The sequence below is a fragment of the Citrobacter sp. Cf136 genome, from assembly GCF_030333815.1.
Lineage (GTDB): Bacteria > Pseudomonadota > Gammaproteobacteria > Enterobacterales > Enterobacteriaceae > Citrobacter > Citrobacter freundii.
In genome coordinates this window covers 1,204,589-1,260,916 of record NZ_JAOWFE010000032.1, presented here as the reverse complement: position 1 = coordinate 1,260,916, position 56,328 = coordinate 1,204,589, and the positions used below count along the sequence as shown (strand labels likewise).

Here is a 56,328-nt window from a genome sequence, read left to right as displayed (position 1 = left end):
GCCTGGGCGCAACGTCACTGCACAAGCGGATGTGTGTCCCGATAACCTCATGATGAGCTGAGCATAACGCGTCAGTTGGCAATGAAAAGCCTTACCTTGCAAATGTGAAAATTAAGTTAAAAATGCGAGGCTTATCATAGTGTCAATGTTGCGCATTTGAAAAAATTTTACAATATATATATTACATAAGATTCTTTATGTATTAATTGGCAGGAGACAAACATGAAAACCCTGAAGCATTTTATTAATGGGCACTATGTAGCAGGCAGTAGCGAAGATAGCTTCGAACTGGTGAGTCCGGTTGACGGTGAAACATACGCAATTTCTCCCAACGCTAACGAGGCGGAGGTTGAGCAAGCCTACTCAGCAGCGGAGGCGGCGTTTAGCATCTGGAGAAAATCGACGCCAGCACAGCGGCAAAAGGCGTTATTGCTGCTAGCTGATGAGATTGAACGCAACGTTGAGCGACTGGTAACCGCGCAGAGTCAGGAAACCGGTCAGCTTCGCCATTTTATTGAGAAAGAGGAGATTGCGGCATCCTGCGATGCCATCCGTTTTTTTGCTGGCGCGGCGCGCTGTCTTGAAGGGAAGGCGGCCGGAGAATATTCCGCCGGGTTTACATCGACCATCCGTCGTGAACCGCTGGGTATCGTTGGGCAAGTTACGCCGTGGAACTACCCGTTCATGATGGCGGTGTGGAAGATTGCACCAGCGCTGGCGGCAGGCAACACGGTCGTGTTAAAGCCAAGCGACACCACACCAGTCAGTACGCTGCTGTTAGCTGAACTGGCAGCACCATTGTTCCCGAGAGGGGCGTTTAATGTCGTGTTGGGCAAAGCCAGCACCGGTTCGCTGGTGGTTTCAAACCCGAAGGCTTCACTGGTTTCGATTACCGGTTCGGTCCGCGCGGGTTTGCAGGTTGCGGCTTCGGCGGCGGCAAACCTGACCAGAGCACACCTGGAATTGGGTGGAAAAGCGCCTGCAGTCGTGTTCGCCGATGCGGATATGGATAAGGCGATTGCGACAATCACTACGGCAGGCTTTTTCAATGCCGGGCAGGATTGCACAGCGGCTACGCGGATCCTGGTAGAGCAATCCATCTATGCTGAGTTTCTGGAAAAACTGATCCAGAAAACAAAAAGTATCAAATTTGGGCCGCCAGAAGATCAGAATGCGCTGTACGGCGCATTGAATAGCCGGAATCAACTGGAGCAGGTGAAAGGTTTTATTGAGCGTTTACCGGCACATGCAAAAATTGAAACCGGTGGGCTCGCCGGGCCAGGTCCGGGCTTCTATTTTGAGCCGACGATTGTCTCCGGATTGCATCAAAATGATGAAGCTATTCAGCATGAAGTATTTGGTCCGGTAATGACCATTCAGTCGTTTTCTACTGACGAAGAGGCACTACACAAAGCGAATGATGTGGAGTATGGTCTTGCCGCCAGCGTCTGGACCCGTAACCATGGTCGCGCGCAGCGCTTCAGCATTGACCTCGATTTTGGCACGGTGTGGATTAACAATCACATTCCTCTGTGTGCCGAAATGCCGCACGGCGGGTTCAAAAAATCGGGTTATGGCAAAGATCTCTCATCCTATTCACTCGAAGAATATACTCGGGTGAAACATATCATGTGTGACATTTCTGAATAGAGAGGATTACGATGAAAACAGTAAAAATTGCGGTGCTTTCGTTAGTGATGCTCTCGGGCTATAGCCTTGCAGAAAGTACATCACTGAATACCGTAAAAGAATATATGGCGGCGTGGAATGCGCATGATGCTTCGCGAGCCGCTCAATATCTTGCGGATGATGCGGTTTATTATGATGCCGCCGCGGGTGAACCGGTAAACGGGAGAGAAAAAGCGGAAAAAGAGGTTATCGGCGCTTTTATTAAGGCGGTGCCAGATCTGAACTGGAAAATGGTTGGCAAACCCGTCTACGACGAAGACACCGTGGCCTTTCGTTGGGAATTTTCAGGCAAAAATAGTGGTGAATGGGCAGGGAGTCCGCCGACAAATAATCCGATCAAATTTGAAGGCGTAAGCTATATTCATGTTAAAGCAGGAAAAATCACCTGGCAGGGTGATTATTATGATTCTAAAAAACTGGATGAAGAGTTAAAGCCAGTGAAGTAGTCGGTTGTACCCCTTTATAAATAAGAAGGGGGTATTTCTCTTATTTGTGTCGTATTAAAGGCAGTGTGTAGCAATAAGGAAAAAAGTTAATGGCAATTACCAGACGTGATTTTCTCAACGGCGTCGCGGTGACTATTGCGGCGGGACTTACCCCGCTGGAGTGGGTCAGGGCGACAGGAAAGGGAAACGCATTTATAGATGGAAATTATTATCCTCCTGCGCTGACAGGGCTGCGGGGTAATCATCCTGGATCATTTGAAATGGCGCATGCGCTAGGCCGCGAGCAGAAGCATTTTGATTTAAACGCTCTGCCCGTTGAGGAAGAGTACGATCTGGTGATTGTTGGGGGCGGGATTAGCGGGTTAGCTGCCGGTTGTTTTTGGCGTCAAGTTGCCGGGCAAAATAGCCGGATCCTGATCCTCGATAACCATGACGATTTTGGCGGACACGCCAAACGTAATGAATTTACCAGCTCGGGCAAGAAATTACTCGGTTATGGCGGCAGCGAAGCATTCCAGTCACCCGCGCATAATTTCAGCCCTGAAGTACAAAAACTGATGGAAACCGTGGGCGTCAGCGTCACGCGGTTAAAAGAGAGTTTTGACGTAAACTTCTACCCCGACTTGCAGCTCAGTCGCGGGGTTTTTTTCGACAAGAAGAATTTTGGCGTAACAAAAATCGTCAGCGGCGATCCGGGCCGCGCGGTATCTGATGATATTCCGCCGGACAGGCTCAATGGCCGTAAAATTGAAGACTTTATCAATGATTTTCCGCTAGGTGAGAACGACAGAAAAGCGCTGATCGACCTGCATGTACGCCCTGGCGATTACCTTCCGGGGATGACGGTCGATGAGAAAATGGAATGGCTGGATACCCACAGCTACAGTGAATTTTTAGCAACAAAAGTGGGTTTGAGCAAAATGGCGCTGCTCTATTTTCAGCAGCGTTCCAATGACTTCTTTGCCATCGGCATTGAAGGCATCTCCTGCAGCGATGCCAGGGCGTGCGCCTTACCCGGCATGGAAGGGATGGGGTTACCGCCGTTGGACGGAGAGTCGCTGGCCGACCTCGAAGAGCCGTATGTTTACCATTTCCCGGACGGTAACGCCGGTCTGGCCCGACTGTTAGTCAGGTATATGCTGCCGGATGCGCTACCGGGTAACACTATGGAAGACTCTGTTCTCGCCAGATTACATTATGAAAAGCTGGATCTACCAGAAAACACCACGCGCCTGCGCCTGAACAGCACAGTGATTAATGCGGCCAACGTGCAGGATGGCGTTGTGGTGACCTATCTGCGTGACGGTAAAATGCACCGTGTGCGCGGTAAGAACACCATCATGGCAGGTTATAACATGATGATCCCGTATCTGGTGCCTGAGATGCCGGAACAGCAGCAGGCCGATCTCAAACTGAACGTCAAGGCTCCGCTGGTGTACACCAACGTGATGGTCAAAAACTGGCAGGCGTTCAAACAGCTTGGCGTACATGAATTTTATTCTCCAGCTGCACCTTACAGCCGGGTTAAGCTCGACTATCCGGTCAGTATTGGTGGGTATCAACATCCGGCCTCCCCGGACGATCCGATGGTCATTCACATGGTCTATGTGCCGACCTATCCGGGCAGTAACCTATCGGCCAGAGAGCAGTTCCGCCTGGGACGAGCCTATTTGCTGGGGACCACTTTTGCGGCGCATGAGGAGATGATTCGCTCCCAGTTGCAGGAGATGTTTGGCTCAACAGGCTTTTATAATCAACGCGATATCTCCGCCATTACCGTTAACCGCTGGGCGCATGGCTATGCGTACTACGCCAATTCACTGTTCGATGATATGGATAAAATGCCAGAAATTATCGAGCGGGCGCGTCAGCCAGTCGGTCGCATTGCTATCGCTAACTCCGATTCTGACTGGAGTGCTTATGCCCACACAGCAATCGATCAGGCATGGCGTGCGGTTAATGAACTCAAGGATATGGGGTGATCTATGCGTAACGAAACCATTCTCGCCGCCTGTTTATTTACCGCTTCGGTAAGCGCTGCTGAATCTAACGGTGAATACATCGCGCGAATTTCAGACTGCGTCGCCTGTCATACCGCTGAAGGTGGTGCAGCGATGGCGGGGGGCAAAAAGTTTCCTACTCCGGTGGGGGATATTTATTCGACCAACATTACCCCGGACAAGGCACAGGGTATTGGTAATTACTCATACGAGGATTTTGAAAAGGCGGTACGCCAGGGAATTGCCAAAGACGGTCATCCGCTCTATCCGGCCATGCCTTATCCCTCTTATGCAAAACTTTCTGACGAGGATGTTCAGGCGCTGTATCGCTATTTTATGCATGATGTCACACCGTCTGCGCAACCCAATAAAGAGAATGCCATTCCGTGGCTACTCTCCGCCCGCTGGCCACTGCATATCTGGAACTGGCTGTTTACCGACGCGCCAGCGACGACAGTAGATAGCGCGAAACCAGATGACAACGCAGCCCTGGTAAAACGGGGCGCTTATCTGGTGGAAGGTCCCGGGCACTGCGGTTCTTGCCATACACCGAGAGGTATGGCGATGAATGAAAAAGCCTATACCCATGCAGATGCCGAGTACCTGAGCGGAGCGATGATTGACGGCTGGTATGCACCTTCGCTGCGGGGCAGCGGAATGTCTGAGCAGGCGTTAAAATCGCTGTTGCTGACCGGTAAGAGCAAGCATGCTGCGGTTTCAGGTTCGATGGCTGAAGTCGTCACGCAGAGTACACAGTATCTGACCGACGAAGATGCCACGGCGATCGCCCAATATCTGCTGAGTCTGAAAAGCGCGAAGCCTGAAACGGTGCGTGCTGCTGCGACTACAGCATCCTGGTCGAATTCACCTGAGGCGGGCAAAGTGACCTATAACCGTTACTGTTCGACTTGTCACGGTCTGGAAGGGAAAGGTACGGATGATAACGCACCTTCTTTGGTCAACAATCCGCTGGTCATGGTTGATGACCCGACGCCGCTGTTCAGAGTGATTGCCCACGGCGCAGAAACACCGACAACGCGCGGCAGCATCTCCTTCAAGATGCCCGCCTACGGAGGCATGTTAAGTGACAACGAAATGCGCGACGTGATTAATTACGTGCGTAAGACCTGGGGTGAAGGGAATGGCGAAGTAAGCCATGAAGATCTGGCTGGGATTAAAAAAGCGTCACATTAAACAGTATGCCGGATAAGGTGCTTGCACCACCATCCGGCAGTGCTTACACGGTGTTTACCCTGATAATATCCGCGAGTCGGGTAAACGCCGCCGTCATTTCATGCTCTTCAATACTTGCAAACCCCAGCAACAGGCCGCTGCGTTTCTCTTCATTCACGTAGTAGCGTGACAGCGGGCGCACCAACAACCCTTGCGCATTCGCCTGTTGGGCAATGACCGCGTCATCGCTCCCTGCGGGTAACTGTAAGATCATATGCAGCCCGGCGTTGCTGCTGAAGGAACCAAGATAATGTTCACCAAGCTGGCGGTTGATAAGCTCTACCAGCATCTGGCGACGACGACTGTATAGTTGGCGCATTTTCCGAATGTGCGCTGCGTAATAACCCTCGCGAATAAACTCCGCCAGCGCGGCCTGAATCAACAGATGTCCACCACGATAGAGGTCGTTATGAACCTTTTTCAGCGGAGCGGCTAACGATTTAGGTAGCACGACATACCCGAGTCGCAGTGCGGGATAGAGTGTCTTACTGAATGTCCCGATGTAGATGACCGGTGTCTCTTCTTCCAGCCCCTGCAAAGAGGGGATCGGCTGGCCGGAAAAGCGGAACTCACTGTCGTAATCATCTTCCACTATCCAACTTCGCGTTTCACGTGCGCGAAAGATAAGTTGCCGGCGGCGACTGAGGCTCATCACCGAACCGAGAGGGTATTGATGTGACGGTGTCACAAAAATAAGTTTTGGCGGTGTTTCGCCTGCATCCGGCGGGACCATACCTTGTTCATCAACAGGAATAGCCGAAAAATTTACCGCATTGATACGCAGAATATTTTTGATTCCCCAGTAGCCCGGCTCCTCAATCCAGGCGTGATCGCCCGGGTTGCATAACGTTCGGGTCACCAGATCCAGCGCCTGGTGAATACCTTCGGTAATCAGAATTTGCTCCGGCGAACACCGCACGCCGCGAGCGGTGCGCAGATAGTCTGCCAGTGCTTCTTTCAGCTCATTCACACCGCCTGCGGCATCGTAAGTGAGAAACTCCGGGCGCAATCGTCTTGCCAGCCTGTCCTGAATTTTTTTGAGCACCCGGTGCGGAAAATGCTCTACATCAGGTACGCCTGGAATAAACGCGCCCCACTGACGGGGACTGGCGCTGGCATTACCTAACAGCTCAAGGCAGCGGGCAGATAAGCGGGTGTGATCCTCCAGAGCGGCAGCAACAGGTTCTTTATTGGGACGCAGGTTGAGATTGTCCAGCACGCTGTCAGTGACAAATGTGCCGCTACTGGTACGCGCAGAAATATAACCTTCGGCCTGCAACTGCTCGTAAACCCGCAGGACGGTATTGCGCGATAGCGCCAGCTCTCCTGCCAGGTCACGCGACGGAGGCATTCGGGTAGCCGGTTTCAGGCTACCTTCGAGGATGCAACTACAAATGGCGGCATACAGGCGGCGATGTAGTTTTTCGTCAGTCTGCTGACTAAATGCCTGCTTGATCACATCTCCGGCAAGTGAACGCATTTGGATCCTTAAAATAAAACGATTTGGCTCTCGATTAAAGTACCAGACGGCGTCTAAATTTAAAGGGTAATTCAACCGAAATGTATTAATGGACAAGGTGTAGAGAATGAACAATAAAAACCTGCAACAACGTCGTCTGGATGCCACCCCGCGTGGCGTGGGTGTGATGTGTGATTTTTATGCCCAGTCGGCAGAAAACAGCACGATTACCGATATCGAAGGCAATCAGTACATTGATTTTGCCGCCGGGATTGCCGTGCTGAACACCGGACACCGCCATCCTCGCCTGGTGCAGGCAGTCGAAGCGCAACTTCAGGCTTTTACCCATACGGCTTATCAGATTGTCCCGTACGAAAGCTATGTGTCTTTGGCTGAGAAAATCAACGCCGTCGCGCCAATCGATGGCAAGCGTAAAACCACATTCTTCACCACCGGGGCTGAAGCGGTAGAAAACGCGGTGAAAATTGCACGCGCACATACCGGGCGTCCTGGCGTTATCGCATTTGGCGGTGGTTTTCATGGTCGTACTTACATGACGATGGCGTTAACCGGCAAGGTGGCACCCTATAAAAAAGGTTTCGGTCCGTTCCCTGGCTCTGTTTACCATGCTCCGTATCCTTCTGAATTGCAGGGTATTTCCACGGCGGACTCCCTAAAAGCGATTGAGCGTCTGTTTAAAGCCGATATCGATCCAACCCAGGTTGCGGCGATTATCTTCGAACCCGTCCAGGGCGAAGGGGGCTTCGTGGTGGCACCGCCGGAATTTGTGGCCGCCATCCGCCGTATTTGCGACGAGCATGGCATCGTGATGATCGCCGATGAAGTACAAAGCGGGTTTGCCCGTACGGGCCAGCTGTTTGCGATGGATCATTACGCCGATAAAGCGGACCTGATGACCATGGCGAAAAGCCTCGCGGGCGGTATGCCGCTGTCTGGCGTCGTGGGCAAAGCCGAAATCATGGATGCACCTGCGCCGGGTGGTCTGGGTGGAACTTACGCCGGGAACCCGCTGTCGATCGCGGCGGCCCATGCAGTACTGGACATTATTCATGATGAACAGCTGTGCCAGCGTGCGGCGGCCCTCGGCGAACAGCTGCGCGCCGCTCTGACAGATGCGCAAGCAGGGTGTCCTGAACTGGCCGAAGTGCGTGGTTTAGGTTCTATGATTGCTGCTGAATTCTGTGATCCAGTGACAGGGGAACCCAACGCTTCCGCCGCACAACGCGTGCAGAAGAAAGCCCTTGAGCAAGGACTGCTGCTGCTGACCTGCGGTCAGTATGGCAACGTTATTCGTTTCCTTTACCCGCTGACGATTCCGCAGGATCAGTTCGCCAAAGCGCTTCAGATCATCAAAGCGGCGACGAAATAGTCCCGTATACCGCAGAAAAGACATAAAGCCGACGGTTGTCATCACCGTCGGCTTTATTATTGCCGGCATAAATTGATCTTCCTCGTGTGTAGTGCGGTATTTATCGCGAATGGGTTGCCAGTTATTGCGTTATATAATTTAATGCATATCGTTTTTACTCCTCTATTCAGATGGTATCCCATGTTAACTTTCCGCTCTTTTGTGCTGGTATGCGCCAGCATGTTGTTTGCGTTTTCTGCTCAGGCCGACCGTACGATCACCGATCAGCTTGGTCGTCAGGTCACGATCCCTGACCATGTGGACAAAGTCGTCGTGCTGCAACACCAGACGTTGAATATTCTGGTCCAGCTCAATGCCCAGCAGGACATTGTTGGCGTTATGTCGAGCTGGAAAAAACAGCTCGGGCCTGAATTTGCGCGCTTTATGCCGACGATTACTACATTGCCGACGCCGGGTGATCTCACCAGCGTGAACATCGAAAGCCTGCTGGCAATTCATCCACAGGTGGTGTTTGTCGCCAACTATGCGCCCGCGGAGATGATCCAGCAGATTCAGAACGCCGGTATTCCGGTCGTGGCTATCTCATTGCGCAAAGATGCCGGCGGGCAACAGAATAAAATGAACCCGACTATGGCCGATGAAGAGCAGGTCTACAACGAAGGGTTGAAGCAGGGTATTCGCCTGATTGCGGATGTCGTGGGGCGTAAACCGCAGGCTGAAACGTTAATCGACTACGTTTTTGCGGCACGAGCAAAATTCAATGCGCCGGTCGCAAACATCCCGGATGCGCAAAAAGTCCGTATTTATATGGCTAACCCCGACCTGATGACTTACGGCTCCGGGAAGTACACAGGACTGATGATGCAGCACGCGGGGGGATTAAACGTGGCGGCTGCCAGTGTGAAAGGGGCCCGTCAGGTTGCGCTGGAGCAGGTATTAGCGTGGAACCCGCAGGTGATTTTTGTCCAGGATCGCTATCCGCAGGTGGTAACTCAGATCCAAAACGATCCGAACTGGCAGGGGATTGATGCGGTGAAAAATCATCGTGTCTGGTTGATGCCTGAATACGCCAAAGCCTGGGGCTATCCGATGCCGGAGGCGTTGGCGATCGGTGAACTGTGGATGGCCAAAAAACTGTATCCGGATGCCTATAAAGATGTGGACGTTGATGCGCAGGCGCAAGATTACTATCAGCGTTTTTATCGTGTGAACTGGCAGTCTGATGCAGCTAAGTAACCGTTTTTTGCCCCAGCAACCGCTCTTAATCGTTGTGGTCCTGTTGCTGGGCGTCAGTTCGCTATGCCTCGGACAGTATCCGCTGTCGTTAAGCGAGGTGTTTTACCACCTGACGCACTATAGCGACGTTGGGGGAATAGCCAGCCAGGTGATCTGGACGGTCAGATTACCGCGTATTCTGATGGCACTGCTGGCGGGGGGCGCGCTGGGGTTATGCGGGGCGACGTTGCAAGGAGTATTTCATAATCCGCTGGTCGACCCGCATATTATCGGTGTGACGTCGGGGGCGGCCTTTGGAGGAACGCTGGCCATCCTGCTCGGTCTTTCACCCTTGCTGATGATGGGGTCAACGTTTTTCTTCGGTCTGACGGCATTGATCCTGGTGTATGTCATTGCTGCGTTACAGGGGCTGGAGAATACGCTGGTGTTGATCCTGTCAGGTATCATTTTGAGCGGCTTTTTTGCCGCGCTGGTGAGCCTGATCCAATATCAGGCTGATACCGAAGAGACGTTACCTAATATTGTGTTCTGGCTGCTGGGCAGCTTCGCGACGGCCAACTGGAATAAAGTACTGCTATTGGCGGTTCCGGTCGGTATCGCCGCGACGGTTTTGTTCCAGCTACGCTGGCGGATAAACCTGTTATCGCTCAATGACAAAGATGCCAGAGCACTGGGTGTGGCGGTAGTTCCTCTGCGACGCAGCGTTTTGGTGTGCTGCGCATTTTTGGTCGCCGCTCAGGTGGCGGTCAGCGGCAGCATTGCCTGGGTTGGGTTGGTTATTCCGCATCTGGCGCGTTTGCTGGTGGGCGTTGATCATCGTCGTCTACTGCCGTGTGCCTTCTGGTTGGGGGGCGGTTTTATGATTGTCGTGGATGATATTGCCCGCACCCTGATGCACGCGGAGATACCGCTGGGGATCATCACCGCATTGTTCGGTGCGCCGTTGTTTGCTTTCTTGCTCATTCGTACCAGCTGTCGGGAGAATTCATGATACCTGCCGCACTGCGCGTAAATCAGCTTTCTTATGGGTATCGCGCGCCGCTATTTGAGCCGCTAACGTTCTGTTGCCAGAAAGGTGATATCTGGGCCGTGCTTGGACGCAACGGTCTGGGCAAAAGTACGCTGCTCGATACGCTAACCGGCACGCTGCCTGCTTTAGACGGGAGTATTGAAAATAACGGTGGGATAGGAATTGTGGCACAGCATAGCCATCTGCCGTTTCCTTATACGGTCAGCGATGTGGTGCTGATGGGGCGAGCACAGCACGTGAAGCTTTTTGCGCAACCCAGCCAGCAGGATCAACAAAGAGCAATGCAGGCATTAGAGCAGTTGAGTATTGCGCATCTTGCCTCCAGCTCATTTGGCTCACTTTCTGGCGGGCAGCAACAGTTAGTGATGATTGCCCGGGCTCTGGTGACTGAGTGTCAAACGTTGTTACTTGATGAACCGTGTTCCGCGCTGGATCTCGCCAATCAGCAGGTGGTGCTCCAGCTCATCAGCGATTTGGCCCATCAACAGGGATGCAGCATTCTCTTTTCGACCCACGATCCGCTTCATGCGTTACAGGTTGCTTCCCATACTTTGCTGCTACTCCCTGAAGGTAAATGGCGGGCAGGGCCAACGGACAGCATTGTGACCGAAGAGAATCTGTTTCTGGCCTATGGCTTACCGCTGCGAAAACTTAGCGTGGAGAATCACCCTACGCCATTTATCGCACCGTTGTTTTCTATTCGTCGTTAAGCGGTAAGAATCCTGCGGCGGTAAGGAACGCCTGACCGCTGCGGGAAAGTATGAATTCAACCAGCGCCATGACTTCTTTGGAGGCTTCAAGCACCGCCAGTTGGTATTCGCAGCGAATATTGTGCTCGTCCGGAATAGCCACGTAATGTACGTCGGTCATCGCGTGCAGCGCGTGTGCGTAATGCGCGTAACCGATAAACAGATCGGCCAGCCCCTGGCGCAGGATCCAGGCGCTCGCCAGTTCTCCTTGCGGGATTTTTATCGTATCACGGCCACCAACCAGTGGGATAGCGCGCGCCCGAAGTTGCCGCCCGAGTCCTGGTTCCAGTACATCTATATTGTCGAAAAATGCCCAGGTATAGTCTCCGGAAGGGTCGCAGCCGGGCATTGATGTACCTGGTCGCAGCGTTGGGTCGCGGAGTAAATCCAGCCAGGTTCCGATTCGGTTGCTGACAAGGCTCAGTTTGTTCCAGCAAAAGGTGTGCGTTGAGACGGCTTTATTACGTACCAGCAGGTTTTGCGGATGTTCCCGGTTGGCGGAGGCAAAGAGCGCACACGGTTCACCCGTTTCAATACGCTCGCGCAGTAAACCGGCCGGACCATATTCAATCTTGACGTCTATTCCACTCATGCGCGTGAACTGGCTTATCAGCGGGGTAAATGCTGGGCGTAAACTGCCCGCGGCGAACAGGAGAATGGAAGAGGGCATGGTATCCGGGCTCTGACGAAAGACATTATACGAAGAAGATGAATGATACGCGTTGAGCATGGAATTTAGAATGATTTAACGCATTGCTATTGTAGCAACGTAGGAAATGATAAAACCGAAGATAAAACGATAGTTTTGAAGGGAAATAGCACCAAATCGAAGAGATGATTTGGTGCGTCCGAGTGGACTCGAACCACCGACCCCCACCATGTCAAGGTGGTGCTCTAACCAACTGAGCTACGGACGCAAGATGGTGCGTTCAATTGGACTCGAACCAACGACCCCCACCATGTCAAGGTGGTGCTCTAACCAACTGAGCTATGAACGCAACGTTGTAGGTGACAACGGGGACGAATATTAGCGGCACAGACCGAATGAGGCAAGAGGGAAATGGCATTTTTCTTCCTGATCTCACGCGATTGCAGAGTAATTAAGCAAGTTGATTATATTTTGTTGATTTTGCAGCGTGTTTTTTATTCAGGCTGTGCGCTGGGGGCATAATGGGGGCATTTTAGTCGGCATCCTGCTGTTCAGCATGCTTACCTGATCCTGATTCATTTCGCTTATCCACTTCGAATAAACCTCATAAACCATCTTTGCATTCTCATGCCCCATCTGACTGGCAATGAACGATGGGTTAGCTCCTGATGACAGTAGCCAGCATGCGTATGTATGGCGAGATTGATAAGGGTCCCTCACTCTAACGCCTGCCCGTTTCATGCCACTTTCCCAGCTGTAGGGAAAAGACCTTTTAGAAAAGTACTGTTTCTTTTCCCTCGACTGCTGTCCTGGAATGAAGACAAACCGGACAGAAAGCTGTTCTGTCCGTCCATACTCGCGATGATGGAGAACGATATCTGTTTTCGGTTGGTTTGCGGTCAGTTGATGGATTTCATTCAGTGCTTCGAGTGCAGGCTGTAAAAGTGTGATTGTTCTGATCCCCGCATTAGTTTTAGGAGGAACAAATAGCCCTTTTGCCGTAAGGTTCCTGCATACATGGATTTCCCCCTTTTTGAGATCGATATCTTCCCAGGCGAGCGCACAGAGCTCACCGTGACGCATACCGGTGTGAATCGCAACAATCCAGGTGAGTGCAAACCGGCGGGGCAGAGCATTGATGAAAGCCTGATATTCATGAAGTAGCAGCGGATCGGGATCCCTTTGAGAAACTCTCAGGTTTTTAACATTTTCATAGGGGGCATGAGTGATGAACTTACTATGGTTAGCCAGTTTCAGCATACTGCATAGTGTGCCCATCAGGTTGTTTACAGTCGAAGCCTTGCGTCCCTCCTTATTGAACCAGACCACTTTTTTGTATGTAACTTCACCAGTCAGTAATTCCTGACGGTATCTCAACAGATCTGTGTGTTGAATTTCGGCAATGTGCGTTCTACCTCCGACAATGCGAAGTAGTGTACTTATCCTGGATGTCAGTGAGTCATGCGATGCCGCAGATAATTCGAGCTTTTTTATTTTTAGGAAAAGGTCACAGAGCTCGTTGAAGGTTGTTATGCGCTGTGTGGTGGTAAACTTTTTGATTGTCTTTGACTCAGGGAATCGTCTCGCATAGTCAAAAGTTCCCATCTGTATATCGCCAATAATTCCAGCACGAAGATTTCCCGCTTTGCGGATGTTCGCTGCGGTGACAGCCCAGCCGTGCAGTACTTCTCGACACCTGGAACCACGGTAAACGAACCAGATCCTTATTTTTCCATTGTGTATTTCTACACCGGTCGGTAATGCTGCCATTAAGCCTCCTGAACAAATTTATTAATTCGGGGGTAGTTGTACCAGAGGACACCATTGCTGCTGCTGGTCTCTCCCAACGCGGTCAGATGTTTAAAGTGAACACCCTCGATCCACACTCCCAAACGATAGTTTTTAATTTGCCCTTTTGAGAGGCCAGTTCTTTCGCTCAGCCGGGTTTCAACTACCCATTCTTCATTGAAGACGATATCTGGCATGGTCTGTATCTCGTGTTTGCCCGCTGAATGCGCGCAAAAGCCCGGCCCGCCGGATATGGTCTTCTCCGGCGGAGTTTAATCAGGCTGGTGGCGGTAGGGCGGGACAGTAGTGTTTAAATGTTAGCTGCGAAAATTGATGTAAAAAAAAGCCTGCTCGGGCACGGACTCGAACAGGCACAAAGAAGAGATTTTGAACTTTTTATAATGAGGCACAAAATAAGATAGTTATATCTTACTATCTATTAATTGCGGTCATATCATTGAAAAACTTAAACATCAGTATAATTTATGCGATTCCACCGCCGAGCTACATGCCATCCTTATTGTTACCTGTATGCTCAAATTCCCACTCAACATCCCGCCCCTGGTACTGAGGCATCACTTCCCCCTTATCCACACTTGTAACAACCTTGTATGACTCATTTTTCCATAAACCCGTCTGAGGGCAGATTTGACCTGATGTTGACTTCGATGCTGGAGGTGTCGCTTTATCATTAAGGTAGTTAAAGCTGTCAATGCAACCAAAACCAACACGATTTACCGAAGAAATCATAATAACTCCATATAATTATCCATAACATGCATATAAACGCGGCCATAAACTCTGTAAATTAACATTGTGAAGATAATTAGTTGATGTGCGTCACAAAAACTTGTCCGCTCCAGCATTCAGTAATGAGTGAGCACCTTATAGGTATGAGCGTTTTTCATCAGTAGTTGGGGGAAGCAGTAACAGGCCATTCTTAATCTTTTATTAGTGGTCTCCTGGTAGCTGGGCTCAAGTAGATATCCGAATCAAAAAGGGGGTACGCTGTTATTTATGTGTCCGCTCCCCTAATGCCGAAAAGTTTTTAGGGAGAAAAAAGATATGTTCTCTATGGGGAAAATGGTCGCTATCCATCCTGATGGTTTACTGTATGTCGGTTTTAACTTTGTGTTCCCAGACTGCAGCGCGACCGCTTTCCTCTTTCACGAGGTTATTGGGCGGACAAATTCGGCATAGACGCCGTCTTCGCTGTCAAAGATAGAGAACAGAAACCAGCCATCACCGTCCGGCGGAATCGGCTCCCATTCATTCAGGGCCTCAAAATTCTCCAGACAGCGTTCGTACAGGGCATCGTTCTGATCTTCCAGAGTAACAATCTTCTGCTCCAGAGCGTGTGACATAAACCAGTCGGTTATCTCGGCTGGTGGTGTGCTTTCATCCCAGTCAGGTTGAAGAGCCGCTGCCGGGTGTGTCCAGTAGCCGACTTCATCGCGTTCCACCGGGGCGGGGCCAATAGGCAGGTAAAGCAATTCTGCCAGCCTTTGTGATATGACGGAGTCAATGCAGTGGGATAGCGCCATCAGGTCGAGATTATCCAGTTGCTGAATGCGGCCTGATTCTGAGAGTTTATTGGCGAGGCCTGACTGCAAATCTACAACCTCAGTTGCCCTGAGTTGGTTAACAGCGTTGTCCAGCATCAGGGTTGGGACCAGCTTTTCTATGCTGACAGCCAGGGTAACCGGGGAAACAGGGGCGGAGTTATCTGACAGCAACTTAATTACTTCGGAAACGGCATCCGACTGTTTCCTCGCATGCTGCCGGATTAGATCGCATTCTGCGGCCAGCGTGAGTGACTGCTGGTGCTGCTGCTCTGATAGTTCGCGTTGAACCTGCCAGCGTTTGACCAGTTCCTTCAGTACAGCACCGGCTTCACTATATCCAGCCAGTTTCTTCGCGGTTTCGATGATTTCAGCGTCAGTCTTGTGTTGTAAGCTCATAATGCCTCTTATGCTGCGTTGGGTTTAGGCCAGTTTTCAGCCTGCCAGTCCTTAACTACGTTCATGCAGGCGGCATGCACCTGGCGCGCCGTGGCAATGCCGAATCCTTTAACCAGGTTGGAGAGTTCTTCCGGGGTATGGCTTACTACAGTCCACAGGCTGTAAAGACCGGAGGCGTTTAGCAGATCAAGCCACTTGTCCTGCAGGGGAAGATTGCTAAGAGGGGTCGCCATTGCCCACTCAGTACGCTTAACCAGGTGAGGGTGGGTATCGCCCAGCAGATCAATGATCCGGCGATTTAACGCAATCCCCAGAGCAGAGGGCCAGGCTGATTTGAACTGGTCAAGAATCGGATACCGCGCACGACACCACTGCGTAACAGATACCAGAACGGATATGCCGGAGTTGCTCCGAATTTCGATATGCCAGTCAATATCCTGAAGCAGGTCGAGATGCAGATCCCGGTTGGTGGATCCCAGCGTCAGTCGCCAGCCGAAGGTGTAAAAGTAAAACTGGAGACCGCTGTCGTCGGCAGCCGGGTACCAGATAAGTTCAACGTCACCGTCAATACGCTGGAGCCGTGTCCGCAACTCTTCGTTTTCAAGACTTAATTCGGCGTTCTGCTGGATGGCGACCGCCAGATTGGTTTTCGTCGTGGCCAGTTCGCCGCGGATCTTCCGCATCTCTTGTTTTTGCTGGTCGAGAAGCGTGGTTTTACTGGCGATGGTTTCTTTGAGGCTGACTATCTGTGTTTTTTGGCGTTCCGGGTTCATCGACTTGAGCTGGTCATTCTCAGTCTTCAGTTGTCGCTTATCACCCTGCAGAACAGCAATCTGTGCTTTTGCGATTTCCTCTGCGGCCCGCGCTTCTTTTGTTGTTAACTCCATATCAGCCAGCTTCTCAGCGAATCCTGCTGCCTGAAGTCCCAGCGTGGTGTTTCGGTCATCCAGTGCTTCGCATTGCTCAACGACAGCGTTGAACTCGTCAACCTGTAGGTTGTATTGCTCGATAACCAGCACTTCTAACTGGTCAGTCAATGCGAGGGCACTTTCGACAGATGCCCGGGAAATGCCGGCAGTCTGTTCGATGGCCAGCTCGAGCTGGGAGCGAACAGGGCGCAATGAGGTTGCCAAAACTGTTGCTACCGTAGAGTCAGAAATAGTGGTCATTCTGACACCTCCTGGCTTCGACGCTGGCAGATGTCAGCGCGAACGTTACGATAATGCATATTTGCTTCTGAGCAGGGGTATTCAGTCGATTTCAGCCAGAATACCTGTGCTGTTTTGTAGTTCCCGCGTCTCTCTTCGCTGGCGGCGCGTTCGGTGATCATCTTGCCTTGCACTTTCATCTTTTGAGCCAGTGTTTTCATAGGTGCTAACCTTTGTATTCTCGAAATAACAGGTAATGACGCGGCTGTAGCCGATAACGAATAACAGCCGGTCAGTTGTGCGCAGATACCGGTATCCGCGGCGTCGCTGCAATCCCAGTTTCCGCAGCCTTGCCTTGGTCAGGGGCTTTGCCTGCAGAAGATCGTCGATGATGAAACAGGGAAGGGATTGCCGCCGTTCGGTGTAACGCCGTATGGCGTGGTCAGTAATGCTGTTAACCATCGCCAGACGTGGGATGGTAATGTCGGTCATTAGCGGGATTTAAACTCCGTAATGGCCTTAAGAAGGCGGATTTGCCAGAGACAGTCGTTAAGGGGCATATGTATGCCGGTGGGAAGTTGTTTAAGTGCAGAGGCAACAAATCCGTTGCGTTCGGCATCATTAAGCAGTGACTGGACATCATTCACATTACGGCGAAACCAGGGAACCTGAACGCCAGCATGCCGGAAGGCATTTTCCCACTGGGGGATATCGAAGCGCGCTGGCTTTGCCCAGATGTGCACTGACTGATGTAAATCACTGAGGCCCGGCGTCTCGTCTTCCTGCCAGGTACGGCGGCAGGAATCAATCACGAAGCGGTAGAACTCGCAGCATGCCGAACGAATGGAAATACGGTCTTCCTCGCCGTAGAACACGGATTGTTGTGTTTCCTTATCCTGCGCCATCCACCAGGCCACGGTGCTGGCGTCAATTACCGTTCCGGGCTGACGATCATGACTGATGCTGATAATTTTCTCAGCGAGCGGGGTGAAGGTGTGTGGATCGAACTGAACTAACCCAACCTGAGCAATATGTGCGTTGGGCAGAACGGATAACGTTTCGTTATCGATCATGATATGAACGGGTTCTTGCATAATTACCTACATCTGCATTGCGAAGTTGAGAAAGGCCAGCGCAAAGGCGCACAGCACCACGGCGAAAAGCACCGGCCAGCGCAACTGACTATCTGGCGGCATCACAGTGACAGGCTCGGGATGCTTGTTAAAACGCGCCTGGCAGCGTGGGTGAGGCCGGAAAGGATCATTGATAAAGATGGTTTGACGGGCGTTACGGGCCGCCATGGATTTTGTTAACACCTGAGATTTCATGTATATTTCTCCTGCTCCTTACTCTCCGTTAGGGGCAATACCATTCAAACTGCTAACCTTGTCTGGTATCTCGTGTAATCAGCGGTTTGGTCGCTGCTGATTGGGATAGCCCCGGTTTGGTCGCCGGGGCTTTTCTCTTTGTGAGGTGCCTGCTTTTTTCCACTTCAGGCGAGGTGGTACTCTTGCTGTCACCACAACAAGCGAGAGTAATTCGATGGAAGAACAACAAACTGGCGAGTGTCCGCTCTGCGATACTGGTGCGTCTTTCAACTTCACCGATCATGAAAACTACAAACTCATTCAGTGCCCTGAGTGCGGTATTTTTGAAATAAGCGTGGGTGCTGAAAGAACGCTGCGGGACAGGCATATGGAACAAAGGCTGGAATACGCTGAGTTATCCAGAAATGCACCGAAGGGGCAGATGCTGGTTATCAAACTCAACGTTACAGTGGATGGAAATTTTCTTGTTTACGGATACGCTGCTCTTCGGTGAGCATTGCGTCCGGGATTTCACGAATTGAGACCATGTATCCGTTTTTATTGATCACTTTATTCAACGTCTGAAATACCTGCGTTGGCCATTCGTATACCAGTTCATTTATTTGCGACAACGTTTCAGGAGATGGTGATTCGTTTTCAGGATTGGATTTCGACATGTTGATTCCTCAAAAGTCCGGCATATTCAGATACCGGACTTTTACGAGAGATGTACAGGTTAGAGTTCCAGTTGGCGAATAATCTCGTCCAGCTGCGCATTGGCAGTAGCGACAGATGCCCCGAACCGGTGAATAACATCGGCCAGTGGAGAAAGGGGTTCATTTACTTCACTTGCACCACTTCCTTTAACTTCCGGGCAGGGGGTAACTACCGGGATCAAGCGGTCATGCAAATTGCTGATTCGTCCGTGAAGACTATCAAGCTGATCCCACACCTGATTGACCTTTACATCGATTACAGAACGCTTGGGTTCGGCACATACTGCCATGCCTGTTGTCCCGTTTTGTCCATTCATAGGGTGCTAACCTCTTTGTTGTGAGTAGTGACGCTGTGCTGCGTCATGATTTTCAGGCCTAATTTGAAAGCAAGGTGATATTCCGCAACTGCACCGTCGCTGCTTTTCCAGCCATTAAGCATGTAGATAGCATCAGCACGCTGAAGCATGGACATACAAATCGACATGTAATCGGCCTGAGACAGACCATCGGGAAGAACGGCAGGATTGAGAGGAATATCACCAGCTTCTTTCAGCCTGTCAGCCGCGGCAAAGAATGCCGGGCGATTGAAGAGGGGCCGGTTGGTCATTGGCCCCGCTATATACACCTTCATATGCTAACCTCGTGAAATTCAGGCATGCACACCCAACAAACCACCCTTGGTTCATCGGAAGAGGATGTGCATGCCTCAACTGGTTATCAGATTCAAATTGTGTTTGAATAATGGGCTTCAAATGGAGGTGTTATGTCTAACAACGCATTGATGATCGCGAGAGCTATCTTGGATTTAAAGCAAGAGTCTAGCGTATTTAAGGATTATGTATTTCCGTTACTATCTACTGTAGTATCTGTACTACTTGGTTATTATATATCTCAAAGGTCGTTTGAGAAACAAGAGAAATTAAAGGCGGAGCTTGAAAAGGTAAATCGTTATAATTCATTTATTGTTGGTATGGATGGGGTTCTTCAAAGTCTCATTGGAATAAAAAGCATATATAGAAACGGACTTGATAATGATCCTTGGAGTAGGATGGTTAAAATCCCTAAAATAAAAATTCATCTTTTTACACCTCCGGATGTTAGTTCTATTGTTTTCCTGGCTTATGCAAATGAATATAAAAAGCTCATCCAGTTGATGAGGGGTGGAATAATCTCCCTCGTTTTAATAAAATGCTTGGTAATTATTCTCAACTTAACGAACTAATACAGCGTAGAGACAATTTGATAGAATCATTCATTCAGATTGTCCGGCAGAACGAAGAGGAACAGGTTCCATTAGGTGTTGATGATTTTATAAAAAAAACATTCGAAAATAGTTGTGCCACTAATTGATGCTACTGAAGCACTTATCAGCAAAGTTGATGGGTTATTACAGGAGGTAGATTCTTGTGTGCATAATTTACACTTGGCAGCTAACAAGTCTATTGATAATGCAAGAATAAAAAAATATACTCGTATCCTTACTTATAAAAATGAAAATGATGACTATGAAGATATAATTAAGCCGAGCGTACCTGTTAATTATTTAACTCTAAGTTTATTATTGGATCTTACTGTGGAAGAGGCTAAAAATCTATACAAAAATGGCTATGAGGGAGTCAATTATCTTAAATCTAAATAACATTATTTAGATATTATAGCTGCTACTTTTATTACCCGCATTTCGCAATCCGGCGCAGTTTCTCCGTTAACGTGGGAAGGCCGTGATCCCCTTACTTGCAATGAACCTGGCGCTGGAAAATCTGGTTTATCAGATGACCAGTTGCGATCCGGAACTTGCCGAAGAAATCCGTCGCGCGCTTAAAGCCGAGGCACTTCCAATCGATCACACATGGCTTGCTGGTGGAGAAGATGAATAACAATGCCCGTTCTCTTGAAATTGCTCGTCAGGTGCTTATCCGGCAGGCCCGCGCAGCTGGTGGAGAACCAGCTGTTCAGGCGCTGCTTGATCGCCTGACTGCAAACTATTCGCTTATCCGGAACAACGGTAGCGATAAAAAACACTAAGCGTGCCGGGCTTTCACCGGCACCGTGCTGCGACCAACAGCACTCGGTTAGCAATTGAATGGTAACTCTGTCCCTGTCTGCGAGAAGGGACAGTAGGGCGAACTATGAGCCGAATATTCGATATTGTTCAGTCACTGACTGGGCAGAAAAACAATCTGGTTGTACCCAGGCAGTTTCTGCGCTTCTTTGCCGGAGACCAGCAGGCGTATCAGCTTGCGGCAATTCTGAACCAGATCATCTTCTGGTCCGGGCATTCAACCCGTGACGACGGCTGGTTTTATAAGACCCATGAAGAACTGGGAGAGGAGGTCGAACTCAGCTCAGATCAGGTTCGTCGTGTCGTCGATAAGTTATCAAAGGCCTACCTGGCCGGTATTCTCAGTACGGCGAACAAGCGCACGGCCAACGGCGATAAGGTCAAACATTACCACCTTGATGGTGACGCTCTTATCGAAAAACTGTTCCCGGCAACACTATGTCCGAAGGAGAAAAAAGTGCCTGATTCGCCAGACGGGAATGGCGAAGTCGCCGAACCGGAACCGCATAACCGCCAGTCCGGAACGGCGGAAGCGCCGCTCCCTGGATCTGGCGAAGTCGCCGTTCCTATTCTCTATACAGATCAATACACAGATCTAAACATACAGATCTTAAATTATCGTCCGCGCACAATTTCTGAGCAGACGAAGCGATTTCTTGAACGCCATCCGGATGCGGTCGACGGGGTCTATACCGCCGGTGGTCGCTCATGGGGCAACCAGGACGATGTTGTCGCTGCGTCGTATGTGTTTAAGCGCGCGCTCAACATCAACGCATCCCTCGGCGAACCAAACTGGATTGAGTGGGCAAACGACATTCGCCTGCTGCGCAATGCCAGAAACGTCACGCACAAACAGGTCTGCGAGGTGTTCCGCTGGGCCAACAAACATCATTTCTGGAGCACCAACATCCTCAGCCCGTCCGGACTACGCCGCAAATGGGACAACCTTGTCGCACAGATGGGATGCCGATCAGCTGGCGCCGGTTCCGGCGGCCTCGACTGGGATAACACTGACTGGGCTGAAGGAGTGCTGGGATGAAAGACCTGATGCAGGCAATATAGAACCATGACGGCAGGGCGCTCAGCCAACTGGCCAGTGGCGCGCCTCAGCACACCCAGCGTGAAGAGCAGGCCGCTCTGGTATTCAACGATCTGTTTCGTCAGTTGCGCGCCACTTTCCCGGCACTCAGCACGCACATCAAAACCCAGGATGACCTCGACGAATTTCGCCGAACCTGGATGCTGGCATTTGCCGAGAACGGGATCACTACCATGGCACAGGTGAACGCCGGAATGCAGATTGCCCGCCAGCAGGAAACGCCGTGGATTCCGTCGCCGGGTCAGTTCGTTGCCTGGTGCAGGGAAGGGAGCCTGCGGGTTGCCGGTCTGCCTTCTGACGAAGAACTGGTCGAGATTGTCCGGGACTACTGTCGCCAGCGTGGGTATTTGTCCTCTCCGGAGGCGTATGACTGGAAGCACCCGACGCATTACTGGATGGTTACTGCGCTGTATGGCGGTATGCGTGCCAGCAACTGGACGGACAAAGAATTGCTGGAAGCAGCACGCCGGGAACTGACCACCATGGCCGAGAAAATTCGCCGTGGAGAACCGATCCCCGAGCCGATTCTGGTACTCACTGAAAAAACGCGTCCGGCATTGTCGCGTGAAGAGGGGTTAAAACGCATTACAGATATTCGCAATGAGTTCGGCCTGACCAGACGAACGAAGTAACACGAGAAACCGCGTCTGACCAGCACACTTAAACAAACAAAACATGAGGTTAGCAATGTTTAATCTGAAGAACCTGCGGTTATACCGCTTAAGCCGTGACGTTAAATTTGATACTGACTCGCTGCAGGAAAAGTTAAGCGCTATGTCATTCACACCTGGTGGTGCAGGGGGGATCTGCTGATGTATCAGATTATCTATGCTGATCCTCCATGGTCATACCGTGACAGTGCTGCAGATGGTAAGCGAGGTGCTGGGTTCAAATATCCGGTAATGCGGTTTGATGACATTTGCCGTTTACCTGTATGGGATCTGACGAACCCTGAGTCTTGCCTGCTCGCTATGTGGTGGGTACCGACTCAGCCCGAAGAGGCGCTGGCTGTCATGAAAGCCTGGGGTTTTCGTCTGGTCACGATGAAAGGTTTCACATGGCACAAAACTAACCGGATTAAGGGTAACAGCGCTATCGGAATGGGGCATCTTACTCGCGCTAATTCCGAAGATTGCTTGTTTGCCGTGCGTGGGCGTCTGCCTGTTCGACTGGATGCTTCGATCTGTCAGCACATTACAGCTCCGCGTGGAGAACACAGTGCCAAGCCTGTAGTATTTCGCGAAATGTTACAGCGTCTGGTTGGCGATATTCCCCGGATTGAATTATTCGCGCGCGGCGACATACCTGGTTGGGATTGCTGGGGAAATGAATGTGACAGTAGTGTCCAGTTGATATGTGGTGGATGGAAAGCCGATGCGTGCACTGCTTAACCCAATCATTATTCGCGAACTGGATCAGGTGATTCTGCGACCGGGTCGTTCGCTAATGAGCTTGTTTTACGGGCCAGTGATTATTGCTCCGGCTGGTGAGATGGAAGCCGGGCGTAAGCCCGGTTTACTGCCACAAGAACAGCCCTTACTGTTGGATCCCGCATTTTCATCATTCTGGATGGAGCCTGAAGTGCTGCGCGCCGCAGGTGGCTCAGTCCAGAGTTGGGTCAGAAAGTTTAACGTCTGCCAGTGGAATAATGGGGCAGATGAATACCATCACCCTGAACTTACCACGGCCAAGTACGAGCAATCAGGCCTTTGCCTGTGCTGGCATCATGACCGCGTGCTGGTGGACCAGCCTCCAGCGCTGGTTGCTGATATTGCCCGTCAAAATGCGACGCATTACATTCTTGAATCAGTTCGCTCGCATTTTCGGTACCCCGATCATCACATCGTTACTATCAGTGACCTGGGGTGCTGGGCGTTGGTGAAACGTGTTGCTAGTCTCCTCCCTGACACGGTTATTCGTAAGTTGCTGTGCATGCCTTCAGCTGAGCCAATTAAACCTATCTACCGCGAGAGCGAACTGGTAATAAACCCGCCAGATCCACTAGCAATAATTACAACTGCTGTCGAGGATACGCCGGCTCTGGTTGTCGTGATCGATGCTGACGCGCCAGCGCAGTACATGCGCCGTCCGAAAATTCCTCGTTGGGAATGTCAGGTGTACACTGACTGGGTCAAAATACAGGCGTGCTGCGGTTGCGGTGCACCGGGAGACGATCCGCACCATCTTATTGGTCACGGGTTCGGCGGTACCGGCATGAAAGCAGGGGATTTCCACGTTATGCCCATGTGCCGTATTTGCCACCGGGAACTGCACAACAACGTAGCTATATGGGAGAGTCAACACGGTAGCCAGCTGGAGCATATTTTTAGGTTACAGCACCGTGCACTGGGGTTGGGTGTGATTGTGACAGGATGCTCATAGGTAAACCGAATGATATTGCTGCATTATGATTCGGTACGATATGTCCATGGTCTGAGTAAGTTAGAAGAGAGACAGCTTTGTGCCAAGAGCGGACCTTACGGACATACTACTAGTTAACCGAAAGGTAAAGCAGCTATATCCAGTAGTTGTTTCCCTCATAAATATTAAATCCAATGCCTCAAAGAGGCGTATTGAACACATTTTTGGAAAAATGATTACTGAAATCTATGAAGTGATTGTTTTTTTTAATACGATACATACACGTTTAGTCGTACATCTTAAAGGAATAAATATTTTATGTTTGAAAGCAATATAGGGATCGAGGATAAAATAGAGCTTATAGAGTCAAGCTCTACAAAACATTATTTTAAAGAAGTATACAGCAGTTATTTAAATGGTAATTATCGAGCAGCTGTAGTTTCTTTATGGTCTGTGTTGGTTTGTGATGCTGTATACAAAACCCGTCGCTTAGTTGATCTGACTAATGATCGTTGGGCCGCACAGCAAATTACCTCAATTGAAAACTCTCAGCGTCAAAATAGTACTAAGTCCGATTGGGAATTAAAGCTATTCGAAGGGTTTTATGAGCAAAAGAAATTCATTGGTATTGGTGAAATAACTAATATTAGAGATATACAGCAGAAAAGGCATCTATGTGCTCACCCTATTCTTTCTGAGGATGATGTACTTTACACACCAAATAAAGACTTAGTGAAAAGTATGATTATAAATGCACTTGATGATTTTTTATTACGCAAGAATTATTATGGGAAAGACCTGTTTCCGATAATAAGAGACACTCTTGTAGAGAACAGTGAGTATTATGCCACTGTGAAAAATATAAAACCACTAATATATAAATACTGTCAAAGAGTAACTGCGGGGGCAATCTACCAAATATTTAAAGAGTTTTGGAAGTTTAGCTTTAGATTAGATGATGAAGAGTCGTCAAAACACAGAAGAATTCTCCATAATGCCTGTATGCATTTATATTCTGAAGTAAAAAAAAGACCGGAATTATTAGAAAAAATTAAAGATGACTTAGATTATTTTGAAAATATATCATTCAAATCAAATGCGTTAACTTACTTATTTTCATTTTTATGCAAACATCCTGATTTTTACAAAAAATTATCACCTGAATTGCAGGCGCGCATAAGAGAATATCTTGACAGAGATGATGAAGATGATAGTCAGTACGTATATAAAATCGCAACAATGTTTTTGTTTAATAACGCTGAAGAATATTTAAAACACATTCAAAAATGTATTGAAGAATATGAAATAAAAAGAATTACTCTTTTGCAGATCAAATTCATAATTGATATCTACCATGATTATCAATGTGAAAAAGATGTCTATGATATTGCAATTCTGTATGCTTCTAAGTCCATGGGATTCGACGATGCAGATAACAGATTCGATCTTATTTTTAATAGCGAAATATTTGAAAAACTGTCAGTTAACCAGCTCGAGAAATTAATTAAATCTTTTGATGAAAATGGACAAATAGGCAGCAGAAGACGGAGCGATGCTGATATGAGAAAGATCAAGGCTAGGCTTGAAAAAGTAAAAGAATAATATTATTCCTAGGAAAATCCCGTTAGTATGTGAGTTTGTATGTGGATTTCATTATGTTTTTGTGAGAATGGAATGTTTTTTTTGATGTGATAGCCAATAAATAAGATTAGTTCAAGCACCAGTCATTGATTAAATAGCTTTACCATTATAGGTTGTTTATCTGTAAAAAATGGAACCACGGCCGCACCTCTCTCTCTTTACGGCTATGTCTGTCTCCTGAGCGACTGGTTCCTGCCAGTAGCGGGCATTGCAAAGCCTGCTACTGCATTAATGCTTCTGTGTCGTGCTTGTCGTACTGAACTGCAATGCCGCTGTTTGGGAACAGAAACACGGTAGTCAGCTTGAGCGAGTACTTGAATTCTCTCTTCGTGATATACGAAGAGAGAATAATTTTAAAAGGTTATCTCGGAGGCAATATTGGCCGCTTTTTGGTTTCTTAAGTATGCAACTTGAATAACTGCTGGTATTGTTACTCTATATGCTGTGCTACCAAGGTCTACAGCTGTCCAAAGACCAGTGATTGCCCAACCTACAGGTCCTGTAAGTACGGACATCGTCCTCATCAGTGATCCAGCGGCTACAAAGCTAAGTCCTCTTCCAAATATTGCTTTCATAACTAGGTTTACGATAATTGCCGTAAGTTGATAAGATTTGAAGCCTCCGGCTTTAAATATTGCCTGAAAACCAGCAGTTAAGGTTTGAGGTGTCAGTCCAGAAGTGTTTTTTATTCCAAGTTCTGAGCCTAGTTCTCTTATTTGATCTGGTGACATACTCTCTAGTGCATCAGTTATAATCTTCATTAGTAAGTTGTTTTCAATGACTTCTGTTTGCGCGTTTTTATTATAATTTACTTTGATCTTATCACAGACATCGCATAGAACTTCTTTGTATAGAACACCTTTCCCGCCTCGAAACATCGTTGCAAATGTATTAGCTCCAAAACATTGCAATTCTGCCGCGATTTCTTCCCAATATTTGCTATGTTTGGGATGGAATGATTTATACCTTTCGTTTGAGGTAAGCTCCTCTGTCCATCTGGTTTCCCCATCCTTATCATGAGTAAGGATATACACCAGGTCTTCCAATTGCTCATCCGAACAATCTTTTAAAAAGTGTAAATCTTCATCATAGCGGTATGCCATTTATTGCTCCTTTATGTATTCTTTTCCGAAAGTTATCTAACAAATAGCTGTGAAAAATTTGATGCTTATGGGCTTGACACTAAATCAATCCTCCAGGTCTGCGTTAACCTTTTCGCAGAACTGATAATGCTTTTATGCTGGATATTCAGTTAGAAAATGAACTTATCGGCAAAATTTACTCAAACTTGAGTTGTAATTTACAGGAAGCTTATCTGGCATTCCTGTACGCGGTGAACTTGACATTAGGCATACAGTGTCTGGAGACAAGATTTTGTTACGGTTAGAATGCTGAGAAAGTGACAATAAGAAGATATATTGGTTACCACAAATATTGCATACGATGAAAAAGATATGATTGATTTGGCGTATTATGTGAATGCTATTAAAAACGGAAAGGAAGTAATTTGCATTCAAGAACAGTGGGTGCAGGATGATTTGGCTGAAGTTGAAACTATCGCCATGGAATGGCTTCATGATAGCGGTGTGGTAATCCGATGCACTAATGAGCTTGAAGCAATACAACATCCCAATGATGTTTGCCCTGAATGTTGGATTTGTTGGGAGGTGATAGATGCAGCTGGGCAGGAAATCAGGCCAATGAAGAAAAATTTTCATAATGTTTGTCAGGAGTCATTCTGGTTGAATATGAATTGACAGCCTGTACTGCATTTCACTTTTTGCAACACTACAAGCAATTGCTCCTTTTTATGAGATAATTCCCGCGACCAAAGCAGGTTAGCGAGACATACAAATGAGCACAGAAACAGCTATCAAAATCTTCGATCCCCGGACAGCAAAGCTGGAACCACGCGGCGGTAAGTCGTCCATCCACTGGGATGATATTGCGGCAATGCTGGCAACACTGGAGCGTGAAAATCCAGTGGGTTATCAGATGATAATGGTGAATTACAGAGATGATAAGCAGCAGGAACGCGCGTTGCGTGACAATGTCACAAAGTGGGCGAAAGCTTTCTGCTCTAAAAGCCAGTTAGCTGACAGACCGCTGGTGGAAAGGATGTGCCAGACGGTTGTCGACCTCCAGTTTCATCGGCCACTGAGCAGTCAGCATCGATCTCTTCAGCACCTGCATCGCCTGTATGGTCCGTATGCTCAGCGTGAAACTACACGGATGAAGAAGCTGAAAAAAATGCTCAGTAAAGAGCTGCGTGATGACCGAATTAGTTACCTCGAAGATCAAATTTCGGCAGCCAGGCAGAATATTAATAACTGGGTAGTAGCCCATGCTCAGGCATCCACTCATTGCCCGCGCTGCCGCGGAACTGGAATCATTAACCAGCCTCAGCATGGTACTTGCCCCGTCTGCAATGGCGATCGACATATCGCTCCGACGCATCGGGAAATCGTGCGTCACATCAGTAGCAATACAGGCCAGGTTGAAATGTACTTGTTTGTGATGGATGAATGTCGCTGGTGGTTGTCAGCCAGCGCCAGTGCAGCGACAACGCGACTCTGTGAACTATTTGAAATGAATCGCGATGGTTGACACAAAACGATGTCAGGATGAAAATCCCAACAATAGCTGTATCTCTCATAACCCGCCTCGTGCGGGTTTTTTTGTGCCCGTTTCCGGGCAAGGAAAACACAAATGGTCGAAAAAGAACCCGGCATTCTCGGCTGGATCGCATCGCTTGCACCATGGGCAGTCGGGCATGCCTACGCAACATGGGGAAGTATCACTGCCTTCCTCGCTGCGTTGTGGTCGAGTCTGAAAGATGGACGGGGATGGGTGTCATCTTTGTTCGGTGGTGTGCTGGCAGTTCTGATAACACTCAGCGTTCTGGCAGTGATGAGGAAAAGCGGGCTTCACGAAGAGTGGATGCCACTTGTGGGCCTGGTTGTTGGCTTCGTTGGTGCTGACAGGATCCGCGCTGCAGTTCTGGATGCGTGGGAATTACGTAAAAATAAACTGGTGAAAAACGATGAATCAGAAAAGTGAAATTATACCGCTACTGCGGCAGGAAGAAGGTGTCCGGTATTCGCCGTACATTGACAGTCTTGGTTATCCGTCGACAGGCGTGGGTTTTAAGCTCGGTCCTTCAGGTGCGCCACTTTCACACTACACATTTACGCTGGACGACGACACTATTGACGCATGGCTCTACAGTTACGTTGATGCAACTCATGAGGCAATGACTGATAACGATGACATTGCTCAGGCCTTAACGCATTGTAATCAGCCGCGGGAGGATATTCTGACCAGCATGGGTTATCAGATGGGAGCCTCGGGTCTGGCGGGTTTTCATCACATGCTTTCAGCAATCGTTGACGAGAATTGGGATGAAGCTGCAGCCCAAATGCTGGACAGTACCTGGGCAAAACAGACGCCGGAACGTGCCAGTCGTCATGCTGTAGTAATGCGTAATGGCCTGTGGTCACCAACCTATGATTTTTGATTTATAAAATGCTGATAATTGATGTCTCGCTACGTCAAAAAACAGCATAAACGATCTGATTTTCATCTCCACGTTCAACCATTTCCCGAGGGTTTTATTTTCAAACCCAGCATAAAACTCTGTTAGGAATTCTCATGAAATCGACAATCGTCTTAACTGGCGTGACATTGTGCTGCCTGTTGTTGTCCGGTTGCTCTGGTGCCAGAGTTGTGGAAACCACCACGTCCACGGGTACAACGCTGTCTACAGTCAGGGTTTCTGGCGGTACTGAGCTGACCTTTAATCAACAATCCGGCTTACTGTGCATTGATGCAACCGGAAATGCTTAAGAAGCCAGTCAGCCATATCGAGTTCTTCTGCCAGAATTGACTTTATGGCAGGTATGGACGCGGTGTCACCCGCTTTCTCAGCAGCAGCCAGCAGCGAGGTATAACAAGCTATTTCAAATTGTTCAAATACATAGCCGCTGATCGCTCCCTTTACAATCTCATCGGAGGGTAACATGCCTCCAATCGACTGGCCAAACGCGACCATTTTACTCATGGAGTCTTTTAGTACAGAACGCGAGATATCATTTCGCTTAAGGATCTCTTCCAGCACGGTGATCTGGCGTTTTGTCTCGGTCATGTGTTGCTCTATTCTGGCACGTAAATCAGGATAATTATCGATACGGCCTGCCATTGATTCCAGCATGGATTCCGCTTGCTTTTCCATGGCATGCGCATCCCGTAACCAATCATGGTAATGCTCAATATGATTCATCGTGATTTCCTCGAGTCAGTAATGTTATTTTTTCCCGGCCTTTTTATTGATATTGCCTACCGCAAGGTCGGTGAGTTTCAGGTCGGTATCTTTTTCTTCCTTAAGTGTTTCCGCGAGAAGTTTCACCGCTTTTTTATAACCCAGTTGTTCCGCAAGGGTGGCCAGAGTGCCGTAACTGGCTATCTCATAATGCTCTACTTTCTGTGCCGCAGCGATTAATGCCGCATCGCGAACTTCATTTTTATCAGTGCTTTCGATGGCTTCATTAGCTTCTTCAATCAGCCCTTCCATAGCCACGCATTTGATGCGTTTAAGCTTAATTTCCGGCTCATGTTCAAGGATTTGGTCTATACGCTCTATTTGCCCCCGAGTTTCTTCCAGGTGTGCATTAAAAGCCGCACTGAGTTTTTCATCTGACGCCGCTCTGGCAAGTTTAGCCAACCCACGAGTTAATTGTTTTTCAGCACTATAGGTGTCTGAAAGCAGGTGAATAAATACATCTTCAATAGTTTTCATATTCATAGGGATTCCTTCTGGGCTAGAGAAATACTGCGAGTCTAATGCAGACCCGCAGGACACTCTTTTTATTAAAAGATGAGACTGAAGCTAATAATCAGGAATTGTCAGACTTACGTCCACCACTGTGACTGTTCTGCCCACCTTTCTTACCAGCTTCAGATGCACGTTGCGGATCATTTTTGAAGTTACCCCCGCTGTGCTGACCACCTTTGCGGCCTGCTTCAGATGCTTTATCTCGGTTTTCAGCGAAATTACCGGAACCACCACGATGCTCTGCCATATATCACCTCATATATCGGTTATGTCAGTCAGATACAAAAGTGTATTTCGTACCTGTCGTTGTTCAGTGCTTAACGTTAGAGGTAATCCTGACTTAGTCAAATTTAATTCCGGCATCCGTCTTTTTTTCCACCTTTGTTTTTCAACACATTACAAATCTCTCGCTTGGCTTATTTTAAGCCTAACATGATATTAATACACACTAACTCACCGACCACGCCCCCAAAAAAACAAAAACATTCAAACCAGGATTAATCTTACGCGGAAATTATCAAGATACAAGCTGTGAAATTTGAACTACGCTTATTAGTTCTTGCAAATAAATATAGTGAGGTGACGGAATGGCGAATAAATATAATGAGAAACAGGGTACGAATATGACAAATTCAGAACGTTTTCCTGTTCCACCTTTTCCACACCAAAAACAACCTTTTCCGGGACTTGCCGGAAAAATGCAACCACGTCCAGATCATGGTGAAGAAAGTTATCAGGGAAGCGGTCGCCTTACTGACCGAAAAGTGTTAATTACCGGAGGTGATTCAGGAATTGGACGAGCAGTCGCAATTGCTTTTGCGCGTGAAGGCGCGGATGTGGCAATCAACTACCTGCCTGAAGAAGAAGAGGACGCTCGTGAGGTCGTCGATCTGATTCAGAAAGCAGGAAGAAAAGCCGTGGCACTCCCTGGTGATATCCGTGAAGAGACATTTTGCCAGCACCTGGTTAGCCAGGTGGTTAAGACCTTAGGTGGGCTCGATATCCTGGTCAATAACGCGGGTCGCCAGCAATTCTGTGAGTCGATTGAGGAACTTACAACTGATGCCTTTGATGCAACATTCAAGACTAATGTCTACTCGTTATTCTGGATTACTAAAGCGGCAGTTCACCATTTACCTCCAGGGGGCGTAATTATAAACACCTCATCGGTTCAAGCCTACGAGCCCAGCGAGATCCTGCTGGATTATGCTCAGACCAAAGCGGCGATCGTAGCTTTTACAAAATCGCTGGCAAAACAACTGGCACCGAAAGGGATCCGGGTAAATGCCGTTGCCCCCGGTCCCTATTGGACGGTTCTTCAATGCTGTGGTGGCCAACCACAGGAGAAAATTGAGCAATTTGGTGCCAGTTCACCGCTCGGTCGGCCTGGTCAGCCTGCGGAAATTGCACCACTTTATGTCACCCTGGCTTCCCCAGAGAACAGCTATACGTCCGGGCAGGTCTGGTGCTCTGACGGCGGAACCGGGACGTTATAACGAGTGATTACACGAAATGACTAACGGGAAAACTGCTGATGAAAGCTATGACTTATCATAGCCGTCTTCATGTCCGCAACGGCACACTTCCTGAAACCGGTTTATAAACGCCGTAAGTTATTTTTATTCGCTTAACGGAAAGTGTTATCTGTGGTTCGTGCCCGCATCTTTATCGGAGTAAACCCCAGTACATTTCATGGTGGCATCTTTGGTCATGAGTTTATGGCAGAAGCCGTAGAGACAAAACCGGGAAGCGACAGCGGCCAGTATTGGCGATTGGGTAGTAATACCCTTCTTCCCAGACACCCAGGAGATTAAATGGCTGACTTAAATGAACGCGTTGAAATCCTTGAGAGAAATCTTGACGATCTGAGACTCGACCTTCACGCTTCGAAGATTGCTATTAGCGTTTTATCTACTGTGATAAACAGCATGAGTGCTGAACCTGGAGTACTTGAAAGATCTTATGATCAAGCCAAAAGTTCTGGTCCTCTTGTAAAGTTCAATCACCCAATAGAGGACGGTTATGAGGATAAACTCACGGAGAGAATATTAAATATACTCTCGTCTACCTAAAACAAGCTTAACTAATCCAAAACTACCCAGGAGGATAAGCGGAATATCCTCTTAGGATGAACGCATTACGGACTTCCCCTGCCGGGGACAAATCGGCCATAGCGATGGGGTTCAGATATGCGCAATAATCCCCTCAATGAAAAATCTGAGCGCAATAGTTACGTACGCACAGTCTGCTCATGGCACGGAGCGGACGAGTTAACGAAGATGAGGGTCCGCTGTGAGCGAGGAGCGGACATTCCGGTAAAGTGCATTTTTTTAAATTCATTCTTCATAACATTTTTTTGACGTTGTCTAACCAGTCTGGAAGATGCTCTCTATACCAGTTTAGATAAATGGGAAATGCAGTCTTTTTCCGCTTTTGAAGTAGGGTAATCACTTCAGTGACAATCCAGGCTTTGGCTATAGCAATTTCTCTGGCCAGATCTATGATATTTTTGTGGGAGGATAGCTTGCAATAGCGTTCTGAAAGGGCCATAAACATTTGTTTTTTCCCCATTCCCTTTATAAGGGGAGCTAGGTCGATAGCAGGACTCCCTTTGCCAAATCTTTCCCAGTCAAAAAGAACTAAATCACCGTTTTCTCTCATTCCCCAGTTGCCTGCGTTGCTGTCGCCTGAAACCAGGCTTTGGTAGCCAAATAACTCATTACTACATTGCTGAAATCGTCGTAGCTGCTGTGCACTTTTTTCTGGTAACGCCAAAAGCACGAGAGAGTTTTCTAACGCTTTTTCTGTCCATGTATGAGTGTGATAAAGCCATTCAGAATGCGCAGGATAACGATGCAGGCGGCCCAGCATAGCTATGGCATAATCATTTGCCACATTGGCTTGTTCAACCGAATAAGGAATATACTCCATACTTAATTGGCGTAAGGCTGCATCAGCAGACAAGAGCTTAGGAGTTGCAACCTCTGCCTGATTAAGCTCTGTTGCCACGTATTTATAAAAGGCCCATTCAACTTCGCTGACAGGCCACTTCTCTATAACTATATGATCACAATCACTGGTATTCAGAGCCACTCTGGCAGTGCCCATTTTGGATAAATCCATGGCAGACATGCACTATCCCTTCAAAATTAGCGGATTGGTTGTTCTTGTTTATTAAGTGTAATGCAAATAGGTAGTGGTGCGGATGAAGTTATAAGGCACCATTCCTAATTTGCGCGTATGGCAACGTCCGCTCCTGGCACTAAGCAGTCGTAAGAGGGGGCACTGTTTTTCACGTGAGATTTGATTAGTTGAAGGTCATAAGTACGGATGATTAAATCGGTGATGAGAATGTGATGTGCAAAAGACAGGCACACAACAACTCGAAGACTGAACAATGTGAGATGGCTCGAAATGAGCTATGTGAATATGTAAATGAGAGGAATGAATGAACTGTGTGGTTATGGAGCGGTTTTTCCACACTTGAGGGCGTGATTTTGGGGGCAGATTTGGGGGCATTTTTAGGGGCAGGGACATGAAAAGGGACACATTAATAGCTGCTATACCCCGCTATTAACTGTCCCTGCAATTTCTTATCTTACTGATATATATGTATGTATTTGAGTTTACGACTGATTGTTTTTTTCCTGTGTAATTGCAGAGTAATTAAGCAAGTTGACTATATTTTGTTGATTTTGCAGCGTGTTTTTTATTCATGCAGCAGGCAGGGGCATAATGGGAACGGTTTGAATGACATGAGCACTCAGTCTTTTAGCGTTGCAAGGATCGTGGCTTCTATTTTCTCTTGAGTCGTGTAGGGGGCAAAACGCTTAAGCGGCTTACCGTCGCGCCCGATCAGGAATTTAGTGAAGTTCCACTTGATCCACCCAGCACGCCGGGTAATTCATCTTTCAGGAAACGAAACACCGGATGCGTCCCAGCGCCGTTGACGTCCACTTTCTCAAACATCGGGAAGCTCACACCGTAGTCGATGTGACAGGTTTGTGCGATTTCATCGGCTCCACCAGGTTCCTGTTTACCGAACTGGTTGCAGGGGAAACCCAGCACCGCCAGACCCTGTGCGGCGTACTTCTTATAGAGCACTTTGAGGCCTGCTATTGTGGCGTGAATCCACAATGACTGGCGGTATTAACCACCAGCACCAGTTTTCCAGCGTAATCGGCCATCGAGATGGGTTGGCCATTGAGACTGGTGGCAGTAAGTTGATGAAAGGTGGTCATACCGGAATCCTCAATTAAGTTCACATTACTCATATTGCCTGCGGGTTATAGGCTTCGCTTAGTGACTTTTTATTATGGTAGCAACCGTAAGATTAATAAAATGACTAAGTTGAGAGGAATTGCTCCGCCATCAAACTCACATTTAATCTGCCGTGGCAGAGTTAAAACATCCACGCCAGGCGTGGATTTTAAGAGGGCGTGGGAAGCAGGAGTTAGCGCTCGTTTTTTGCCATTAACAGCGCCAGGTCGACGAGCCGATTGGAGAATCCCCATTCGTTATCGTACCAGGCGAGAATTTTGACCATATTGCCACCAATTACCAACGTTGACAGGCCGTCGATAATGGATGAACGCGGGTCACCCTGGTAGTCGCTTGAAACGAGCGGTTCATCGCTATAGCCCAGGATCCCTTTCAGCGGCCCCGTCGCGGCGGCGTTACGAAATGCATTATTGACTTCTTCTTCCGTTACATCCCGCTCAAGCGTGACGGTCAGGTCGACAATTGACACTACCGGAACTGGTACGCGCAGCGAATAACCGGTTAAGCGACCATCCAGCTCAGGGATGACTTTGCCAAGCGCCTTTGCAGCACCGCTTGAGTAGGGCGCTATCGACAATGCAGCGGCGCGGGCGCCACGAAGATCTTTTTCCGGTTGGTCGTGCAGCGCCTGGCTGTTGGTGTAGGCATGGGTGGTGTTCATCAGACCATGCTTAATACCGAAATGTTGGTGCAAAACCTGCGCGGCAGGTGCCAGACCGTTGGTGGTGCAGCTACCGTTGCTGACGACAAAGTGTTTATCCGCCGAGTAGAGATGATCGTTAACGCCCATCACGATGGTTAAATCATCGTTTTTACCTGGAGCAGAGATAATTACGCGCTTTGCGCCACCGCTGTGGATATGTACTGCCGCCTTGTCTCGTTCAGTGAAGAAGCCGGTTGCTTCAATGACAATATCGACTTCACGTTGACGCCAGGGGATTTTGGCTGGGTCGCGTTCGCTAAAAACAGTAATGGAATTACCGTTAACGACCAGTTGCCCCTCACTGGCGGCGACGTCGGCATCGAGTTTACCCAGCAGCGAATCGTATTTCAGCAGGTGCGCCAATGTTTTACTGTCAGTCAGATCGTTGATTGCCACAATCTGAATATCCGAGTTACCCAGTGCAGCGCGCAGTACGTTACGTCCGATACGGCCAAAACCGTTAATACCGACCTTTACCATGATCAACTCCTTATCTGTTGTCTCTGGCATAAATTTAGGCCGATCACTGCTTGGCGTAAACGACAAAAAAGGATCACTTTAGGCCATTTTACGACAATGAAAACGCTGGCGATATTCGCCCGGGGTCAGGTGAAGCTGTTTTTCGAATAGTCGTCGCAGGTTGATGCTGCTGCCGAATCCCGTTTGTTCGGCAATACGCTCCAGCGTCTCGTTGGTCAGCTCCAGACGCTGCCGGGCGGCGGCCAGACGAGCTTCAGCTACATAGCGCGCCGGTGAAGCTCCTGTTTCCCGGGTAAACACGCGGGTGAAGTTACGTGGACTCATGGCGACTTTTTCCGCCAGTTTATCCACGCTGAGGTCGGCGGTGAGGTTCTCAAGCAGCCAGACCAGCAGATCGTTAATCGAGCCCAGAGTACTGGTATGCTGAAGGTTGTAGCGGCTAAACTGCAGCTGGCCCCCAGGACGGCGCAGGTACATGACGAAGTCTTGAGCGACGTCGCGCGCCAGACTGAAACCATAATCCTCTTCAACCAGCGCTAGCGTTAGATCAAAGCCGGAGCTCACGCCACCCGATGTCCAGATGTGTTCGTCCTGAATATAAAGCGGACCGCTTTCGACGCGCACCTGAGGGAATTCTGCCTGCATGGTTTCAAGTAGTTTCCAGTGGGTGGTGGCTCGTCTGCCGTCCAGCAGCCCGGTTTGTGCCAGCAGCATCGCACCGCCGCAAATGGATGCAATGCGGCGGGCATGGGGAGCGGCAAGGCGCAGCCAGTCAACCACAGCAATTCCTTCCTGCGGATTTTGACCTCTGCCGGTGATAATGATGGTATCGAGAGGTTCGCGAGGATCTATCTCATGCAGGCGATGATCTGCCAGTAGGTTCAGGCCGGACTGACCATGGATCACCTGATGTGGTTGCGTTGTGGCTAACTGAACCTGATAACAGGTTTCCGTAACGCTTTTGGGATGCAGGCGGTTGGCCTGCATCATGATGTCGGCAATACCGGCGGATTCAAACAGCATACCGCCATCGGGAACAATGATGAGTATCTTCTTCATGTCCTGAAAAGTAGTCTTTTTACAAAATAAGTCAACAGACATGTGTTGCGGGATACTATTCTTGTCCCAATATTACAAATAAATCAGGCTGATTGTGGCCTCGCCCTGTAACTCAGTCTCATCCTGTAAGCTCAGGCCATCGGAGGCAATGGCGGCAGAGATCCTGAGGGGGATTGTCAACTGACGAATTGCCACGGGATTATTTTTCGCATCCACCGGAGTCAGTCTCATGATGCCTGAAATCAGTGTTAGTGCTGTCCCGGCTGATTGCCACATGCTCCGTTCTTGTTCCCCCGTCTGATACCCCCATGACGCGATATCGCCTTCCACGGCGCTCTCCCCGGCTAATGCGGTTATCAGGTAACCACCAATCGGTTTTTGACCTGAGGTAACACCCAGTCCAAAGAGGGTGTCAGATGAATGCCGACCAGATGTCTTATCATCGTGAGAGTCAATTATCAGGTTACGGACCCGGGTTTCCGCTTTTTCATCATTGACCATCCATGCCACCTGTCGCAGGCTCTCGCACTGTATATGCAAGCCGATAACACGTGGCGTCAACAGATAGGGAGATGAAGAACGGATCGATGAGAGACTCAGCGTACCGTAATCCACAGTGCCGCCATTATCCAGCGATACCCGGCATGCCGCCGGGATCATTTCAGCTGAAAAGCTCACATCCACCGTATTTTCCGCATACGCCTTCGTAATCAACAGGCAAAATATCCCCCCGGCACAACAAAGCCACCGATGTATCCGGCTTTTAATAAGCGAAATCAGGCGCATCTTTCCTGTAACACTTGACTGGTGGTATATAACACGCTGAAAAATTTCCTTGAACCAAAATGAAATCATCGAGTTATTCTCTCTCTGGTACGGTCATACGTAATGACAATGTTGACGCCTGCTGATCTGAAACCTGAAAGCTGCGGGCCTGTACACGGGGAATAACCGTAAGCAGGAAAGTGGCCGACATCCCGTTCACGGGCTGATGATGCTGCTGGAGCTCAACTGTGTCTCCGTTGAGAACAGCAATAGGGGTCTGCGACCGTGATTCAGACGATTTATTAAGCTCGTGGTGAACAACGAACTGGCTGCTCTTATTATCGACAAACGCTTCACTGAACATCACCGTTGCCCGTCCCTCCTCACCGAAACTGAAGTCGAGTCCTCGACGGTCATTGTCATCAAACCGGATATGTATGGGTTGAGGAACATCACACCGCACCTGTACCTGTACCTGACGGGCGGGCAACTGCTGCCATTGTACCTGCCCGGTGGGCTCAGTATCCTGAAACCGGACTTTGCCGTATTCGTGGCGCAACTGGCTGGCAATAATATTGCACTGCGCTTGAACGACCGGACTGACAATAAAATAGATGCCGCAACATAATGATATTAAACGAATCATTCGCATACTCCCGTTAACTCTTCATATAAACCATCCTGAGGTGGTGTTGGGGGCAGGGAATACTGTAGCTGGCACATGGGGCTACCGTTGTCATCCCCCACAAAGAACGACTCACCGGGCTGCAGGTTGCTAAAGAAAACCAGGCCTTTTTCCAGAGAATTCGTCACGTACTGCCCATCGCTGTCTACGATCCCTTTTCCTTTAGACAGAAGCTTTCCGTTAGTACGTCTGACTGTCATGAGTACCCTGCGGGTGTCTGATACCCTGAATTGTGTGAATGCGACGGCTCCTCGCGAAACGGTAAGCTCCGCGGCACCATTGGTTAAGTCGACATGTCTGGGCAACGTTTTAACATCAATATTGAGACGAGAGGGCTGCCACGGTGTTAAGCCGGGAACCAGCGCTTTGCCGCGATAATCAGTCCAGACGGGGCCCTGCGGGGTAGATACTTTGATCCCGGAAAGCGGAGAATTTAATGAAAGCGCGCCGTATGATTCCTGAATCGCATAAGGTGAAAAAAGTATCCCTTCCTGATTAACGGAAATCCCACCGCTTAGCGAACCGCCATACCCCCAATAATTGGCGGTCTGGCTGGCATACCCACTCATCTGGGCATAATGCAAATTCTGCCCAAAACTGCCGCTGATGGTATTTTGGGCATTTTGCCAGTCCCGTCCTGCCGATAGCGAATATGACATATCGTCCCATTGTCCGCTGGTCTGAACATCGTTATAAGTCCGGGAGCCCTGTCGACGAAGGGACAGATTTACGCGATCGTGTCCCAGAGGCAGCCCAAATCGGATATAAAAAACATCATCGTCACGTTGCGTACTCGTCCGGGAGCCAGAAACACGTTGCCATGTGGCCGAAAGGTTAATCTGACCATGTCCAGCCCAGCGCCAGTTTTTTGACCATGAGGCATACCATGATTTCGGTGTGGCGGCATGGTCACGCGCGGAGGAGGTCGAGTAACTCAGCGAAAACAGACCTAAATGTTCATGAGCCCAGTTACCTCCCACATTGTAGTAACTGTTCGCGGTGGAAGTCGTATGATTTACAGCGTCGCTGAGCTCACGAAATCCCGCAGATGTTGTGGTCCAGGCCGCCTGAATACTGGCGGAAGGGTTAAGCTGGTAGCGGAGACTGAGGCTTTCCTTGCTGCCCGCATGATGCGTGTACTGTTCCTGTGCCATCGTGGTTTGCAGCGACAGTGACCATGCCGGTATCGGAATAAAACTCAGGGATGCCGCCGCGGATTGATACTGTGCTGAGGCCAGAGCGCTACCGCTTAGCGTTGCCTGTCGGGAAATCCGCATTCCCTGACTTCCGGTAATGAGCCAGGGGGCCGATTCATCGCTGGCAACTGTCTCGCGCACTTTACCGAGTGCCACAGAACCATAAAGGGGAGCGTCGGCCGGAGTTTGTAAGGCCGTGACAGGTACTGAAAACGTTGTTAACTGACCATCCTGTTCCGTCACTTTCACATCCAGCGGAAACTGCGTGCTGAGCATGGAAATGTTATCTAATGAAAACGGTCCTTCAGGAACCTGTGTTGCCTCGATTAACTGTCCGTTTTGATAAACCTCAACACGAGCCTGCGCGGAACGCGCTATTCCCTGAACAGAAACGCCGCTACGAGCAGGACGCAGTGCACTATCAGGAAACAGTTGAAGTCCCGTTAATCCAGGAATGGCGAGTAGCGTCTGACGAGCGTATATCTCTCCTGCCTGAAAGGTCTGTTGTAGCGACTGAAACGTCTTCTGGACATAAGTATATAGTCGCTGAGAACGACGTGTTCCGTCACTGTACGATACCGTATGACGACTGCGAAGCAGCCAGTCATTCAGATTCAGTCCTGATTCAAATAGTCCCAGTTGATAAGTTTCGTGCTTTCCGGACTGAACTGTGGTTGACGACTGCAGATTATAATTAAGCAGCCCCGATGTGCCTCCCTGAATAATATCCTTCCGTAATAAGATGCTTTCTGGCGTCAGCGCAGATGTCGGAACTGTAAAACTAATCTGATTTTTATACGGGTCTGCCGTTAACTGTGCTGCGGGATAAAGCGTCTGATAATCCAGACATCCTTGATTAAACTCATACGCAAGTCCGAGATTTCGGGATGTTTCAGGGGTTATACAGGGTTCACCCTGCGCATTAAATCGCGTCATAAGCTGACTTTTATTGCGCCCGTTAATCACCCAACTAACAGGATATTCGCCTGGTGAAAAACGTGCAGCGTGAGAAAAATAATGACTCAGGCCAGCATCCAGTCCACGGTTTTTTAATCTTCCGTCATCAAATAGTAAAGGTTCGGCGGATGACATCATACTGTAACTACCAAATAGACCGAGAAATAAATAATATGCACACCTGTGAACAGGCAACATTCTGATTAAATTAAAGGGCATTTATTAACCTTATAGCTATCCTTGCAGGAACTAGGATATAAATCGTTCTGATGCGAAATAGGTTTTTTATAATAAATATTCAGCGTTGAAACCTGACATCCGGTCTGGCGCTAAAGTTTCTTTCAATTTAGCGAAGCAATAAACTCCGACACCTGAACACCGTAACGGCTGACTGGAACAAAACGTACTTCGTTATCAGCCGTAAGCGAGGATGCTGATGATAAGGTTATATGCTGGCCCGGCAGTAAATACGTTCTCCCGAGGTCAAATTGTGTCTTCGACGGTAGTGTGACAAACTGCTGGGCCAGGCGGACGACATAGGGGCCTGGATTAGTGACTTTCAGCTGATTACCTTTTTTATGCCATGTAAGTAACGTCCAGGGATCTTTTCGTTCCGGTAATCCTTCTGGATGAATAAGTACGGGTAAATTCTGACGTATGGTAATACCAATTTTGTTACTACCGGGAATTTTTGGGGGGATACCTTCGAAAATGACACGTTTAAGATGCTCAGTAATTAGCGGCTTTTCCGTTTTAAGAATAAATCGAACTTGCTGAGTCTTACCTCCTTCAACCCGGACTACCGGCTGAGTCGGCAGGAGTTTAATCGTGTCATCCTCACCGTCAACATTAATGACCTGTGTGTAAAGTAGGGAAGGGATATTGTCTGTATTGGTGACATTCATGCTGCCTCCACTTTCCTTTTCCTGGATCAGTAAAAGGGAACTGTCAGGCTGCATTCCGGTGGCCATACTAACCTGTGGGACGCATATCAGGAAAAGTGAAAGAATGAAAAGAACTTTCCAGAAGAAAAATGGCTGACGCATTGTAGTTATTCCAGTATATTTACCGGACCATTAGAACATGGCCCGGTAATAAACAGAGTCGATAAAATTAATTTTTTCGTATTAATTTACGGGAGATTATCAGAGATAAACCAGAGAAATCGTTGCCTCACCGTCGAGATTCGTTTCATCCGTAATCTTAAGGTCTTCCCCTTTGCGAAGAACTCCTTTAATAGATAATGGAATTTTCAATTCAGAGAAAGCTGCCGGGGTTAATGTATCAGGATTTCCTAAGGTGTGTAATCTGGCCGCAACATCCACGCCGTTTACGGTGCTGCCAGAAGTCGTGCGTGACCAGTCGTCGCTGTTACCTTTACTTCCGATAAACACCAGATTGTCAGCGCTACCCGAATAAGTCATATCAGGGAACCAGTTAATAACAGTATATGCCCCCAGTCTTGCTTCACCGTCGTTCGTAAGCCCCAGACCAAATTGATTGCTGCTTGCGGGTATATCGCTGCCATCAACGGTGGCATTTTTAATCACACCATTATAAAGAGAATCTCTACGTTCATCATGAAGGGTATACGCAACAAGTCGTTCGGAATTGCATTTAATACCCATATTAATACGTTTTTCCGGCAGTTGATTGTCTTCAGTTGCAGACAGGTTCGTCATTAACATTGTTCCGTAGTCAACAATACCGGCGTTATCCAGATTGACGGCGCATGCGCCCGGCACTAATTTTCCTGTGACTTTAAGCGTGGCCGTGTCTCCACCTGCCGCAAGGACTGAGCCGGAAATAAAAGTAAGTGATAAAGCAACCAGTAGTTTATTTAATTTCATTTAAGTAATATTCCTAATTATGGATTTAAAAATACAACGCCTGTGCAGCGCCATGTTCACTTTATTCAAGTAAACATGGCGATGCGGAGCATGACTTTCTTCACGTAGCAGGTTTTAGATATTCACACCTGGTAAAAATTAGAGAAATACAAAAGCAATATGTTGTATTTAGTTTCTCTTGAAGAATATTGTCCAGTAAATGCTGTTTTTAAAAAATCAAGCTCGTTAATTAATGGTCTTAGTCATTGAATTGTTTTGGATAATGTTTCTGGCCTTGCTAAATACCTGTGAATCCTCATAGAAAACTTCACTGACAAGATGACTCAGTCTTATGTTAAAAACGTTCAGAATTCGCAGAATAAACTCTAACGTAAAAGCGCACTGCCCCCGTTCAAACCGTGATACATGCTGCTGACATATATTTAACTCAACAGCTAACTCTTCTGCGCTCATATTCATTTTTTGTCGGTTGCTACGAACGAATCGACCGATTCTGGCGTTAACGTTAGATATATTGTATTTCAAGTGCATTAGCGACTCCGTTTACTATTTGTTTATGTTGATTTATTTGTTGACATATATTTCGGCCATAAAAGTATTGCAAACATCCTTTACTCTTAAAACAAGTTAATATCGATCGGTCAGTAAATCATCAATAGAATAAAGCTATCAAAACAGGTTAAACGATTGTTTCAATAAATTAAATGAATTTGAGGTTTGGTTGTATCTTCATGAAATATAAAGATAATATATGATAACGATCTACTTATCTCACAGTCATGAATACACTAATAGTTTCACGCGCAATCATAATTACTATTATTTGGTTACTCCGTGAAATATATAGTTACACGTTACACCAATAAGGAGTAAATTACAGATGTGTTCTATAAATATCAGAGGGTATCTGGTGCTGAAAATTAGAAATAAAGCCTGTAATGACCATTGTCAGGTCTCAACAATAATATTGATGATTAAAGGGGACTCATAATTTATAGTTCAGAGTAAAAATTGCGGTGATATCTGCCCGTTGCCTGAATTCACTCACACCCACAGCACGATATACTATCCGAAAAGCTTTACGAATGTTTTGTAATGACGCCTTGCGGTTCCATGTCCACATCGCGTGATGCGTAAGGATATCCATTGTTGGCTCCAGTGTACCGCGCCTGAGTGGACACAGGACGGGCTGCTTTTCCGCTTCTTTCCGGATCGTGCCGTTGATTTCATCCCCCACAGATCCCCCGCAGTTGGTCGGAGTCCGTGGCCTTTCCGACACAGTATTGCCGGCGACAAAAGCGATGAATGGCTACAACCCACCTGCAATGAGATGAAATGTGTCCTCAAAACAGACGCACTGATGAACGCATTACGAACTTAGCGCGGTATCAGACCTTGGGGCAGTTCAACTTAGCCATCTACACTTGCTTTGTACTAAGATGCTTATCTAATAGATGCTTTAAGAAATCGTCTCAGGATCATGATGGATTTATCACTATGACTAGAACAGAAAGGCTTCTCGAATTACTACAGATATTAAGGGCACAAAGATATCCGATCACTGCATCCACACTCTCAGAAAGATTAGGGATAAGTGTGCGTTCCCTTTACAGAGATATAAAAACGCTACAGCATCAAGGGGTATGCATTGAAGGTGGTGCTGGAATTGGTTATATCGTTAAATCTGATTTTCATTTGCCACCCTTAAACCTGTCTCATGAAGAAGTCAATGCTATTACGCTTGGATTGAATTGGGTCTCTCATAATACGGACCATGATTTCAAAATTATCGCTAAGAATGCACTTGCCAAAATACATACCGTCATTTCCGGTGAGTTGAAAAATCTTATTGAAAGTCAATCCTATCTGATTGGTCCTTCAGAAAAAAATGAGATGTTTTTTGAAGATATTCGAAATGCTATTAAAAAGCGAAAGAGAATCAAAATAAAGTATTGTGATAAGAAAGACTCTTACTCTTCTCGAGTCATATGGCCCATTGGGTTGGTATACATGGAGTCATGTTGGCTTTTGGTTGCATGGTGTGAGATGAGAAACGATTTTCGCCACTTTAGGACTGACAAAATTAAGGAAATTGAGCAACTGGATTCCTTTTATAGTGAAAGCAGGGCGGTTTTATTGAAAAAATGGAGAGTAAAAGAAGGGATTAGCGAGGAGAAAGAGTACTGACAAAAACTGTCACAGCTCATTTGTATACTAACCCAGATGAAAGGTTCAATTCTACATCTTTGGGGGGAGTATGAATTTCCAAAATAAAATTGCTGTGATAACAGGAAGCACTACAGGAATAGGTGAGGTCGTCGCAAAGCAATTACACATACATGGTGCTAAGGTCATTATTGTCGCCCGTTCGTCAGAGCAGGCTAAACAAAAAGCGAAACAATTATCTTCACAGGGTCAACAAGCGATGGGGATCGGATGTGATGTATCACAGCCCGAACAAGTACGACAAATGATCGATGAGGTTATCGAACGCTTCGGCAGACTTGATTATGCTGTAAATAATGCAGGCTTAACAGGTGATCATGGTAAAAACATAACAGAGCAAACAGTTGAGAACTGGGATAAGGTTATTGCCACCTCATTGAGCGGAGTTTTTTACTGCCTAAAATATGAAATACCTCAGATGATGAAGTTTGGTGGCTCAATAGTGAATTTATCTGCCGTAAATGGCCTGGTTGGCATTCCTGGATTAGCGCCTTACACCGTGGCTAAGCATGGTATAATTGGTTTAACCCAAACCGCAGCGCTAGAATTTGCATGTCAAGGAATTCGAGTAAATGCAGTCGCTCCTGGTTATGTCCAGACCCCGCGAATGAGTGCACTTCCTGAAAATATCGTACATAGCTTCGCCAATAGCCACCCTATGAAAAGGATGGCAAAAATGCAAGAAATAGCAGACTTCATATTGTTTTTGCTATCAGACAAATCCGCATTCTGTACCGGAGGAGTTTATCCAATTGATGGTGGATATTTAGCCGAGTAAATTTCTCTAACGTTTTAAACTATAAGCATTACCTAACCAAAGCGGTAGGTTCAATAGGAGCGTTATAATATATTTAATGCTCCTATTATAAGGGTAATGATAACAGCATCTCCAGTTTGAACTAATATGAGAATAAATGATCGACTTTCCATTGGTTTAACTCACATTGAAAAACGGGCATCTTTGTCTGTAGATACAGATGAAATGCTTCCTTTTGCCACTCGTTGAGTAGCATAGTCTCTTCGGCGACAATCCATGCCTTTTATCAGAGGGGCCATCGCCTGAAATGAGGTTTTGATTTCGAAATAAAACATTAGTGCATTTTGCTGATAACACGTGGGGAAGATTCTGAAAGCTCCCGGCGAAGGTAACTCGTTGGGAGCTGTCTTTATTTATTGGGCCGACTGTAATAGGTCGAGTTCAGAACACCGGCAAACCCAGCCCTTGCTTCACTTCTCTTAATGTCTGCTGCGTGATCTCGTGCGCCTGTTCGCTGCCTTTTTTGAGCATTGCCATCAGCATGCCTTTATCCTGAATGTAGGTTGCCCGCAGCTCGCGCATTGGGGCGATGAGTTCCTGCAAGCACACCTCCAGCTCGTTTTTGCATGTCCGGTCACCCAGTCCACCCCGTTGGTAATGCGCTTTCATTTCCGCCACTTTTGCTTTATCCGGATGAAAAGCGTCGAGGTAAATGAATACCATATTGCCGTCGATTTGCCCCGGGTCGGATACTTTCAGATGATTGGGGTCGGTGTACATTGCACTGACCGCGTGATGAATGGTTTCTTCGCTGGCTGACAGGAGCAATGTGTTACCAAGCGATTTTGACATTTTGGCATTCCCGTCGATCCCTGGTAGGCGGCTGGTTTCACTCAGCAGCGCTTTGCAGTGCGATAAGACGGGGGCCGGTAACAGGCTATTCATCTTGTGCACGATTTCATTAGTCTGCTCAATCATTGGCAACTGATCGTCGCCGACGGGAACCACTTCGGCTTTGAAGGCCGTAATATCTGCCGCCTGACTGATGGGATAAACCAGAAAACCAACCGGTAACGAGCGGGCAAACCCTTTCTGCGCAATTTCGTTTTTAACCGTAGGATTACGCTCTACGCGAGCCACGGTGACGATATTCATATAAAGCGCGGTCAATTCTGCAAGGGCAGGCAGGGCCGATTGCAAACAAATAGTGGTCAGTGAAGGATCTATTCCTGCGGCAAGATAGTCGGCAAGTACCTCCGGAATATTGTCGCGGATCTTTTGCGGTGTGCTGCCGTTATCGGTTAGCCCTTGCAGGTCAGCCACCAATATAAACTGCCGATAATCATGTTGCAGTGCGGCGCGCTGGCGCAATGACCCCACATAATGGCCAAGATGCAGCGGGCCGGTGGGACGATCGCCAGTGAGGATGATGGTTTTATTGTTCATGTAAGACTCCTTAGTCATAAAACCGAAAGGGGTCTCTAAATGCAAATAACCGCCTTTCGGCGGTTATCTAAAAATGGGAAAAACACATTCTGACCGCCTTTAAGTAGGCAGCCACCACAGGTTGTGATTAAAAGCGGTGATATCGTGTTTTGTGTTCATTGAAATAACATATCACCGCCTGGCGTCGAGGTAAAGCCATGTTCAGCTCGCTTCCAGCATGCCAAAGCTCACGATGCGCGAACGTCCCAGCTCTTTAGCGCGATACAGCGCCACGTCTGCAGCACGCAGCAGGCTGTCGCTCTGGGCGTGCTGCGGATAGCTGGCTACGCCAATAGAGACATCGACGTGACCAATTTCAGAGACGCCAAAGCGCAGCGACAGTTCGCGTACGCCGTTATAAATATCCGTCGCAAGGCGGTTGGCGGCCTGTTCATCCGTATTGGCCAGCAGCACCAGAAACTCCTCACCGCCATAGCGGAAGGCCATGCCGCTGTCGTGAACCACGCGCTGAATGGTGGCGGCGATACTTTTTATCACGCTGTCTCCCGCCTCGTGACCAAAGCGATCGTTAATATTTTTAAAATGGTCGATATCGATCATCAGGCAACTGATCGGCTCCTTGTTGCGTACGGCCTGGCTCATCTGAGTGCGTAAGGTATCTTCCAGATGATGACGGTTACGCAGACCAGTTAGCGGATCGTAGAGCGCTTTCTCCAGCAGGGCGTCACGCAGACGCTGGTTGGCTAATGCGAGGCCGAGTGCTTCTGCCATTAGCTCCAGATACGCACGAGAAGGGGTGGAATCATCGCTAAGGTTCTGGAATGAGAGCAGACCGATGGCTTCTCCTTGGGCAATCAGCGGAACGCACAGGGTATGTTGCTGGCATGAATCCGGCAGATGGTAGCAGGCGATATCTGGTTCACCTTGTACCGGAGGGTGGCTCTGGCCGCGGCGCACAGCCCAGCATTCGTCCGGGTGGAACGCATCCGCTTTACCCTGCGGTGAGAGCCATTGTGCAACGCAGCGCATTTGCCAGGGTTCCCGGTCCAGTATGTAAAGCCGCCCGGCAATACCTGGGGCAATATTTGGTGCAAACAGTTCCGCCACATTGATGACATCGGCAAAATTCTCGCAACCCTGCAGGCGCTGCGTCATACGTGCCAGCAGATCGCGGATTGCCCAGTCGGCATCTCGCTCCTTCTCCAGTCTCTGACGAGCCAGACCGTTCTCGCGGAAGATCCGGATCGCCTGTGCCATGTCGCCTATTTCGTCTATCTGGTTAAAGCTGGGCGTCTCAACGGCATAATCCTGCGATGCGAGACGGTTTACGACATCGCTCAAACGCACGACGGGGCGCAGGACACGACGCTTTAAAATGAAACCGAGAACGAATAAAAACAGCAGCGCCGTCAGACCGACCATCACTTCGGAAGCCGTCCGCAGCATGCGGGATGACTGGGTTGCATCTTCAATCGTGTTGCGTACGCGGCTATCGAGTAACTGGCGGAAATGATCTATACGGTCCTGGGCTCGCTCCAGTTCCTGTTCATAGGCTTTCCCGTACAGCAGGGTGATGGCCTGCGACTCTTCTCCACGCGCGACGCTGGCAAGCGCCTCGGCCTGCTCATCCTGCAGAGCATCCACAATCTGCAGCCCTTCGTGCAATAGCGCCAGCTCTTCATCCGTTGCACCAAGGTCTTTGAGCTTCGACAGACGATGCTCAACGGCTTTCATCGACGCTTCTTTCTGACGATAGGCGTTGAGCACCTCAGGATCTTTTGCAATGACATAGTCGCGCGCCAGGTCGGACAGCGACCAGGCATCGAGTTCGACTTCTTCGGTCAACTGATCGAATTGATAACGCTGCTCTACCACCTGGCGTTCGGTGTTATCGGCGCTGGATGCCATCAGCATGACAATACCGGAGGCGATGGTCAGACATACCGTCGCGCTATAGGCCCAGTTGGTGATTGTGGCTATTCGCACTGATTAGTTCCTTCTGCGACGATTAATGAATACGCATGATTGAAATTATAGAAAACGTATGATTTTGCGTGAAAATAAAAAAGGCGGTCCGAAGACCGCCTTTTGTTATCGTCCGGCCATCACAGATCTGGAGGATTTTTTCCTTCTTCCATAAAGGCTTCGTCAATTCCTTCCACGTTACCTTCATGGTCACGCCCGGAAAACAGGTTCCAGCAGGTAATGAATAGCGCAGCAATCAGTGGGCCAATCACAAAGCCGTTGATACCGTAGATCTCCATTCCACCGAGGGTGCTTATCAGGATCAGGTAATCAGGCATTTTGGTGTCTTTACCTACCAGCAGCGGGCGCAGGATATTGTCCACAAGCCCAACGATAATCACAAAGAAGCCAACGATAAACAGCCCTTGCCATAGCTGATGGGTGGCGAACAGAAATATTGCTGCTGGTACCCAGACGATCGCTGAACCGACGGCGGGCACGAGGGAGAGAAACGCCATCAACGCGCCCCACAGAACGCTACCGTCGATATCTACAATCGCAAACGCGATGCCGCCAAGAATACCCTGAACCAAAGCGACGACCGCCGTGCCCTTGACTGTTGCCCGCGTCACGCCGACGAATTTTGCAAACAGGTGCTGTTTGGCAAAATCAGAAAGCGGTAATGAGTCCAGAATCTGGCGCACCAGGTACGGTCCGTCCTTCAGTAAGAAGAACAGTAGATACAGCATGATGCCGAAGCTAATAGCAAAGCCGAATGTTCCTTTACCAATCAGGAACGCGCTGCCGGCGAGGTACTGTCCACCCTGCAGCACGACATCGGACAGTTTTTTCTGGATCTGCGCGACATCATCCAGATTGTGTTCTGCCAGAAAACCTCTGGCCCAGTCAGGAAGATACGAAAGAACAGAAGCGACGACCTCCGGGAACTGCGTGTCATTCTGTTGCAGTTTGGTGTACACCACGTTCAGTTCAATGGCCAGCGATGACAGGATTACCATCAGCGGGATAAAGACAATCAGACAGATAATGACGATGGTAATCAACGATGCCAGTCCGTTGCGTTCGCCAAGCGCACTGCGCAGTCTGTTTTTTACCGGGTTAAAGATAGTCGTTAGTATCGCGGCCCACAAAATGGCGGAAAAGTAGGGGGACAGCACATCGAAGAACGCCCAGGTCACGAGGGCAAGTATGAAAATGAAGAAACCTTTAGTCAGTCCGTTAAATCGCATTAGTGAACCCTGTAATGAAAAGCAGTCCAGACTATAGAACCGTTCAGGGGATTTACCAACTTTAGCTGAAGATTGCCGCTTATTTTGGCTAAAACGGTGACTTACTGAAGATAAAAACCAATGAATATCCACAGTATTAATGTGATAATCGAATGACAGCAACCATTAGATTTTTAGTGCATCAAGGATGACGGTTTCTATTTTTTCTGGAGTGGTGAAGGGGGCAAAACGCTTAAGCGGTTTTCCGTCGCGTCCGACCAGAAATTTAGTGAAGTTCCACTTGATCCTCCCACCCAGTATGCCGGGTAATTCATCTTTCAGGTAACGAAATACCGGGTGTGTAGCGGCACCGTTAACCTCCACTTTCTCAAACATTGGAAAACTCACGCCGTAGTTGACGTAGCAGGTCTGCGCGATTTCGTCGGCCCCACCGGGTTCCTGCTTACCAAACTGGTTGCAGGGGAAACCAAGCACCACCAGGCCCTGTGTGTCGTATTTCTTATACAGTGCTTCAAGGCCCGCATATTGTGGCGTAAAGCCACAATGGCTGGCGGTATTAACCACCAGTACCAGTTTGCCTGCATAGTCGGCCATTGAAATAAGCTGACCATTCAGGTTGGTGGCGGTAAGTTGATGAAAAATGTTCATTTTTTAAGCCTCAGGTCAGGGTGAGTTTAGCGTCGACATTGCCACTTAGCGCGTTACGGGCAGTTGAAGCCTGATAGAAAATCTTCATGGCATCGTTTTTCTGTTGTTTATTGGCACAACTTGACCATTTCTGATTTCCTCATTGACACAAGGTTGAGGTTTACCAAACAGATATCCTTGGGCGAAATCGCAGCCCAGCGCCTGAAGGCTTTTTAGTTGCTCCTGAGTTTCAACACCTTCAGCAACAGCCTTCATATTGAGTGATTTCGCCATGCCCGTGATCAGTTTGATGATATTAAGCGCATCTTCATGTGTGGATATTGAATGCACAAAAGATTTGTCTATTTTAATTTTATCGAAGGCAAGCTTGCTCAGGCGCGAAAGAGAAGAATATCCGGTACCAAAATCATCGATGGAGATTTTTACGCCCAGGGCTCTGAGCTTATTAAGCGTATTCATCGGCGTCGTACTCTCAGTGAAGAGAGAGGACTCTGTTACTTCCAGTTCAAGACGATCGGCTGGGAGTCCAGTTTCTTTCAGAATAGACAGTACGATACCGACAAAGGCTTTGCTGCTTAGCTGGACAGGAGAGACATTTACTGAAATTTTAGCAGGAACCGCCCAACAAGCAGCTTCCCTGCAGGCAATTTCAAGCACTGCTTTCCCCATCTCATTAATCATTCCGGTTTTTTCAGCAACAGGAATAAAGTTATCCGGCGACAGGAGGCCCTTTAGAGGATGGAGCCAACGAATTAGGGCTTCATAGCTATAAATTTCCTGGCTGAAGGAGTCAACAATGGGCTGATAATAAACCACGAATTCTTTGTTCACTATTGCCAATGCCATATCATGCTCAAGCGTTCTGCTTTCTTGTAGCTTTTCTAACATTCGTTGTCGGAAGACTTTTATCTTACCTGAGCCTTCACCTTTGGCTTCATAAAGGGCCAGATCGGCAAATTTATAAAGATAGTCGGAACGACGTTCAGTGTCTGAGATAACAATGCCAACACAGGTGGTTATGTTGATAATCGTGTTATAAATAGTGTAGGGCTGGCTGATAAATTCACATATTTTCTGGGCCCGCGAAACGGCGTGGCTTTCTGTCAGGCCACTTGAGAGAAACGCAAATTCATCTCCACCCAGGCGATACAGCGTATCCGAAGTAAGGCTCATTGAAACCAGTCGGTCTGATATCTGGCGTAGCAACATATCACCGGCATCATGACCATACGTATCATTTACCTCTTTGAATCGATCTAAATCAAACAACATCACAGTCACAGAATCGTGATTTTTTTCTGCTTTCTCAATTGTTTTATTTAAATCGCTCCAGAATAGTTGACGATTATTCATCTCAGTAAGAGAGTCATGGTAGACGTCATATTCCAGTTTAGCATTCTGGATTTGCAGCTTTTCTTTTGATTTCTGCAGTTCTTCGGCAAGACTCTTGACCTGCAGGTGCGCCCGCAGAATATTTCTGTTTTGATAGAAAATGAGCACTCCCAGAATCGCACTCAGTATTATCAGCAGCACCGAGGTTGCTGAGTAAATATAGTACAGCGTTTGAATTTTTTGGTTGGCGTTATTGATCGAGTTAACATCTTTGTTTAACGCGCCAGATGAAAGACGACCCAGTGGCACATCCAGAGTATGCATTTTTTTCAGATAAGCCTGGAGTGCTGAACGGTTCATTTTCTCTAGATTAACATCCAGAAAACTAAGGGTGTTTTCAAGTTTTACCGCCAGCTCACGGTGGGCTATATTGCTTTCTATGTAGCGCCCCAGGTCACCTTCTTTTATTAAATCACTCTGGCTGAGCATAATGTCGAGGCGCATGCGTACATCATCGAGATTTATCGTATCATCGATAGTGTAAAGACCCAGCAATGACTCGAATCGGTAATATTGTGATACCAGCTGAGCAGCAGACCAGGAATCGGTGTAGTGAGTCAGTTTCTGTAACTCTTGTTGCCGTTCATGCACGAGGAAAGAGATATATCCGGTAGATATAAAAAGAAAAAAGATGATGCCAGCCAGTATTCTGTTCATGATGTTCCTCTGAACGCTTACTCAATATCCATACTACTGACCTGCCATGCAGACCTTGAATAATAAATCTGATTATTCAGTTCCGGCATGCTGTCATAGGGGTACACAATGAATAAAGGACCTTTATCACGGATGCGCATATATTTTCCGTTGATTTTTAACGCAAGGATGGCATTGTATTTTTTGAAATCACTGAGAGGGATTACGGTGGTGTAGTCATTGAGCGCAGTGACCTTTACAACCGAGCCGCTCGCGCCGACGTAATCCATGAGCTTTTGTAGTGGAATACCCGTAAAAGTAGTGCGTCCATTATACCAGGGGGAGGTGGTCTGGAAACTGACCATGCCCAGCTTCTCAAGGCTGGCGGTATCAAAAACGGCTTTCCCGTCTGCATTTGTATTTTCAATATTACCGGACAGCGTTAAAAGAACTGTACCGGAAGGCTGGGGAAGTTCACCTGCCCAGAGCTGGGTGGTGAGCACAAAGCTTACTAACATTACGATTAACCGCATTCTTACCTCACCAATCAGCCGGATGTAAAAGAATTATAATTTAGATATCACTCTATTTATATATATTGCATAGGTATTATTGATGCAATAAATTCAGCTTTATTTTTATTCCTCTAAATCAATGGGTTAGATTTTGTCTGTTTTATTATGATGTTTAATCAATGCTGATGGTGTTATTTGAGGAAAACGTAATCTCACTATGTATGTACAAAAATAAATCATTTATTGACTCAGTGCCAATAAATGCCTACGAAAATAAAGGTTTATTTTTTCCCAGCGGCGGGGCGTTGTTTACTGGTTGGTGGCTATATCGGATACGAAGCGGGCCAAAGTATAGCGGGAGCGCTTCGTGTCGGTAATCAAGATCAGACTTTTTATGCTGCGGCTGGTGCAGTTCAACTGAACCCGTTTATTCACCCGCCTGAACTGACTGGCGGGCATACAGGTAGGCGGTGGCCCTTGATACGCCCAGATGCTGTGCCACCGTATCCATAGATTTGCGTACGTTCAGCAAACCGTCCTGGCGTAATTGTTGAATCAGCAGCTTACGGTCTTGAGGTTTAAGGGCTCGGGCCGTCGTAGCGCGTTTAGCGGCAAAGTCATCAATACGCTGGCGGATGACTTCGTTACTGCCGGGATCGATATGTTCCTTAATGGGGGAGTTTTCGGTTTCAGTAAAACGCGCAAGAGCACTCTGCATACCACGAAACAGCGTCATATCTACATTCAGACAGAGAGCTGCTACGTATCTGCCTTCTTCATCCTTGATGCCAATTGAGGTACTTTTCACCGGGCGACCATCGGCAAACTGATTACTGTAGTTCGCAATGATGCTGGGAAAGTCAGGCGATGCGATTCTCGCCAGGCCAAGCTCGGTTGCTGGCTGGCCGGGTTGACGTCCGGACAGATTATTATGGATGGATAAAATGGCATGTTCAGGATTTTTGAGGTCATGAACCACCACTTCGCAAAACGGAGAGAAGGTCTCACTCAATCCCCTGGCGATAGTATCAATTTGGCTGAGAAGCGAGTTATTGTCGGTTTTTGGCATGCCAGTCTCCTGCGGTGATGCCTGTTGCCATGATTGCGAGCAGTTTACAGTGACCTGGGATCGTTTTTCCAGACGGCAATGTACAGACAGTAACATTAGGGTATCTGCATGACAGATACCCTGTTTATCATCTGGCCAGAAATTCACTGTAGCGGCTGATATCCACGTTTCCGCCGCTGATGATAATGCCGACTTTCTTGCCGCGAAGTTCAGCTTTGCGCGCTCTGGCGGCAGCAAAACCCAGACACCCGGTCGGCTCAACGACGATTTTCATGCGTTCAGCGATAAATTTCATTGAGGTGATTAACTCAGCGTCTGAAACCGTCAGAATATCGTTCACGTTTTGCTGGATAATCTGAAACGTATAGTTCCCGAGATGTTGGGTCTGAGCACCGTCAGCAATGGTTTTGGGCGTATCGATATGAACAATTTTTCCGCTACGAAACGACTGTTGACCATCGTTCCCCGCTTCAGGTTCGACACCATAGACGATGCAGTCAGGAGACAGATGTCTGGCCGCCAAAGCGGATCCTGAGAGCAGGCCGCCACCGCCCAGACAAACGAAAAGGGCGTCTAACTGACCCACTTCTTCAATCAGCTCTTTTGTGGCGGTGCCCTGGCCTGCAATCACGTGCGGATGGTCGTAAGGGGGGATCAGCGTTAACCCCTGTTTCTCTGCCAGGCCCCGACCAATTTTTTCACGATCTTCAGTATAGCGATCGTAAGTTACCACCTTTCCGCCATAGCCTTTTGTTGCTGCAACTTTAGCTACCGGAGCATCATGCGGCATGATAATTGTTGCTGGAATCCCCAATAATTTTGCCGACAGTGCAATGGCCTGCGCATGGTTACCGGAAGAAAACGTCACGACGCCCGCAGCACGTTGTTGTGGTGTGAACTGGCGTAGCGCATTCATAGCGCCGCGAAATTTGAAGGCGCCCATTCTCTGGAAGTTTTCGCACTTAAAGAAGACTTCCGCGCCAAATTCTTCATTAACCGTTCGGGATGTCATCACCGGCGTTTTGTTAGCATAATCTGCGATGCGCTCTGCCGCAGCGGCAACATCGTTATAATCAGGCAGTGTCATTTCAGTCATTGTTGTTCACCTGTATGTTGTTAAATGTCACGCTTGCGGGGCCAACGCCATAGCTTCAACTTCCAGCGCAAAACCATAATGAAGTTCCGCAACACCGGCTACAGCACGGGATGGACGGAAATCACCGATCCACTCCCCATAGATTTTGTTAAACGTCGGCCACTGATTCATATCCGTCACATAGACGCGAACTGACACCAGATGCTGGCGGGAAACTCCAGCACCCGCCAGACAAGCATCAATATTCTGTAGCACCAGCCGGGTTTGATCTTCAAAAGAGGCATCCGCTTTTTTCTCGCCGTCGAAAGTGACCGGCAATTGCCCAGAAATGAAGACGAAACCGCCAGCCGTTGTACTGTGCGAGTAATGACCTGCTGGCGGGAAGCTTCCAGCAGATGAGTTCAGTGTAATGTCCGCGGACATAATAAACCTCCTGTAGCTGATGATTCACTTTGTATAAAATAATACAGTTTGTATTATTTTATACGCCTATATGCCACTTTCGGCTAGAGATAATTTTCGCGGGTGATGATTTTGTGAACTATTGCAAATGTGGC

60 protein-coding genes, 2 tRNA genes and 3 pseudogenes are annotated in these 56,328 nt (G+C 48.2%); 26 read left to right on the top strand and 39 right to left on the bottom strand.

Going from position 1 to position 56,328, the window contains the following annotated elements:
• The first annotated feature begins 222 nt into the window (after positions 1–222).
• The 4 genes from OGV98_RS10485 (at position 223) to OGV98_RS10470 (ending at position 5,329) form a co-directional block, all read left to right on the top strand.
• Positions 223–1,650 carry a gamma-aminobutyraldehyde dehydrogenase gene (locus OGV98_RS10485; protein WP_174329329.1) on the top strand — a complete coding sequence of 476 codons (1,428 nt, stop codon included), beginning with the start codon at positions 223–225 and terminating at the stop codon, positions 1,648–1,650.
• An 11-nt stretch (positions 1,651–1,661) separates the two neighbouring features.
• Entirely contained in the window at positions 1,662–2,135 is a 474-nt protein-coding gene (locus OGV98_RS10480) for an ester cyclase (protein WP_058842634.1), read from the top strand.
• Positions 2,136–2,224: 89 nt separating this feature from the next.
• Entirely contained in the window at positions 2,225–4,117 is a 1,893-nt protein-coding gene (locus OGV98_RS10475) for an NAD(P)-binding protein (RefSeq protein ID WP_202580508.1), read from the top strand.
• A gap of 3 nt (positions 4,118–4,120) precedes the next feature.
• Positions 4,121–5,329 (top strand): c-type cytochrome, encoded by a 1,209-nt coding sequence (locus tag OGV98_RS10470; protein WP_138828455.1) that lies wholly within the window; start codon positions 4,121–4,123, stop codon positions 5,327–5,329.
• Between the two features lie 43 nt (positions 5,330–5,372).
• Here the strand turns inward: OGV98_RS10470 and pdxR are convergent, their stop codons facing one another.
• Positions 5,373–6,848, bottom strand: a complete 1,476-nt coding sequence (pdxR, locus tag OGV98_RS10465; RefSeq protein ID WP_174329327.1) for a MocR-like pyridoxine biosynthesis transcription factor PdxR — start codon at positions 6,846–6,848, stop codon at positions 5,373–5,375.
• Between the two features lie 106 nt (positions 6,849–6,954).
• Here pdxR and puuE point away from each other — a divergent pair, with 106 nt between their 5' ends.
• From puuE to OGV98_RS10445, 4 genes are all read left to right on the top strand, one after another.
• Positions 6,955–8,217 carry a 4-aminobutyrate transaminase gene (gene puuE / locus OGV98_RS10460; RefSeq protein WP_016150167.1) on the top strand — a complete coding sequence of 421 codons (1,263 nt, stop codon included), beginning with the start codon at positions 6,955–6,957 and terminating at the stop codon, positions 8,215–8,217.
• A gap of 180 nt (positions 8,218–8,397) precedes the next feature.
• A complete protein-coding gene (locus tag OGV98_RS10455; RefSeq protein ID WP_048233656.1) occupies positions 8,398–9,453 on the top strand; it encodes an ABC transporter substrate-binding protein in 1,056 nt (351 codons plus the stop codon).
• Complete coding sequence (locus OGV98_RS10450; RefSeq protein WP_202580506.1) at positions 9,440–10,444, top strand: FecCD family ABC transporter permease; 1,005 nt, start codon at positions 9,440–9,442, stop codon at positions 10,442–10,444. Before OGV98_RS10455 ends, OGV98_RS10450 begins: the two co-directional genes overlap by 14 nt.
• Complete coding sequence (locus OGV98_RS10445) at positions 10,441–11,193, top strand: ABC transporter ATP-binding protein (protein WP_102190825.1); 753 nt, start codon at positions 10,441–10,443, stop codon at positions 11,191–11,193. Before OGV98_RS10450 ends, OGV98_RS10445 begins: the two co-directional genes overlap by 4 nt.
• Here the strand turns inward: OGV98_RS10445 and OGV98_RS10440 are convergent.
• From OGV98_RS10440 to OGV98_RS10375, 15 genes are all read right to left on the bottom strand, one after another.
• Positions 11,180–11,902: a substrate-binding domain-containing protein gene (locus OGV98_RS10440; protein WP_202580505.1), complete on the bottom strand. Its 723-nt coding sequence runs from the start codon at positions 11,900–11,902 to the stop codon at positions 11,180–11,182. The genes OGV98_RS10445 and OGV98_RS10440 overlap by 14 nt on opposite strands.
• Positions 11,903–12,072: 170 nt before the next feature.
• Positions 12,073–12,149: transfer RNA gene (locus OGV98_RS10435), tRNA-Val, on the bottom strand.
• Between the two features lie 4 nt (positions 12,150–12,153).
• Positions 12,154–12,230: transfer RNA gene (locus OGV98_RS10430), tRNA-Val, on the bottom strand.
• Between the two features lie 149 nt (positions 12,231–12,379).
• Entirely contained in the window at positions 12,380–13,651 is a 1,272-nt protein-coding gene (locus tag OGV98_RS10425; protein ID WP_202580504.1) for a site-specific integrase, read from the bottom strand.
• On the bottom strand, positions 13,651–13,866 hold the full coding sequence (gene xisR / locus OGV98_RS10420; protein WP_043016519.1) for an excisionase family protein: 216 nt from the start codon (positions 13,864–13,866) through the stop codon (positions 13,651–13,653). The genes OGV98_RS10425 and xisR overlap by 1 nt, the downstream gene beginning before the upstream one ends.
• A gap of 307 nt (positions 13,867–14,173) precedes the next feature.
• Positions 14,174–14,419, bottom strand: coding sequence for a hypothetical protein (locus tag OGV98_RS10415; RefSeq protein WP_202580503.1), 246 nt, complete (start codon positions 14,417–14,419; stop codon positions 14,174–14,176).
• A gap of 416 nt (positions 14,420–14,835) precedes the next feature.
• Positions 14,836–15,630 (bottom strand): hypothetical protein, encoded by a 795-nt coding sequence (locus tag OGV98_RS10410; RefSeq protein ID WP_202580502.1) that lies wholly within the window; start codon positions 15,628–15,630, stop codon positions 14,836–14,838.
• 8 nt (positions 15,631–15,638) lie between these two features.
• Positions 15,639–16,799 carry a hypothetical protein gene (locus OGV98_RS10405; protein WP_202580501.1) on the bottom strand — a complete coding sequence of 387 codons (1,161 nt, stop codon included), beginning with the start codon at positions 16,797–16,799 and terminating at the stop codon, positions 15,639–15,641.
• Positions 16,796–16,960, bottom strand: coding sequence for an ANR family transcriptional regulator (locus OGV98_RS23540; RefSeq protein WP_353622700.1), 165 nt, complete (start codon positions 16,958–16,960; stop codon positions 16,796–16,798). The genes OGV98_RS10405 and OGV98_RS23540 overlap by 4 nt, the downstream gene beginning before the upstream one ends.
• The gene (locus OGV98_RS10400) at positions 16,881–17,270 is read right to left on the bottom strand and encodes a hypothetical protein (protein WP_237665894.1); all 390 of its coding nucleotides are present in this window, start codon (positions 17,268–17,270) and stop codon (positions 16,881–16,883) included. The genes OGV98_RS23540 and OGV98_RS10400 overlap by 80 nt, the downstream gene beginning before the upstream one ends.
• On the bottom strand, positions 17,270–17,872 hold the full coding sequence (locus OGV98_RS10395; RefSeq protein ID WP_202580499.1) for a 3'-5' exonuclease: 603 nt from the start codon (positions 17,870–17,872) through the stop codon (positions 17,270–17,272). The genes OGV98_RS10400 and OGV98_RS10395 overlap by 1 nt, the downstream gene beginning before the upstream one ends.
• Positions 17,873–17,878: 6 nt before the next feature.
• Positions 17,879–18,106 (bottom strand): hypothetical protein, encoded by a 228-nt coding sequence (locus OGV98_RS10390; RefSeq protein WP_043016517.1) that lies wholly within the window; start codon positions 18,104–18,106, stop codon positions 17,879–17,881.
• A 443-nt stretch (positions 18,107–18,549) separates the two neighbouring features.
• Positions 18,550–18,762, bottom strand: a complete 213-nt coding sequence (locus tag OGV98_RS10385) for a hypothetical protein (protein WP_171862900.1) — start codon at positions 18,760–18,762, stop codon at positions 18,550–18,552.
• A 59-nt stretch (positions 18,763–18,821) separates the two neighbouring features.
• On the bottom strand, positions 18,822–19,118 hold the full coding sequence (locus OGV98_RS10380; protein WP_286551417.1) for a hypothetical protein: 297 nt from the start codon (positions 19,116–19,118) through the stop codon (positions 18,822–18,824).
• Positions 19,115–19,432 carry a DUF4406 domain-containing protein gene (locus OGV98_RS10375; protein WP_286551415.1) on the bottom strand — a complete coding sequence of 106 codons (318 nt, stop codon included), beginning with the start codon at positions 19,430–19,432 and terminating at the stop codon, positions 19,115–19,117. Before OGV98_RS10375 ends, OGV98_RS10380 begins: the two co-directional genes overlap by 4 nt.
• 132 nt (positions 19,433–19,564) lie before the next feature.
• Here OGV98_RS10375 and OGV98_RS10370 point away from each other — a divergent pair, with 132 nt between their 5' ends.
• The 9 genes from OGV98_RS10370 (at position 19,565) to OGV98_RS10330 (ending at position 25,925) form a co-directional block, all read left to right on the top strand.
• Positions 19,565–20,023 (top strand): hypothetical protein, encoded by a 459-nt coding sequence (locus OGV98_RS10370; protein ID WP_286551411.1) that lies wholly within the window; start codon positions 19,565–19,567, stop codon positions 20,021–20,023.
• Between the two features lie 114 nt (positions 20,024–20,137).
• Positions 20,138–20,440 carry a hypothetical protein gene (locus OGV98_RS10365; RefSeq protein WP_286551408.1) on the top strand — a complete coding sequence of 101 codons (303 nt, stop codon included), beginning with the start codon at positions 20,138–20,140 and terminating at the stop codon, positions 20,438–20,440.
• Positions 20,441–20,522: 82 nt separating this feature from the next.
• Entirely contained in the window at positions 20,523–20,678 is a 156-nt protein-coding gene (locus tag OGV98_RS10360) for a hypothetical protein (RefSeq protein WP_286551406.1), read from the top strand.
• A complete protein-coding gene (locus tag OGV98_RS10355) occupies positions 20,671–20,826 on the top strand; it encodes a hypothetical protein (RefSeq protein WP_155269015.1) in 156 nt (51 codons plus the stop codon). The genes OGV98_RS10360 and OGV98_RS10355 overlap by 8 nt, the downstream gene beginning before the upstream one ends.
• Before the next feature lie 104 nt (positions 20,827–20,930).
• Positions 20,931–21,902, top strand: coding sequence for a phage replication protein O (locus tag OGV98_RS10350; protein ID WP_286551404.1), 972 nt, complete (start codon positions 20,931–20,933; stop codon positions 21,900–21,902).
• A 50-nt stretch (positions 21,903–21,952) separates the two neighbouring features.
• Positions 21,953–22,594 (top strand): replication protein P, encoded by a 642-nt coding sequence (locus OGV98_RS10345; RefSeq protein ID WP_353622699.1) that lies wholly within the window; start codon positions 21,953–21,955, stop codon positions 22,592–22,594.
• Between the two features lie 180 nt (positions 22,595–22,774).
• Positions 22,775–23,353 carry an MT-A70 family methyltransferase gene (locus OGV98_RS10340; RefSeq protein WP_286551401.1) on the top strand — a complete coding sequence of 193 codons (579 nt, stop codon included), beginning with the start codon at positions 22,775–22,777 and terminating at the stop codon, positions 23,351–23,353.
• Positions 23,337–24,344 (top strand): DUF968 domain-containing protein, encoded by a 1,008-nt coding sequence (locus tag OGV98_RS10335; RefSeq protein ID WP_286551399.1) that lies wholly within the window; start codon positions 23,337–23,339, stop codon positions 24,342–24,344. The genes OGV98_RS10340 and OGV98_RS10335 overlap by 17 nt, the downstream gene beginning before the upstream one ends.
• Positions 24,345–24,641: 297 nt before the next feature.
• On the top strand, positions 24,642–25,925 hold the full coding sequence (locus tag OGV98_RS10330; RefSeq protein ID WP_286551397.1) for a hypothetical protein: 1,284 nt from the start codon (positions 24,642–24,644) through the stop codon (positions 25,923–25,925).
• A 392-nt stretch (positions 25,926–26,317) separates the two neighbouring features.
• Here OGV98_RS10330 and OGV98_RS10325 read toward each other — a convergent pair whose 3' ends face one another.
• Complete coding sequence (locus OGV98_RS10325; RefSeq protein WP_286551396.1) at positions 26,318–27,067, bottom strand: YaaW family protein; 750 nt, start codon at positions 27,065–27,067, stop codon at positions 26,318–26,320.
• 315 nt (positions 27,068–27,382) lie between these two features.
• Between OGV98_RS10325 and OGV98_RS10320 the strand changes: the two genes are divergently transcribed.
• The 4 genes from OGV98_RS10320 to OGV98_RS10305 all read left to right on the top strand — a co-directional run bounded on the left by OGV98_RS10320 (position 27,383) and on the right by OGV98_RS10305 (position 29,481).
• Positions 27,383–27,721, top strand: a complete 339-nt coding sequence (locus OGV98_RS10320) for a hypothetical protein (protein WP_234400775.1) — start codon at positions 27,383–27,385, stop codon at positions 27,719–27,721.
• 97 nt (positions 27,722–27,818) lie between these two features.
• Positions 27,819–28,571 carry a hypothetical protein gene (locus OGV98_RS10315; RefSeq protein WP_286551392.1) on the top strand — a complete coding sequence of 251 codons (753 nt, stop codon included), beginning with the start codon at positions 27,819–27,821 and terminating at the stop codon, positions 28,569–28,571.
• 102 nt (positions 28,572–28,673) lie between these two features.
• Positions 28,674–29,024, top strand: a complete 351-nt coding sequence (locus tag OGV98_RS10310) for a phage holin family protein (RefSeq protein WP_043016503.1) — start codon at positions 28,674–28,676, stop codon at positions 29,022–29,024.
• Positions 29,008–29,481, top strand: a complete 474-nt coding sequence (locus OGV98_RS10305) for a glycoside hydrolase family protein (protein WP_286551388.1) — start codon at positions 29,008–29,010, stop codon at positions 29,479–29,481. Before OGV98_RS10310 ends, OGV98_RS10305 begins: the two co-directional genes overlap by 17 nt.
• Before the next feature lie 321 nt (positions 29,482–29,802).
• On the opposite strand, the pseudogene OGV98_RS10300 reads toward OGV98_RS10305, so the two are convergent.
• From OGV98_RS10300 to OGV98_RS10290, 3 genes and pseudogenes are all read right to left on the bottom strand, one after another.
• Positions 29,803–30,243, bottom strand: a pseudogene (locus OGV98_RS10300) (ferritin-like domain-containing protein); the annotation flags it as partial.
• A 24-nt stretch (positions 30,244–30,267) separates the two neighbouring features.
• Positions 30,268–30,765 (bottom strand): YciE/YciF ferroxidase family protein, encoded by a 498-nt coding sequence (locus tag OGV98_RS10295; protein WP_202580487.1) that lies wholly within the window; start codon positions 30,763–30,765, stop codon positions 30,268–30,270.
• Positions 30,766–30,856: 91 nt separating this feature from the next.
• Positions 30,857–31,042 carry a con-10 family general stress protein gene (locus OGV98_RS10290; RefSeq protein WP_016152753.1) on the bottom strand — a complete coding sequence of 62 codons (186 nt, stop codon included), beginning with the start codon at positions 31,040–31,042 and terminating at the stop codon, positions 30,857–30,859.
• 340 nt (positions 31,043–31,382) lie between these two features.
• Between OGV98_RS10290 and OGV98_RS10285 the strand changes: the two genes are divergently transcribed.
• Both OGV98_RS10285 and OGV98_RS10280 read left to right on the top strand, forming a co-directional pair.
• Entirely contained in the window at positions 31,383–32,291 is a 909-nt protein-coding gene (locus OGV98_RS10285) for an SDR family oxidoreductase (RefSeq protein WP_272929950.1), read from the top strand.
• Between the two features lie 318 nt (positions 32,292–32,609).
• The gene (locus tag OGV98_RS10280; RefSeq protein WP_202580486.1) at positions 32,610–32,867 is read left to right on the top strand and encodes a hypothetical protein; all 258 of its coding nucleotides are present in this window, start codon (positions 32,610–32,612) and stop codon (positions 32,865–32,867) included.
• Positions 32,868–33,138: 271 nt separating this feature from the next.
• Here the strand turns inward: OGV98_RS10280 and OGV98_RS10275 are convergent, their stop codons facing one another.
• The 10 genes and pseudogenes from OGV98_RS10275 to OGV98_RS10230 form a co-directional block, all read right to left on the bottom strand.
• On the bottom strand, positions 33,139–33,927 hold the full coding sequence (locus OGV98_RS10275) for a phosphotransferase family protein (protein WP_200009772.1): 789 nt from the start codon (positions 33,925–33,927) through the stop codon (positions 33,139–33,141).
• A 631-nt stretch (positions 33,928–34,558) separates the two neighbouring features.
• Positions 34,559–35,036 (bottom strand): annotated as a pseudogene (locus OGV98_RS10270) (glutathione peroxidase).
• 212 nt (positions 35,037–35,248) lie between these two features.
• On the bottom strand, positions 35,249–36,259 hold the full coding sequence (gene gap, locus OGV98_RS10265; RefSeq protein ID WP_286551382.1) for a type I glyceraldehyde-3-phosphate dehydrogenase: 1,011 nt from the start codon (positions 36,257–36,259) through the stop codon (positions 35,249–35,251).
• Between the two features lie 78 nt (positions 36,260–36,337).
• The gene (locus tag OGV98_RS10260) at positions 36,338–37,318 is read right to left on the bottom strand and encodes a GlxA family transcriptional regulator (RefSeq protein ID WP_210943630.1); all 981 of its coding nucleotides are present in this window, start codon (positions 37,316–37,318) and stop codon (positions 36,338–36,340) included.
• Positions 37,319–37,390: 72 nt separating this feature from the next.
• Positions 37,391–38,173, bottom strand: coding sequence for a DUF1120 domain-containing protein (locus OGV98_RS10255; protein ID WP_032941311.1), 783 nt, complete (start codon positions 38,171–38,173; stop codon positions 37,391–37,393).
• Between the two features lie 4 nt (positions 38,174–38,177).
• On the bottom strand, positions 38,178–38,729 hold the full coding sequence (locus tag OGV98_RS10250; RefSeq protein ID WP_044699932.1) for a DUF1120 domain-containing protein: 552 nt from the start codon (positions 38,727–38,729) through the stop codon (positions 38,178–38,180).
• Positions 38,726–41,119 (bottom strand): fimbrial biogenesis usher protein, encoded by a 2,394-nt coding sequence (locus OGV98_RS10245; RefSeq protein ID WP_474197925.1) that lies wholly within the window; start codon positions 41,117–41,119, stop codon positions 38,726–38,728. Before OGV98_RS10245 ends, OGV98_RS10250 begins: the two co-directional genes overlap by 4 nt.
• Positions 41,120–41,262: 143 nt before the next feature.
• Positions 41,263–41,967 (bottom strand): fimbria/pilus chaperone family protein, encoded by a 705-nt coding sequence (locus tag OGV98_RS10240; protein WP_057101534.1) that lies wholly within the window; start codon positions 41,965–41,967, stop codon positions 41,263–41,265.
• 99 nt (positions 41,968–42,066) lie between these two features.
• Positions 42,067–42,771, bottom strand: coding sequence for a DUF1120 domain-containing protein (locus OGV98_RS10235; RefSeq protein ID WP_003836491.1), 705 nt, complete (start codon positions 42,769–42,771; stop codon positions 42,067–42,069).
• Between the two features lie 225 nt (positions 42,772–42,996).
• A complete protein-coding gene (locus OGV98_RS10230; RefSeq protein ID WP_003836489.1) occupies positions 42,997–43,302 on the bottom strand; it encodes a helix-turn-helix domain-containing protein in 306 nt (101 codons plus the stop codon).
• A gap of 658 nt (positions 43,303–43,960) precedes the next feature.
• Between OGV98_RS10230 and OGV98_RS23635 the strand changes: the two are divergent.
• From OGV98_RS23635 to OGV98_RS10215, 3 genes and pseudogenes are all read left to right on the top strand, one after another.
• Positions 43,961–44,134: pseudogene (locus OGV98_RS23635) on the top strand (DNA methylase); the annotation flags it as partial.
• Between the two features lie 134 nt (positions 44,135–44,268).
• Positions 44,269–44,958, top strand: a complete 690-nt coding sequence (locus OGV98_RS10220) for a helix-turn-helix transcriptional regulator (RefSeq protein ID WP_003836487.1) — start codon at positions 44,269–44,271, stop codon at positions 44,956–44,958.
• Positions 44,959–45,028: 70 nt separating this feature from the next.
• A complete protein-coding gene (locus OGV98_RS10215; protein WP_049002806.1) occupies positions 45,029–45,775 on the top strand; it encodes an SDR family NAD(P)-dependent oxidoreductase in 747 nt (248 codons plus the stop codon).
• Between the two features lie 420 nt (positions 45,776–46,195).
• Here the strand turns inward: OGV98_RS10215 and trpS are convergent, their stop codons facing one another.
• The 9 genes from trpS to OGV98_RS10170 form a co-directional block, all read right to left on the bottom strand.
• On the bottom strand, positions 46,196–47,200 hold the full coding sequence (trpS, locus tag OGV98_RS10210) for a tryptophan--tRNA ligase (protein ID WP_032935863.1): 1,005 nt from the start codon (positions 47,198–47,200) through the stop codon (positions 46,196–46,198).
• Positions 47,201–47,401: 201 nt separating this feature from the next.
• A complete protein-coding gene (locus OGV98_RS10205; protein WP_102190881.1) occupies positions 47,402–49,186 on the bottom strand; it encodes a diguanylate cyclase in 1,785 nt (594 codons plus the stop codon).
• 119 nt (positions 49,187–49,305) lie between these two features.
• Complete coding sequence (locus tag OGV98_RS10200) at positions 49,306–50,415, bottom strand: AI-2E family transporter (RefSeq protein WP_003836479.1); 1,110 nt, start codon at positions 50,413–50,415, stop codon at positions 49,306–49,308.
• A gap of 165 nt (positions 50,416–50,580) precedes the next feature.
• A complete protein-coding gene (locus tag OGV98_RS10195) occupies positions 50,581–51,063 on the bottom strand; it encodes a glutathione peroxidase (protein WP_200011116.1) in 483 nt (160 codons plus the stop codon).
• An 84-nt stretch (positions 51,064–51,147) separates the two neighbouring features.
• Positions 51,148–53,112, bottom strand: a complete 1,965-nt coding sequence (locus tag OGV98_RS10190; RefSeq protein ID WP_057101527.1) for a putative bifunctional diguanylate cyclase/phosphodiesterase — start codon at positions 53,110–53,112, stop codon at positions 51,148–51,150.
• 17 nt (positions 53,113–53,129) lie between these two features.
• A complete protein-coding gene (locus OGV98_RS10185) occupies positions 53,130–53,624 on the bottom strand; it encodes a putative pterin-binding protein (RefSeq protein ID WP_003029241.1) in 495 nt (164 codons plus the stop codon).
• 409 nt (positions 53,625–54,033) lie between these two features.
• Complete coding sequence (locus OGV98_RS10180) at positions 54,034–54,675, bottom strand: helix-turn-helix transcriptional regulator (RefSeq protein WP_003029239.1); 642 nt, start codon at positions 54,673–54,675, stop codon at positions 54,034–54,036.
• A gap of 127 nt (positions 54,676–54,802) precedes the next feature.
• Positions 54,803–55,771 (bottom strand): threo-3-hydroxy-L-aspartate ammonia-lyase, encoded by a 969-nt coding sequence (locus OGV98_RS10175; RefSeq protein WP_202580483.1) that lies wholly within the window; start codon positions 55,769–55,771, stop codon positions 54,803–54,805.
• 27 nt (positions 55,772–55,798) lie between these two features.
• On the bottom strand, positions 55,799–56,194 hold the full coding sequence (locus OGV98_RS10170) for a RidA family protein (RefSeq protein WP_003029233.1): 396 nt from the start codon (positions 56,192–56,194) through the stop codon (positions 55,799–55,801).
• Between the last annotated feature and the right edge of the window lie 134 nt (positions 56,195–56,328).

Bases quoted from the DNA above. Each gene is read 5' to 3' on its own strand.
- OGV98_RS10440 (WP_202580505.1), bottom strand. From the start codon at position 11,902: ATGCCCTCTTCCATTCTCCTGTTCGCCGCGGGCAGTTTACGCCCAGCA.
- xisR (WP_043016519.1), bottom strand. From the start codon at position 13,866: ATGCCAGATATCGTCTTCAATGAAGAATGGGTAGTTGAAACCCGGCTG.
- OGV98_RS10305 (WP_286551388.1), top strand. From the start codon at position 29,008: ATGAATCAGAAAAGTGAAATTATACCGCTACTGCGGCAGGAAGAAGGT.
- OGV98_RS10170 (WP_003029233.1), bottom strand. From the start codon at position 56,194: ATGTCCGCGGACATTACACTGAACTCATCTGCTGGAAGCTTCCCGCCA.
- OGV98_RS10290 (WP_016152753.1), bottom strand. From the start codon at position 31,042: ATGGCAGAGCATCGTGGTGGTTCCGGTAATTTCGCTGAAAACCGAGAT.
- OGV98_RS10285 (WP_272929950.1), top strand. From the start codon at position 31,383: ATGGCGAATAAATATAATGAGAAACAGGGTACGAATATGACAAATTCA.
- OGV98_RS10415 (WP_202580503.1), bottom strand. From the start codon at position 14,419: ATGATTTCTTCGGTAAATCGTGTTGGTTTTGGTTGCATTGACAGCTTT.
- OGV98_RS10255 (WP_032941311.1), bottom strand. From the start codon at position 38,173: ATGATTTCATTTTGGTTCAAGGAAATTTTTCAGCGTGTTATATACCAC.
- OGV98_RS10395 (WP_202580499.1), bottom strand. From the start codon at position 17,872: ATGCAAGAACCCGTTCATATCATGATCGATAACGAAACGTTATCCGTT.
- OGV98_RS10185 (WP_003029241.1), bottom strand. From the start codon at position 53,624: ATGCGGTTAATCGTAATGTTAGTAAGCTTTGTGCTCACCACCCAGCTC.
- gap (WP_286551382.1), bottom strand. From the start codon at position 36,259: ATGGTAAAGGTCGGTATTAACGGTTTTGGCCGTATCGGACGTAACGTA.
- OGV98_RS10370 (WP_286551411.1), top strand. From the start codon at position 19,565: ATGTCTAACAACGCATTGATGATCGCGAGAGCTATCTTGGATTTAAAG.
- OGV98_RS10260 (WP_210943630.1), bottom strand. From the start codon at position 37,318: ATGAAGAAGATACTCATCATTGTTCCCGATGGCGGTATGCTGTTTGAA.
- OGV98_RS10350 (WP_286551404.1), top strand. From the start codon at position 20,931: ATGAGCCGAATATTCGATATTGTTCAGTCACTGACTGGGCAGAAAAAC.
- OGV98_RS10240 (WP_057101534.1), bottom strand. From the start codon at position 41,967: ATGCGTCAGCCATTTTTCTTCTGGAAAGTTCTTTTCATTCTTTCACTT.
- trpS (WP_032935863.1), bottom strand. From the start codon at position 47,200: ATGAACAATAAAACCATCATCCTCACTGGCGATCGTCCCACCGGCCCG.
- OGV98_RS10245 (WP_474197925.1), bottom strand. From the start codon at position 41,119: ATGTTGCCTGTTCACAGGTGTGCATATTATTTATTTCTCGGTCTATTT.
- OGV98_RS10190 (WP_057101527.1), bottom strand. From the start codon at position 53,112: ATGAACAGAATACTGGCTGGCATCATCTTTTTTCTTTTTATATCTACC.
- OGV98_RS10195 (WP_200011116.1), bottom strand. From the start codon at position 51,063: ATGAACATTTTTCATCAACTTACCGCCACCAACCTGAATGGTCAGCTT.
- OGV98_RS10475 (WP_202580508.1), top strand. From the start codon at position 2,225: ATGGCAATTACCAGACGTGATTTTCTCAACGGCGTCGCGGTGACTATT.
- OGV98_RS10445 (WP_102190825.1), top strand. From the start codon at position 10,441: ATGATACCTGCCGCACTGCGCGTAAATCAGCTTTCTTATGGGTATCGC.
- OGV98_RS10410 (WP_202580502.1), bottom strand. From the start codon at position 15,630: ATGAGCTTACAACACAAGACTGACGCTGAAATCATCGAAACCGCGAAG.
- OGV98_RS23540 (WP_353622700.1), bottom strand. From the start codon at position 16,960: ATGATCACCGAACGCGCCGCCAGCGAAGAGAGACGCGGGAACTACAAA.
- OGV98_RS10340 (WP_286551401.1), top strand. From the start codon at position 22,775: ATGTATCAGATTATCTATGCTGATCCTCCATGGTCATACCGTGACAGT.
- OGV98_RS10480 (WP_058842634.1), top strand. From the start codon at position 1,662: ATGAAAACAGTAAAAATTGCGGTGCTTTCGTTAGTGATGCTCTCGGGC.
- OGV98_RS10375 (WP_286551415.1), bottom strand. From the start codon at position 19,432: ATGAAGGTGTATATAGCGGGGCCAATGACCAACCGGCCCCTCTTCAAT.
- OGV98_RS10325 (WP_286551396.1), bottom strand. From the start codon at position 27,067: ATGGCATACCGCTATGATGAAGATTTACACTTTTTAAAAGATTGTTCG.
- OGV98_RS10405 (WP_202580501.1), bottom strand. From the start codon at position 16,799: ATGACCACTATTTCTGACTCTACGGTAGCAACAGTTTTGGCAACCTCA.
- OGV98_RS10450 (WP_202580506.1), top strand. From the start codon at position 9,440: ATGCAGCTAAGTAACCGTTTTTTGCCCCAGCAACCGCTCTTAATCGTT.
- OGV98_RS10235 (WP_003836491.1), bottom strand. From the start codon at position 42,771: ATGAAATTAAATAAACTACTGGTTGCTTTATCACTTACTTTTATTTCC.
- OGV98_RS10330 (WP_286551397.1), top strand. From the start codon at position 24,642: ATGTTTGAAAGCAATATAGGGATCGAGGATAAAATAGAGCTTATAGAG.
- OGV98_RS10175 (WP_202580483.1), bottom strand. From the start codon at position 55,771: ATGACTGAAATGACACTGCCTGATTATAACGATGTTGCCGCTGCGGCA.
- OGV98_RS10390 (WP_043016517.1), bottom strand. From the start codon at position 18,106: ATGAAATCTCAGGTGTTAACAAAATCCATGGCGGCCCGTAACGCCCGT.
- OGV98_RS10485 (WP_174329329.1), top strand. From the start codon at position 223: ATGAAAACCCTGAAGCATTTTATTAATGGGCACTATGTAGCAGGCAGT.
- OGV98_RS10220 (WP_003836487.1), top strand. From the start codon at position 44,269: ATGACTAGAACAGAAAGGCTTCTCGAATTACTACAGATATTAAGGGCA.
- OGV98_RS10275 (WP_200009772.1), bottom strand. From the start codon at position 33,927: ATGTCTGCCATGGATTTATCCAAAATGGGCACTGCCAGAGTGGCTCTG.
- OGV98_RS10230 (WP_003836489.1), bottom strand. From the start codon at position 43,302: ATGCACTTGAAATACAATATATCTAACGTTAACGCCAGAATCGGTCGA.
- OGV98_RS10425 (WP_202580504.1), bottom strand. From the start codon at position 13,651: ATGGCAGCATTACCGACCGGTGTAGAAATACACAATGGAAAAATAAGG.
- OGV98_RS10295 (WP_202580487.1), bottom strand. From the start codon at position 30,765: ATGAATATGAAAACTATTGAAGATGTATTTATTCACCTGCTTTCAGAC.
- OGV98_RS10180 (WP_003029239.1), bottom strand. From the start codon at position 54,675: ATGCCAAAAACCGACAATAACTCGCTTCTCAGCCAAATTGATACTATC.
- OGV98_RS10355 (WP_155269015.1), top strand. From the start codon at position 20,671: ATGAATAACAATGCCCGTTCTCTTGAAATTGCTCGTCAGGTGCTTATC.
- OGV98_RS10380 (WP_286551417.1), bottom strand. From the start codon at position 19,118: ATGAATGGACAAAACGGGACAACAGGCATGGCAGTATGTGCCGAACCC.
- OGV98_RS10250 (WP_044699932.1), bottom strand. From the start codon at position 38,729: ATGATTCGTTTAATATCATTATGTTGCGGCATCTATTTTATTGTCAGT.
- puuE (WP_016150167.1), top strand. From the start codon at position 6,955: ATGAACAATAAAAACCTGCAACAACGTCGTCTGGATGCCACCCCGCGT.
- OGV98_RS10215 (WP_049002806.1), top strand. From the start codon at position 45,029: ATGAATTTCCAAAATAAAATTGCTGTGATAACAGGAAGCACTACAGGA.
- OGV98_RS10315 (WP_286551392.1), top strand. From the start codon at position 27,819: ATGAGCACAGAAACAGCTATCAAAATCTTCGATCCCCGGACAGCAAAG.
- OGV98_RS10310 (WP_043016503.1), top strand. From the start codon at position 28,674: ATGGTCGAAAAAGAACCCGGCATTCTCGGCTGGATCGCATCGCTTGCA.
- OGV98_RS10400 (WP_237665894.1), bottom strand. From the start codon at position 17,270: ATGACCGACATTACCATCCCACGTCTGGCGATGGTTAACAGCATTACT.
- pdxR (WP_174329327.1), bottom strand. From the start codon at position 6,848: ATGCGTTCACTTGCCGGAGATGTGATCAAGCAGGCATTTAGTCAGCAG.
- OGV98_RS10200 (WP_003836479.1), bottom strand. From the start codon at position 50,415: ATGCGATTTAACGGACTGACTAAAGGTTTCTTCATTTTCATACTTGCC.
- OGV98_RS10385 (WP_171862900.1), bottom strand. From the start codon at position 18,762: ATGTCGAAATCCAATCCTGAAAACGAATCACCATCTCCTGAAACGTTG.
- OGV98_RS10470 (WP_138828455.1), top strand. From the start codon at position 4,121: ATGCGTAACGAAACCATTCTCGCCGCCTGTTTATTTACCGCTTCGGTA.
- OGV98_RS10280 (WP_202580486.1), top strand. From the start codon at position 32,610: ATGGCTGACTTAAATGAACGCGTTGAAATCCTTGAGAGAAATCTTGAC.
- OGV98_RS10335 (WP_286551399.1), top strand. From the start codon at position 23,337: ATGCGTGCACTGCTTAACCCAATCATTATTCGCGAACTGGATCAGGTG.
- OGV98_RS10455 (WP_048233656.1), top strand. From the start codon at position 8,398: ATGTTAACTTTCCGCTCTTTTGTGCTGGTATGCGCCAGCATGTTGTTT.